Annotated in this window: 54 protein-coding genes; 48 read left to right on the forward strand and 6 right to left on the reverse strand. The window is 37.0% G+C overall.

From position 1 onward, the window contains the following. Nucleotides 1–98: 98 nt before the first annotated feature. Nucleotides 99–1,511 (reverse strand): C69 family dipeptidase, encoded by a 1,413-nt coding sequence (locus tag JEM49_RS09730; protein ID WP_201874844.1) that lies wholly within the window; start codon nucleotides 1,509–1,511, stop codon nucleotides 99–101. 101 nt (nucleotides 1,512–1,612) lie between these two features. Between JEM49_RS09730 and JEM49_RS09735 the strand changes: the two genes are divergently transcribed. From JEM49_RS09735 to JEM49_RS09760, 6 genes are all read left to right on the forward strand, one after another. After that, nucleotides 1,613–1,855 (forward strand): hypothetical protein, encoded by a 243-nt coding sequence (locus JEM49_RS09735; RefSeq protein ID WP_087176204.1) that lies wholly within the window; start codon nucleotides 1,613–1,615, stop codon nucleotides 1,853–1,855. A gap of 124 nt (nucleotides 1,856–1,979) precedes the next feature. After that, entirely contained in the window at nucleotides 1,980–2,603 is a 624-nt protein-coding gene (locus JEM49_RS09740; RefSeq protein ID WP_098043958.1) for a TetR/AcrR family transcriptional regulator, read from the forward strand. 145 nt (nucleotides 2,604–2,748) lie between these two features. Beyond that, nucleotides 2,749–3,288 (forward strand): NADPH-dependent FMN reductase, encoded by a 540-nt coding sequence (locus JEM49_RS09745; RefSeq protein ID WP_191335685.1) that lies wholly within the window; start codon nucleotides 2,749–2,751, stop codon nucleotides 3,286–3,288. 13 nt (nucleotides 3,289–3,301) lie between these two features. Continuing rightward, complete coding sequence (locus JEM49_RS09750) at nucleotides 3,302–3,850, forward strand: NADPH-dependent FMN reductase (RefSeq protein ID WP_025005914.1); 549 nt, start codon at nucleotides 3,302–3,304, stop codon at nucleotides 3,848–3,850. 86 nt (nucleotides 3,851–3,936) lie between these two features. After that, complete coding sequence (locus JEM49_RS09755; protein ID WP_087176207.1) at nucleotides 3,937–4,728, forward strand: tyrosine-protein phosphatase; 792 nt, start codon at nucleotides 3,937–3,939, stop codon at nucleotides 4,726–4,728. An 8-nt stretch (nucleotides 4,729–4,736) separates the two neighbouring features. Then, nucleotides 4,737–5,666, forward strand: a complete 930-nt coding sequence (locus JEM49_RS09760; protein ID WP_098036408.1) for an FAD:protein FMN transferase — start codon at nucleotides 4,737–4,739, stop codon at nucleotides 5,664–5,666. 41 nt (nucleotides 5,667–5,707) lie between these two features. Here JEM49_RS09760 and JEM49_RS09765 read toward each other — a convergent pair whose 3' ends face one another. Beyond that, the gene (locus JEM49_RS09765; protein ID WP_025005912.1) at nucleotides 5,708–6,244 is read right to left on the reverse strand and encodes a CvpA family protein; all 537 of its coding nucleotides are present in this window, start codon (nucleotides 6,242–6,244) and stop codon (nucleotides 5,708–5,710) included. A 161-nt stretch (nucleotides 6,245–6,405) separates the two neighbouring features. Here JEM49_RS09765 and rsmG point away from each other — a divergent pair, with 161 nt between their 5' ends. The 34 genes from rsmG (at nucleotide 6,406) to JEM49_RS09935 (ending at nucleotide 38,646) form a co-directional block, all read left to right on the forward strand. Continuing rightward, on the forward strand, nucleotides 6,406–7,128 hold the full coding sequence (rsmG, locus tag JEM49_RS09770; RefSeq protein ID WP_025005911.1) for a 16S rRNA (guanine(527)-N(7))-methyltransferase RsmG: 723 nt from the start codon (nucleotides 6,406–6,408) through the stop codon (nucleotides 7,126–7,128). Nucleotides 7,129–7,142: 14 nt separating this feature from the next. Then, nucleotides 7,143–7,982, forward strand: a complete 840-nt coding sequence (noc, locus tag JEM49_RS09775; RefSeq protein ID WP_098036411.1) for a nucleoid occlusion protein — start codon at nucleotides 7,143–7,145, stop codon at nucleotides 7,980–7,982. 14 nt (nucleotides 7,983–7,996) lie between these two features. Beyond that, the gene (locus JEM49_RS09780) at nucleotides 7,997–8,776 is read left to right on the forward strand and encodes a ParA family protein (RefSeq protein ID WP_098036426.1); all 780 of its coding nucleotides are present in this window, start codon (nucleotides 7,997–7,999) and stop codon (nucleotides 8,774–8,776) included. Further along, nucleotides 8,754–9,638 (forward strand): ParB/RepB/Spo0J family partition protein, encoded by an 885-nt coding sequence (locus tag JEM49_RS09785; protein WP_087176210.1) that lies wholly within the window; start codon nucleotides 8,754–8,756, stop codon nucleotides 9,636–9,638. The genes JEM49_RS09780 and JEM49_RS09785 overlap by 23 nt, the downstream gene beginning before the upstream one ends. Beyond that, nucleotides 9,631–9,894 (forward strand): DUF951 domain-containing protein, encoded by a 264-nt coding sequence (locus JEM49_RS09790; protein WP_025005907.1) that lies wholly within the window; start codon nucleotides 9,631–9,633, stop codon nucleotides 9,892–9,894. Before JEM49_RS09785 ends, JEM49_RS09790 begins: the two co-directional genes overlap by 8 nt. Before the next feature lie 55 nt (nucleotides 9,895–9,949). Continuing rightward, complete coding sequence (gene ychF / locus JEM49_RS09795) at nucleotides 9,950–11,050, forward strand: redox-regulated ATPase YchF (protein WP_201874845.1); 1,101 nt, start codon at nucleotides 9,950–9,952, stop codon at nucleotides 11,048–11,050. 8 nt (nucleotides 11,051–11,058) lie between these two features. Then, nucleotides 11,059–11,838 carry a DUF1129 domain-containing protein gene (locus JEM49_RS09800; protein WP_201874846.1) on the forward strand — a complete coding sequence of 260 codons (780 nt, stop codon included), beginning with the start codon at nucleotides 11,059–11,061 and terminating at the stop codon, nucleotides 11,836–11,838. Nucleotides 11,839–11,951: 113 nt separating this feature from the next. Next, complete coding sequence (locus JEM49_RS09805) at nucleotides 11,952–13,676, forward strand: ABC transporter ATP-binding protein (RefSeq protein WP_201874848.1); 1,725 nt, start codon at nucleotides 11,952–11,954, stop codon at nucleotides 13,674–13,676. A gap of 9 nt (nucleotides 13,677–13,685) precedes the next feature. Beyond that, complete coding sequence (locus JEM49_RS09810) at nucleotides 13,686–15,545, forward strand: ABC transporter ATP-binding protein (protein ID WP_201874850.1); 1,860 nt, start codon at nucleotides 13,686–13,688, stop codon at nucleotides 15,543–15,545. A gap of 170 nt (nucleotides 15,546–15,715) precedes the next feature. Beyond that, nucleotides 15,716–16,402, forward strand: a complete 687-nt coding sequence (locus tag JEM49_RS09815; RefSeq protein WP_201874852.1) for a response regulator transcription factor — start codon at nucleotides 15,716–15,718, stop codon at nucleotides 16,400–16,402. A gap of 3 nt (nucleotides 16,403–16,405) precedes the next feature. Beyond that, on the forward strand, nucleotides 16,406–17,554 hold the full coding sequence (locus JEM49_RS09820; RefSeq protein WP_201874854.1) for a sensor histidine kinase: 1,149 nt from the start codon (nucleotides 16,406–16,408) through the stop codon (nucleotides 17,552–17,554). A 48-nt stretch (nucleotides 17,555–17,602) separates the two neighbouring features. Continuing rightward, nucleotides 17,603–19,174 carry a UDP-N-acetylmuramoyl-L-alanyl-D-glutamate--2,6-diaminopimelate ligase gene (locus JEM49_RS09825; RefSeq protein ID WP_087176214.1) on the forward strand — a complete coding sequence of 524 codons (1,572 nt, stop codon included), beginning with the start codon at nucleotides 17,603–17,605 and terminating at the stop codon, nucleotides 19,172–19,174. Nucleotides 19,175–19,182: 8 nt separating this feature from the next. Then, nucleotides 19,183–19,932, forward strand: a complete 750-nt coding sequence (locus JEM49_RS09830; protein ID WP_201874855.1) for an aspartate/glutamate racemase family protein — start codon at nucleotides 19,183–19,185, stop codon at nucleotides 19,930–19,932. Nucleotides 19,933–20,237: 305 nt separating this feature from the next. Next, nucleotides 20,238–20,561, forward strand: a complete 324-nt coding sequence (locus JEM49_RS09835) for a bacteriocin immunity protein (RefSeq protein ID WP_025005897.1) — start codon at nucleotides 20,238–20,240, stop codon at nucleotides 20,559–20,561. Nucleotides 20,562–20,717: 156 nt separating this feature from the next. Further along, nucleotides 20,718–21,236, forward strand: coding sequence for a DUF2975 domain-containing protein (locus JEM49_RS09840; RefSeq protein WP_098036413.1), 519 nt, complete (start codon nucleotides 20,718–20,720; stop codon nucleotides 21,234–21,236). 15 nt (nucleotides 21,237–21,251) lie between these two features. Beyond that, the gene (locus JEM49_RS09845) at nucleotides 21,252–21,779 is read left to right on the forward strand and encodes a DUF2975 domain-containing protein (protein WP_087176217.1); all 528 of its coding nucleotides are present in this window, start codon (nucleotides 21,252–21,254) and stop codon (nucleotides 21,777–21,779) included. A gap of 15 nt (nucleotides 21,780–21,794) precedes the next feature. Then, on the forward strand, nucleotides 21,795–22,028 hold the full coding sequence (locus JEM49_RS09850; RefSeq protein ID WP_025005894.1) for a helix-turn-helix domain-containing protein: 234 nt from the start codon (nucleotides 21,795–21,797) through the stop codon (nucleotides 22,026–22,028). Further along, nucleotides 22,018–22,239 (forward strand): hypothetical protein, encoded by a 222-nt coding sequence (locus JEM49_RS09855; protein ID WP_087176218.1) that lies wholly within the window; start codon nucleotides 22,018–22,020, stop codon nucleotides 22,237–22,239. The genes JEM49_RS09850 and JEM49_RS09855 overlap by 11 nt, the downstream gene beginning before the upstream one ends. 96 nt (nucleotides 22,240–22,335) lie before the next feature. Continuing rightward, nucleotides 22,336–22,524 (forward strand): hypothetical protein, encoded by a 189-nt coding sequence (locus JEM49_RS09860; protein ID WP_025005892.1) that lies wholly within the window; start codon nucleotides 22,336–22,338, stop codon nucleotides 22,522–22,524. Between the two features lie 14 nt (nucleotides 22,525–22,538). Next, nucleotides 22,539–22,730, forward strand: coding sequence for a hypothetical protein (locus JEM49_RS09865; protein WP_025005891.1), 192 nt, complete (start codon nucleotides 22,539–22,541; stop codon nucleotides 22,728–22,730). Nucleotides 22,731–22,854: 124 nt separating this feature from the next. Continuing rightward, entirely contained in the window at nucleotides 22,855–25,158 is a 2,304-nt protein-coding gene (locus tag JEM49_RS09870) for a glycoside hydrolase family 31 protein (protein ID WP_201874856.1), read from the forward strand. 412 nt (nucleotides 25,159–25,570) lie between these two features. Continuing rightward, entirely contained in the window at nucleotides 25,571–26,110 is a 540-nt protein-coding gene (locus JEM49_RS09875) for a hypothetical protein (protein ID WP_025005886.1), read from the forward strand. Nucleotides 26,111–26,126: 16 nt separating this feature from the next. Further along, nucleotides 26,127–26,531: a hypothetical protein gene (locus tag JEM49_RS09880; RefSeq protein ID WP_201874857.1), complete on the forward strand. Its 405-nt coding sequence runs from the start codon at nucleotides 26,127–26,129 to the stop codon at nucleotides 26,529–26,531. Nucleotides 26,532–26,803: 272 nt separating this feature from the next. Beyond that, the gene (locus JEM49_RS09885; protein ID WP_201874858.1) at nucleotides 26,804–27,700 is read left to right on the forward strand and encodes an ABC transporter ATP-binding protein; all 897 of its coding nucleotides are present in this window, start codon (nucleotides 26,804–26,806) and stop codon (nucleotides 27,698–27,700) included. Then, nucleotides 27,693–28,898, forward strand: a complete 1,206-nt coding sequence (locus JEM49_RS09890) for an ABC transporter permease (RefSeq protein ID WP_201874859.1) — start codon at nucleotides 27,693–27,695, stop codon at nucleotides 28,896–28,898. The genes JEM49_RS09885 and JEM49_RS09890 overlap by 8 nt, the downstream gene beginning before the upstream one ends. A 267-nt stretch (nucleotides 28,899–29,165) precedes the next feature. Continuing rightward, entirely contained in the window at nucleotides 29,166–29,921 is a 756-nt protein-coding gene (locus JEM49_RS09895; RefSeq protein ID WP_201874860.1) for a DeoR/GlpR family DNA-binding transcription regulator, read from the forward strand. Continuing rightward, nucleotides 29,921–30,835: a 1-phosphofructokinase gene (gene pfkB / locus JEM49_RS09900; protein ID WP_025005881.1), complete on the forward strand. Its 915-nt coding sequence runs from the start codon at nucleotides 29,921–29,923 to the stop codon at nucleotides 30,833–30,835. Before JEM49_RS09895 ends, pfkB begins: the two co-directional genes overlap by 1 nt. Nucleotides 30,836–30,853: 18 nt before the next feature. Then, nucleotides 30,854–32,848: a PTS fructose transporter subunit IIABC gene (locus JEM49_RS09905; protein WP_201874862.1), complete on the forward strand. Its 1,995-nt coding sequence runs from the start codon at nucleotides 30,854–30,856 to the stop codon at nucleotides 32,846–32,848. 204 nt (nucleotides 32,849–33,052) lie between these two features. After that, complete coding sequence (locus tag JEM49_RS09910) at nucleotides 33,053–33,325, forward strand: ArsR/SmtB family transcription factor (protein ID WP_003630183.1); 273 nt, start codon at nucleotides 33,053–33,055, stop codon at nucleotides 33,323–33,325. A 253-nt stretch (nucleotides 33,326–33,578) separates the two neighbouring features. After that, on the forward strand, nucleotides 33,579–34,496 hold the full coding sequence (locus JEM49_RS09915; RefSeq protein ID WP_201874864.1) for a metal ABC transporter solute-binding protein, Zn/Mn family: 918 nt from the start codon (nucleotides 33,579–33,581) through the stop codon (nucleotides 34,494–34,496). A gap of 31 nt (nucleotides 34,497–34,527) precedes the next feature. Next, a complete protein-coding gene (locus tag JEM49_RS09920; RefSeq protein ID WP_025005879.1) occupies nucleotides 34,528–35,175 on the forward strand; it encodes a metal ABC transporter ATP-binding protein in 648 nt (215 codons plus the stop codon). After that, complete coding sequence (locus JEM49_RS09925) at nucleotides 35,175–35,969, forward strand: metal ABC transporter permease (protein WP_025005878.1); 795 nt, start codon at nucleotides 35,175–35,177, stop codon at nucleotides 35,967–35,969. The genes JEM49_RS09920 and JEM49_RS09925 overlap by 1 nt, the downstream gene beginning before the upstream one ends. A 259-nt stretch (nucleotides 35,970–36,228) precedes the next feature. Further along, entirely contained in the window at nucleotides 36,229–37,743 is a 1,515-nt protein-coding gene (locus JEM49_RS09930; protein ID WP_201874866.1) for an L-lactate permease, read from the forward strand. A gap of 102 nt (nucleotides 37,744–37,845) precedes the next feature. Continuing rightward, on the forward strand, nucleotides 37,846–38,646 hold the full coding sequence (locus JEM49_RS09935) for a CPBP family glutamic-type intramembrane protease (RefSeq protein ID WP_201874868.1): 801 nt from the start codon (nucleotides 37,846–37,848) through the stop codon (nucleotides 38,644–38,646). Between the two features lie 55 nt (nucleotides 38,647–38,701). On the opposite strand, the gene JEM49_RS10705 is transcribed toward JEM49_RS09935, so the two are convergent. Continuing rightward, nucleotides 38,702–38,827 (reverse strand): hypothetical protein, encoded by a 126-nt coding sequence (locus JEM49_RS10705; RefSeq protein WP_274609076.1) that lies wholly within the window; start codon nucleotides 38,825–38,827, stop codon nucleotides 38,702–38,704. A 195-nt stretch (nucleotides 38,828–39,022) separates the two neighbouring features. Here JEM49_RS10705 and JEM49_RS09940 point away from each other — a divergent pair, with 195 nt between their 5' ends. Beyond that, entirely contained in the window at nucleotides 39,023–40,219 is a 1,197-nt protein-coding gene (locus tag JEM49_RS09940) for an ATP-binding protein (protein WP_087236349.1), read from the forward strand. A 53-nt stretch (nucleotides 40,220–40,272) separates the two neighbouring features. Here the strand turns inward: JEM49_RS09940 and pepF are convergent, their stop codons facing one another. Further along, nucleotides 40,273–42,069, reverse strand: coding sequence for an oligoendopeptidase F (pepF, locus tag JEM49_RS09945; RefSeq protein ID WP_201874870.1), 1,797 nt, complete (start codon nucleotides 42,067–42,069; stop codon nucleotides 40,273–40,275). 161 nt (nucleotides 42,070–42,230) lie between these two features. Between pepF and JEM49_RS09950 the strand changes: the two genes are divergently transcribed. Both JEM49_RS09950 and JEM49_RS09955 read left to right on the forward strand, forming a co-directional pair. Further along, the gene (locus JEM49_RS09950; RefSeq protein ID WP_201874871.1) at nucleotides 42,231–43,475 is read left to right on the forward strand and encodes an LCP family glycopolymer transferase; all 1,245 of its coding nucleotides are present in this window, start codon (nucleotides 42,231–42,233) and stop codon (nucleotides 43,473–43,475) included. Nucleotides 43,476–43,543: 68 nt separating this feature from the next. Next, on the forward strand, nucleotides 43,544–44,233 hold the full coding sequence (locus JEM49_RS09955; protein WP_087236355.1) for a DUF554 domain-containing protein: 690 nt from the start codon (nucleotides 43,544–43,546) through the stop codon (nucleotides 44,231–44,233). Here JEM49_RS09955 and JEM49_RS09960 read toward each other — a convergent pair. Next, a complete protein-coding gene (locus tag JEM49_RS09960; RefSeq protein ID WP_201874873.1) occupies nucleotides 44,230–44,787 on the reverse strand; it encodes a GNAT family N-acetyltransferase in 558 nt (185 codons plus the stop codon). The genes JEM49_RS09955 and JEM49_RS09960 overlap by 4 nt on opposite strands. 133 nt (nucleotides 44,788–44,920) lie before the next feature. On the opposite strand from JEM49_RS09960, the gene JEM49_RS09965 reads away from it, so the two are divergent. From JEM49_RS09965 to JEM49_RS09980, 4 genes are read left to right on the forward strand one after another with little or no spacing between them, the layout of a single operon-like run. Next, nucleotides 44,921–45,298, forward strand: coding sequence for a hypothetical protein (locus JEM49_RS09965; RefSeq protein ID WP_014919445.1), 378 nt, complete (start codon nucleotides 44,921–44,923; stop codon nucleotides 45,296–45,298). Between the two features lie 8 nt (nucleotides 45,299–45,306). Continuing rightward, a complete protein-coding gene (locus tag JEM49_RS09970; RefSeq protein ID WP_201874875.1) occupies nucleotides 45,307–46,848 on the forward strand; it encodes an ABC-F family ATP-binding cassette domain-containing protein in 1,542 nt (513 codons plus the stop codon). A 10-nt stretch (nucleotides 46,849–46,858) separates the two neighbouring features. After that, nucleotides 46,859–47,629, forward strand: coding sequence for a threonine/serine exporter family protein (locus tag JEM49_RS09975; RefSeq protein WP_025005870.1), 771 nt, complete (start codon nucleotides 46,859–46,861; stop codon nucleotides 47,627–47,629). A 2-nt stretch (nucleotides 47,630–47,631) separates the two neighbouring features. Further along, nucleotides 47,632–48,117 (forward strand): threonine/serine exporter family protein, encoded by a 486-nt coding sequence (locus JEM49_RS09980; protein ID WP_087301078.1) that lies wholly within the window; start codon nucleotides 47,632–47,634, stop codon nucleotides 48,115–48,117. Nucleotides 48,118–48,322: 205 nt separating this feature from the next. On the opposite strand, the gene JEM49_RS09985 is transcribed toward JEM49_RS09980, so the two are convergent. Beyond that, a complete protein-coding gene (locus tag JEM49_RS09985) occupies nucleotides 48,323–49,036 on the reverse strand; it encodes a C39 family peptidase (protein ID WP_162606886.1) in 714 nt (237 codons plus the stop codon). A 104-nt stretch (nucleotides 49,037–49,140) separates the two neighbouring features. Here JEM49_RS09985 and JEM49_RS09990 point away from each other — a divergent pair, with 104 nt between their 5' ends. Beyond that, entirely contained in the window at nucleotides 49,141–49,677 is a 537-nt protein-coding gene (locus JEM49_RS09990) for a hypothetical protein (RefSeq protein ID WP_025006492.1), read from the forward strand. Nucleotides 49,678–49,964 lie beyond the last annotated feature (287 nt).

The raw sequence follows: 49,964 nt of genomic DNA on the forward strand, positions 1-49,964 counted from the left end.
AAGTATAGAAAAAGAACGATGATTTTCGCGAAGAATTTCATCGTTCTTTTTTCATGGCCTAGGATTTAGTTTTTTCCCAGACACATTTTTGTTATGAACTATAAGTTAGGATCCATCTTGAAGCGAAGAGGTGAATCGCCAGTTTGCTTGGTGATTAATTTAGCAGACAATTCTTTGAAAATATCCGTAGCAGTTTTAGCCATCTTTTCGTTAGCTTCATTAACAAGGCCAATTCTCTTAGCTGGATCACTTTCTTTAGCTAATTTTTGATCATATTCGTAACGCAGACGGGTAGTCTTTTCTCTAGCTTCGTCTTGGGCATTGCTTAAGTCTGTTCCATATTTATTCCAATCGCGGTCAGCTAAGGTGCTTGCCAGTTTAAATACCCAGTAAGCAGAGTTAGTGCTGTAAGTTTCCTTGCCATATTTATACATAGTAGGGACCTTAGTTCCTTGTGGGTAAAATGGAACATAAACGCTTTGTGCAGCTATACCCATTGCTAACCAATGAATCATGTTTTCACCGTTTAATTCTAATAAGTGAGACTCTTGGGTAGTAGCAACAGAAATAGGTCTAAATGTCGCATTATTCTTGTTCTTAGGATTAGTTAAATCATAAGGCGTATTTTGGTAATGATTGCTCAATACGGCTTGTGCGTCTTGAATAGAAATTGGCTTGTCCGGTTTTCTAATAAATGGCAAGTCAAAATCTTGTGGTTCTTGCTCGACAGATGGAGTTAATAATTTTTGCCCAATCCAGACACGAGGTGTGTTGTAATGCAAGTCGCTATCGTCATGTGTGCCAAAGATTTCACGCCAGTTAAAGACGGCATCTTTAGGCCATAATTGATTTTGGTAAACAAAGTCTTTTAGATCTTTTGAATACATAAAATCATTACCATCGAAGACGACAGCTTGGATTGCCAATTGGTTAGCAACTACTGCGTAAGAGTCGTCAGGAATTCTTTGAGCAACCCAGTGATGGCCTGAACCGATTTCCATATACCATGCTTCATCTGGGTCACTGAATAAAATACCGTCTGCTTCAGCAGCACCATGCTTTTCGACGATTTCACCTAAACGTTGTACGCCTTCGCGGGCTGTTTTAACGTATGGCAAAACAACGGTTACCATGGCTTCTTCTAAAATACCTTTTTCTGTATCAAAAGGATCAACTGCTAATACTCGTTCATTGGCATATGCACTTTCAGTAGCACTCATTGCTACATGATGTTCATTGATACCATCTTCTTCAAAGAAGCCATACTTGTCTGTCCATTCTGGTGTTGAAGAATATGAAAAAATAGTTTCAGGTAAATCCATTTCAAATTTGTTATCTTTTGATTTGAAATGGTTATTTTTTACATTATCTTGATGCGGATTAAATGCAAGATGTTTGGGCCAAGCGGTTTTAGCATCTTCATTACGACCAATAATTACGCTTCCTGTGAGAGAAGCCTTCTTACCAATAAGAATAGAAGTACACGATGAACGTCCGATTACATTATTCATAAAAAATCACGCTTTCTAAATCGCATTTGTAACATAATTATAATGTAATTGTATTAATTTTTATATTATATTAAAAATATGTAAAAAAAGGAGATCTTAACATGAGCGAAGGACCAGAAGATAAATCAATCGAGCTAACGACAGATTATGCAGATCATACTATTAATATGAAATTTTCAGATAATCTGACTGACGATCGTGAGCGGGGCTATATTCTTTCTGCAGCTTTCTTTTCATTTTGTGCTGCACAAGGATTAGATAAGCAAGCAGTTATTGAAATGGTGTCATCACATTATGATCAATTTACTGGAGACAACGGATCATCGCTATTCAAGCGATTATAAAAATGACAAAAATGTATTGCTTAGGCTTGCATTTGTTATTTATTGGATATATGATGTATATGAAGATAAAAATAACAAGCGTATTGAAAAGCACATGCTTAACAAATGATTGAGGTGTATTAAAATGGCAAGAAAAAAAGAAATAAGCAAAGATAAGATTTTAGATACTGCTTATAAGATGGCTATTAAAGGTGGAATTGAAGGATTAACTGCTCGTAGTATTGCTAAGGCAGGACATTTTTCAACCCAACCTTTATATCTAGAATTCGATAATATGGGAGATCTTCGTAATCAAGTATTGAAGAAAATTTCTTCAGATTTAAGAACTCACACTTTACAACAAAAGTTTACTGGTGAGCCTTTAATCGACTTGGATTTATCATACATTGATTTTGCACAAAAGCATGTCAACTTGTTCCGTGCAATGTTTGTTGATGGTAAATTCGGTAGCAAGATTATTGCTGATACTTTGATGGATCTTGGAATTGAAAAGTTTAATGAACAATATCCTGATACTGGATATGATAAAGACAAGATTAATGACATTGTAATTGCTAACTGGATTTCAACTACCGGTATGGCTGCATTAGTTGTTAACGAAATTGCAAGTTTCAACCAAAATCAAATTATTAATGTTTTGAATGCTCAAATCCATGATGCAATGCTTAACGATCGTCTTAGCGAAACTGAGGAAAATCCTATGTTTGCTGCAGATGACGAAGCATCTCTGAAGGATAACTTAGCATAATATTTCATCAATCATCTGTGCTTTTTAATGAAAAAAGACGCTTCACAATTGTGGAGTGTCTTTTTTTACTGTTAAAATTCAGATATTTTTGTGGCCATTAAGTTATAATTATATATAGTAAAGGAATTTTCGAAAGGTGGTTTTTATGAAGGTACTCGCTTTATCTGGTTCAAATGCAGATAACTCATTTAACGAAAAATTACTCAAAGTTATTATCAAAAATTTAGATTATAAATACGACTTCGTCTTTGCAACTGTTAAGGGCTTACCAATGTTTAAAGAAGGTGTTGAAGCTCCTAAAGAAATTTTAGATTTAGGCGAAAAAGTAGGAGAAGCTGACATGATCTTAATCGGTTCTCCTGAGCAACAACACTCAGTTACAAGTGCTTTAAAGAGTGCACTTGAATGGCTTTCTAGTTCAGTTCATCCTTTCCATGACAAGCCAGTTGTGATTGTTTCAACTTCACCAATGCCTCAAGGTGGTGCTCGTTCTCAAACTCGTTTAAAGAGTATTTTGGCTGCTCCTGGTTTTAGTGCTCACGTATTTAACGGCGATGAATTTATGATGGGAATTGCACCACAACAATTTGACGAAGAGGGCAATTTAACCGAACCAGGTACGCTTAAGTTTTTGAATCACTTCTTTGATGAAGTAGATGATTGGTATGCACAACTTACTAAGTAGGGGGCTTATTTAAATGAAATTATTAGTAGTCGTTGGTACAAATGCTCCATTTTCATATAATCGTTTTTTAGCAAAATTTATTGCTAAGCGTTATGCAGATAAGGCTGATTTTGAAGTTAAAGAAATTGATCAAATTAAGCCTTTCTCTAGAACGGATGAACCTGATGAAGCTACCAAGAATTGGATTGAAGATATTAAGAATGCAGATGGCGTAATCTTGACAACACCTGAATATGATCATGCTATTCCTGCAGCTCTTAAGAGTGCACTTGAATGGCTTGGCTCACATGCTGGCCCTGACGTAATGAAGATGAAGCCAGCAGCAGTTGTTGGTACATCATACGGCATTCAAGGTTCAAGTCGTGCTCAAGAAGATGCACGAGAAATTTTGCTTTCACCTGATATGAGTGCCAACGTATTACCAGGCAATGAAATCTTAATTGGTGGCGCTGCAAGAAACTTCGATAAAACTACTGGTGATCTTTCAAATGAAGATTACATCAAGCAATTAGATGTAATGATGGACAATTTCATTAAGTTTGTAGAACAAGCAAATAAATAATTTTGCCAGTTATCTAACTCAATAGTAAAATTACCGGATAGAAAACTATCCGGTTTTTTCTCAAAAAATGTAATGGGGTGAATTAAATGGTGAATCCAGTTGTTTTGTCACTAGAGCAAGTTCGTAATCCGCGTGATTTGGGCGGCTATATTGGTGATCATGGACGTAGAGTAAAAATGCATCGTTTACTGAGAACGGGGAAGATCAGTAATATAACGCTGCATGATCAGCAATTCTTGCTTGATTATGGTTTGACCAAAATCATTGATTTACGTTCGCCATTAGAGTGTCATAAGATGCCTGATAGTAAAATTCCGGGCGTAGAACACATTGATTTATCTATTTCGACTGATGATAATACGCAAGGAGGCAAAAAAGACCTTGCTAAGACATTTGAAATTTATCGTCATGACCAATATGCTGGCTTTAAAATGATGTGTGATCGCTATCGTTCACATGTATTAAAAGAACACGCTCAAAATAGTATTCATAAAATTTTAGAAGTTTTAGCCAATACTGAAGATGGTGCAGTGTTGTATCATTGCTCTGAAGGTAAAGATAGAACAGGTATTGTTACCGTAGTTGTTCTTTACCTATTGGGTGTTGATATGGAAACTATTAGGCAGGATTATTTATATTCAAATTATATGCTAAATGACTATCGTGCTTTACGGGATAAAAAGATGCAAGAAGAAGGAGAAAATTTATGCTTCCGTGCTAATATACGTATTTTAGGTTCCGTATCCGATGCATTTTTAGATACTGCATTAATTGCAATTGAAAAAGACTTCGGTAGTATCGATAATTATCTTAAAGAAAAAATTGGCGTAACGTCGGAATTGCGTGATAGATTACGTGAATTGTATTTAGAAAACTAGGAATTAAAATGATTAAAGATTTAGCATTAGAACAAGTAGTAGGCCATCACCATGCTTTAGGTACATCGATTACTTTGCAAATATTTGGGACACAGGATCGAAGCCTGTTGAAAAAATCTTTTGATTTAATTGATCATTATGAAGATATTTTTACTGTTAATCGTGATCAATCTGAAGTAATGGATATTAACCATGCCTCAGGTGAGCATCCTGTTCAAGTTTCAAGTGCAGTCTACAGCCTAGTGAAGTTAGCCGTAGAAAAAAGCAGAGAGAATTTTGGCTTTAATGCCTTAATTGGACCAGTAGTAAAATTGTGGCACATTGGTTTTAAAGGTGCCCATGTTCCAAAAGATGAAGAAATCAAAGATAAGATGTTACTGACGAATCCTTTTAAGGTGGAATTAAATGATCAAGATCAAACTGTTTTTCTTCAAATGAAGGGGATGGAACTGGATCTTGGTGGTATTGCCAAGGGCTGGATCGCCGACCGCATTCGTGATTTATGGCTAGCATATGGTGTTGAAGCAGGGATTATTAATTTAGGTGGTAATATCCTTCTGGTAGGCGATTCACCTAAGCGAGACAATGGTAAATGGGTGATTGGGATTCAAGATCCTAAAGAGCCTCGCGGCGACAATATTACCTCTGTAATGGTAGGAGAATGTTCAGCTGTGACTAGTGGTACGTATGAGCGTTACTTAGTAGTTAATGGACATAAGTATCATCATTTAATCGATCCTAGAACTGGTTATCCTGTAAAAACGGATTTGTCAGGCGTAACTACTTTTACCAAAACATCCGTGGAAGCAGAAATTGAATGCAAGAGATTATTCTTTGCAGGTCATCCGCTAAAAGGCTGGCATGATGATCCTGACCGTGTTGGGGCAATTTTTGTTTATAATGATGAACATGTTGAATATGATAATTTTAATCAATAAAAAATAGGACTAAGCAAATTGTTTGTTTAGTCCTATTTTGTTTAACCAACGGTCTTACCGATGTTGAAGATACTGTTGAAGACGCCGTTAGAAAGTCCAGGTGTACTGTAGATAATGAAGCGTAAGAAGCTAGAATCTATTGTTTGTTGCATGAACCATGGATTTTGCAATGCATTGAACATGGACAAGACAACGTAGACTACGAAGTAACTGGCTACTAGGGATGCCAAAGCTCCTAAGACATTGTCTAAAAGGCTGCCAAGATTAGTGGCATGTGGATTTTTAGCAGGAATCCAGCCCTTAAATATTTTCATGATCATCTTACCAACGAAGAAGATAATGAAGAATGCAGCAAAACGTGCAATCATTAATTCAACATTAGTTGTTGAATTGCTTCGAATCATTTCTCCTGTAACTTGGGTGTAAAGCCAATTGCCAAACGGATTTTGCATAAAAATTGCGACCATAAAGACAATAGCGGAACAAATTAAACCAATAATATATCTGGTAAAACCGGTTTTATAGCCTGTATAGGCTTTATAAGCTAAGTAAGCCAAAACAATTAAAGTAACAACCATTTTTATTTCTCCTTTGCGGAATATTATACCCTATTTTGCATGCGACAAAACTTTGACGATTGCAATGAAATAGTTGATAATTGTAAGGACGATTTCTCTTTACTAATAAGTATAATTAGCGTTAAATTTAGAAGTGTGAAACAAGGTTTCACGGGTGAAAAATGAATCCTGAAAAATTTATTTTAGAATTATCAAAACATAATTTTGTATTAACTGATAAACAAAAAGAGCAATTTAAACTTTATTTTAAATTCTTAATTGAAGTCAATGAGCATGTTAACTTGACTCGAATTACGGAAGAAAATGAAGTTTATCTCAAACATTTTTATGATAGTGTTACGCCACTCTTTGTTTTTGGCGATGTTTTTAAAGATGGTGCTACTCTTTGTGATGTCGGAGCTGGGGCCGGATTTCCTTCGATCCCATTAAAGATTTTAAAGCCATCTCTTAAAGTAACAATTGTTGATTCGCTGGCTAAAAGGCTGACTTTTTTGAAAGATTTGATTGCTAAATTAGATTTGGATAATGTGGAGTTAGTTCATGGCCGTGCTGAAGATGTTGGTCAAAATAAGCTTTATCGCGAAAAGTTTGATATTGTTACTGCACGGGCTGTAGCCAAGATGAGTGTTTTAAGCGAATATTGTCTACCATTGGTTAAAAAAGATGGTTATTTTGTAGCTCTTAAAGGACCAAAAGCTGAAGATGAACTGGATGAAGGACAAAAGGCACTTGCAGTTCTCGGAGGTAAATTAATTAAAGATGAAGAGTTAACTTTGCCAGGAACTACAGAAGAAAGAACTTTGGTTTTGGTTAAAAAAGTTAAAGAAACGCCAAAGAAATACCCTCGTCAAGCGGGGACGCCGCGGCGTAAACCAATATGTTAATAGGAGGATGAAAAATGTCATTATTTTCTTTTATGCATCATGATGAAGAAATCCCCAAGAATAAGCAAATTCAAGATCTTGAGTTAGATAAGATTGTTCCTAATCAATATCAACCACGACGTCAATTTTCTGATGATTCAATTAAGGAATTGGCGGATACTCTTGATCAAGATGGATTGCTTCAACCGATTGTAGTACGTGAAGATGGTGATGATCACTATGAGATTATTGCAGGTGAACGTCGCTACCGTGCTGCTAAGAGTTTAGGCTGGGAGACTATTCCTGCCATTGTCAAAAACATGAATGATGATCAAGCAGCTTCTCTTGCTTTAATTGAAAATTTGCAACGTGAAGACTTGAATCCTATTGATGAAGCTAAAGCCTATACTAATTTGATGAAATTAAATGATTTAACTCAAACTGCTTTGGCTAAAGATATGGGTAAGTCTCAATCATATGTCGCAAACAAGTTGCGTTTACTTAAGTTAGATGATGACGTGCAAACTGCTTTGGTTGAAGGAAAAATTACTGCTCGTCATGGCCGTGCTCTTTTAAATCTTGATGATGCTGATCAAAAGCGAGTTTTAGCTGAGATTGAAGCTAAAGGCTTAAATGTAAAGCAAACTGAAGAAATTGCTAAAGATGTGGATGCTTACTTTAATCCTCAACCTAAGAAAAAGGAAAAAGCAGAACAAAAGCGTGTTGTTAACCGCATTCCAAAGGACCTTAAAGTTCAAATTAATACCATTAAGAAGGCTGTTAAGTTGGCTAAAGATTCAGGAATTAAAGTTAAAATTAAAGAAGATAAAAATCCAGATGATTACAAAATCACCATTGAATTAAAGAGAAAGTAGAAAGGATGGAAAATATGGTAAATGTAATTTCGGTTGCTAACCAAAAAGGTGGCGTGGGTAAGACCACTACTACTATCAATTTAGCAGCCTCAATTGCCGACCGTGGTTACCGTGTTTTAATTGTGGATATTGACCCACAAGGAAATGCCACCTCTGGTTTAGGAATTGAAAAATCAGAGATTGACCAGGACATTTACAATGTTTTGATTGACGAAATTCCAATCCAAGATACAATTCATCATACATCAATAGCTAAGTTAGACATGGTTCCAGCAACAATCAATTTATCAGGTGCTGAAACTGAATTAATTAGCATGATGGCACGTGAAACAAGATTGAAGTCAGCTTTAGATGCAATTAGTGATCAATATGATTTTATTTTTATTGATTGTCCTCCTTCATTAGGTCAACTTTCAATTAATGCTTTTACTGCGTCTGACTCAATTTTGATTCCAGTTCAAAGTGAATATTATGCTATGGAAGGTTTAAGTCAGCTTTTGAATACTATTCGTTTAGTACAAAAGCACTTTAACAAGGACTTAGGTGTTGAAGGCGTCCTTTTAACTATGTTAGATGCTAGAACCAATTTAGGTGCAGAAGTAGTTAAGGAAGTTCAATCATACTTTAGTAAAAAAGTTTATAAAACAATTATTCCAAGAATCACTAAATTGGCAGAAGCACCAAGTTATGGTCAGCCGATTACCGAATATGCTCCAAGATCTCGTGGTGCTAAGGTATATGATGATTTAGCAAAAGAGGTGTTAAAAGCTCATGGTAAGAGACTCCAGAAGTAAAGAAAATAGAAAAAAAGGCGGATTAGGTCGTGGTATCGAAGCTTTATTTGATGATGAACCACAAATTGAGGAAACTGAAGAAGTTCAAGAACTCAATTTAAGTGAGATTCGCTCTAATCCATATCAGCCTAGAAAGCGATTTGATGATAAGAGCCTGAAAGAATTATCTGATTCTATTAAGGAAAATGGCGTTTTTCAGCCTATTATCGTCCGCAAGTCTGTTAATGGTTATGAGATTATTGCAGGTGAACGGCGCTATCGTGCATCAAAATTAGCTAAGAAAAAGACCATTCCTGCAATCGTTCGCAAGTTTGACGAAAGTCAAATGATGGAAGTAGCCGTCTTAGAAAACTTGCAACGTGAAGATTTGACCCCACTTGAAGAAGCACAAGCTTATGAAATGCTACAAAAGAATCTGGGTTTAACTCAGGAAGAAGTTTCTAAGAGAATGGGCAAGTCTCGTCCATACATTGCCAATTATTTACGTTTATTGACTTTGCCAAGCAAAACTAAGCGTTTATTGCAACATGGCGAATTATCAATGGGTCAAGCTAGAACTCTTTTAGCTTTAAAAGACAAAGATAAAATTGATAGTTTAGCCAAAAAGGTGGCCCAAGAAGGGATACCTGTTCGTAAGGTTGAAGCCTTGGTCAATGAAATGAATGCCAAAAAGCCCCAAAAGAAGGCTATTAAAAAGTCAGCCTTTATTAGAGCAAGCGAAAACCAATTGTCTAATAAATTTGGCGCAAGCGTTAATATTTCAGAGACTAAAAAGGGTAAAGGTCACCTATCAATTGATTTCACTTCTGCCGAAGAGTTGAATAGAATTCTTGATTTGTTAGGTGTTGATTTAGATGACTAAAGAAATCACTTATAATTTAGCTGATACAGTTCAAATGAAAAAGTCTCACGCATGCCAAGTCAACGACTGGGAAATTTTGCGTATGGGTGCTGATATTAAGCTGAAGTGTATGGGATGCGGCCATATGGTTATGATGCCGCGTAGCGAATTTAATCGGAAGATGAAAAAGGTTTTAACTAAAGCTAATGATCCGGTTAATGCAAAAAAAGAGCAATATGTGCCAAAAGATCGTATCGCTCGCCCTAATTTTAGATAAAATAGACAAGTAAGATAAAATATTAAAATAGTTTTTTAGAAAAAGAGGACAACAAATGTCATTAACTGCTGGTATCGTTGGTTTACCAAACGTTGGTAAGTCAACTTTGTTTAATGCGATTACTAAGGCTGGTGCAGAAATGGCTAACTACCCATTTGCCACCATTGAACCAAATGTCGGGATGGTTGAAGTTCCTGACAAGCGTTTAGCAAGAATCCAAGAATTAATTCCTGCTAAGAAGATTGTGCACACTACTTTTGAATTTACCGATATTGCTGGTTTGGTAAAGGGTGCTTCAAAGGGTGAAGGTCTTGGTAACAAATTCCTCGAAAACATTCGCCAAACTGATGCTATTGTTCACGTAGTTCGTGCTTTTGATGATGACAACATTACCTCAGTTACAGGTAAGGTTGATCCAGAAGAAGACATTAATACTATTAATTTGGAACTTGCAATTGCTGACCTTGATGCTGTTAACCGTCGCATTAACAAGGTAAAGAAGGTTGCTCAACAAGGTGACAAGGAAGCTAAGGCAGAAATGGCTGTACTTAACAAATTGCAACCAGTTCTTGAAGAAGGTAATGCTGCTCGTTCAATCGACTTTAATGAAGATGAACAAAAGATTGTTAAGGGCTTATTCCTTTTGACTTCTAAGCCAGTTATTTATGTTGCTAACATTGCTGAAGATTCAATGGCTGATCCAGAAAGCGATAAGTACTACCAAATCGTTAAGAAGCACGCTGAAAACGAAGGTGCTGAATGCTTGGGTATTTCTGCTGCAACTGAAGAAGAAATCGCTGGCATGGCTGACGATGAAAAGAAGGAATTCCTTGAAATGGAAGGCGTTGAAGAATCTGGTTTGGACCGTTTGATTCGTGCCGCTTACCACATCTTAGGTCTTAGAACCTTCTTTACTGCTGGTGGTCCTGAAACTCGTGCATGGACTTTCCACAAGGGTATGAAGGCTCCACAAGTTGCTGGTGTTATTCACTCAGACTTTGAACGTGGCTTCATTCGTGCAGAAGTTGTTTCCTTCGATGATTTAGACAAGCTTGAAACTATGCAAAAGGTTAAGGAAGCTGGTAAGTTGCGTCTTGAAGGTAAGGACTACGAAGTTCAAGATGGTGACATTATCGAATTTAGATTTAATGTCTAGGAGGAAGAATGGCTGAAGAGACAAAAAAAGAACAAACAGCTTCAAATATTGATAGCGAAAAACAAGCAAAGTTAAAGCGTCAAACTGAAGCTGACAATCAAGATGAAAGAATTAAACAAATGGATCCAAAGGAATTACGTAATAAGTTAAGTAATAAAAATCAAGATTACGTTTTTCGTTTGGAAAAAGAATTGCAATTGCAAGGTTCAATTTCTCGTGCCGAAGCAGTAGAGATGACTGATAAACTATTAGGTGAAATTGTAGTAGCACAACGTCATGGACAACCAGCTAATGGTTTATACTTAGCTTCGCCAAAGATTAAGGCAGAGCAAATGCTTCATCCGGATAAGAAGCCCGTTGCAACTCCATTTTGGCAATTAGCTATTGATGGTGCATTAATGTATCTTGCAATTTTTGTTGGTTTGTTTGGAGTCGTTGCTTTATTTGAAACTAAACAACCTAAGAATTCACAAATGGGTATTTTAACCTTAGCCAGTGTTGGTATCGTAATGGGCATCGGTATGGTGAAATATAATGACTGGATAATGCCTAAAAATGGTAAGCGCCAATCATGGGCTAAAATCATTTTAGGGATGATAGGCGTTGTTGTCGTATTATTCGTCTGGATTTGGTTACTATCTCTTCCAGGCTTAAGACCTATTAACCCGGTATTGCCAGGTGAAGTAGATATTATTATTGCGGCAGTTGCATTTGGTGCTCGTTACTTATTCAGAAGATATTACAAGATCACTGGTTCACCGTTTGCACCAAATATGCAACGCAAATAATTTGCTTCTTTTTTAAAAAAAGTACATACTTAATTTAATAACGTCAAAAAAGATAAATAGGTAATAGCCTATTTATCTTTTTATTTATGAAGTGCATGGAAAGGTGGGTCTATATGGTCAAAACACTAAGCAAATCGATTAGACAATACAAAAAATTGTCATTGCTCTCACCATTATTCGTTATTGGTGAAGTAATTATCGAAATGCTGATTCCATATTTGGTCGGAATTTTGATTGATAATGGAATTATGAAGGGGAATATGCCCTATATCAGTAAAATGGGGTTGTTATTACTGATAATAACTATAGTTTCACTGATATTAGGTGCGAGTGCGAGTTATGTTTCCGCACATGCTGCAGCGGGTTTTGCATCTAATTTACGTAAAGATATGTTCTACCATATGCAGGACTATTCTTTTGAAAATATTGATCGTTTCTCAAGTGCCAGTTTGGTTACGCGTTTGACTACTGATGTTAATAACGTACAAATGGCATATCAGATGATTATCAGAATTGCGGTTAGAGCACCAATGATGTTCATCGTTTCAATTGTGATGTCTATCATAATTAGTCCAAGATTATCTTTGATTTTCTTAGTTATAGGCCCAATTTTTGCGATTCTATTAGGATTAATTATTAAAGCAGCATATCCATATTTCCCTAAAATTTTTAGAGGATATGACCGTATGAACCAAGTCGTTCGTGAAAATGTTCGGGGTATTCGCGAAGTAAAGACTTACGTTCAAGAAAAAGATCAGATTAAACAATTTGAGAAGTCATCAGGCTTTATCTATAAGTTATTCGCTACCGCACAAAAGATTATGTCTTTAAATGCGTTAGTTGTAGCGGCTGTTTTGAACATTTCAACTTTGGCTATCTGCTGGTTTGGTGCTAAAGAAGTTGTTGGTGGCAGTTTGCAAACTGGTCAACTTATCTCAATGTTTACTTATTCAAACTCTGTTTTGTTCAGTTTGAATATTTTAGCTATGATTACTACGCAATTAGTTGTTTCAGGTGCCAGTGGTCGTCGTATTGCTGCCGTCATTACTGAAAAGCCAACTATTGAAAATCCTAAAAAGCCACTTAAGCGTTTAACTAATGGTGAAATTATTTTTGATCATGTAAGTTTTAAATATGAACTAGCTGACAAGACTGATGCGTTAAATGATATCAATTTGCATATCAAATCGGGTGAAACTCTAGGAATTATCGGTGAAACTGGTTCTTCTAAGTCAACTTTGGTTTCAATGATTCCGCGTTTATATGATGTAACGGCAGGTGCCGTTCGTGTAGCGGGTCATAACGTTAAGTCATATGATTTAAAGACGTTGCGTGATAACGTTGCGATGGTTTTGCAAAACAACGTTTTGTTCACTGGTACAGTAAAAGATAATCTCAAATGGGGTAACGAAAATGCAACCGATGAACAAGTTGTAGCTGCAGCTAAGATTGCGCATGCTGATGGCTTTATTCGTGAAATGCCGGATGGTTACGATACCATGATCGAACAAGGTGGTAATAACGTCTCTGGTGGTCAAAAGCAGAGAATTACTATTGCGAGAGCCTTGCTTAAGAATCCTAAGATTTTAATTTTGGATGATTCAACTTCAGCTGTTGATACCAGTACTGAACGTGAAATTAGAACTTCTTTGGCTAAAGACATGCCAGATACAACGAAGATCATCATTTCACAAAGAATTGTTTCAATTAAGGATGCTGACCGCATCATCGTGATGGATCACGGTAAAATTCAAGATATTGGAACGCATGAAGAATTGATGAAGACTAATGAGCTTTATAGTTCAATTGCTAAGTTCCAAGAAGAACAAGGAAAGTAGGTGAGCGTTATGGATCAAGCAGTAGATAATAAAAATCAAACTAAGGACAATCGAATTAAGATTTTGATGCGTTTGCTTAAATTAGTAAACAGTACAAGTCCATGGATGCTCATCATTTCCATGATTACCATCGTTTTAGCAGCGGCAAGTAATGTTATCGGTTCATTATTTATTGAACGATTAATCAATGATTACATTATTCCGCTAACTAAGGAAAAGGTGCCAAATTATGGTCCACTTGCAACTGCTATTGAGGTAATGTTTGGTATTTATGCCATTGGATTTTTGTCTAACTATTTGTTCAACATGTTAATGGGTGTGTTAGCTCAAAAGGTACAATTCCGTGTTCGTAACGAAATGTTCACCCACATGGAAAGCTTGCCAATTTCATACTTTGATCAAAATGAATTTGGCGATATCATGAGTCGTTATACTAACGATATCGATACCTTGATGCAGATGATTTCACAGTCCATTCCACAATTTACTAACTCAGCTTTAAGTTTGATCTTCGTTGTGGTAGCGATGTTCTCACTTAGCTGGCAACTTACTGTATTTTCATTCATTATCTTTGCCATGTCATTTGGTATCGTGCGTTTCTTGACTTTAAGATCAAGTCACTACTTCCAAGTTCAACAGAAGAAGTTGGGACAAATCAATGGTTATAACGAAGAAATGCTTAATGGGTTAAAGGTTATTAAGGTCTTCAGTCATGAACCAGAATCTAAAACAGGTTTTGATAAGTATAACGAAGAATTGCGTCAAGCTTCAGGTAAGGCCAACACCTATGCCACTATCCTTTTCCCAATCATGGGTAACATGGGCAACTTGCTCTATGTTTTAATTGCCTTTGTTGGTGGTGCTGTGGCTATTAACGGCTGGGCTCCATTATCTCTTGGTGCTATTGGTTCATTCTTGCAATTATCAAAGCAGTTTAGTATGCCAATTGCCCAGATTTCACAACAGTTGAACTCAATTGTGATAGCTTTAGCCGGTGCCGAAAGAATCTTTAATTTGGAAGATCAAGCTTCTGAAACTGACAATGGTGATGTTACAATTTCACGAGGTGCTGAAGTCGGCAGTATGTGGAATTGGAATGTTCCTGAAAAAGATGGTTCTGTTAAGAAAGTACCGGTTCGCGGACACATCATTTTTGATCATGTTAATTTTAGCTATGTTCCAGAACACCAAATTTTGCATGATATTTCAATCAATGCCAAGCCGGGGATGAAAGTTGCCTTGGTTGGTGAAACTGGTGCTGGGAAGACTACCATTTCAAATATGTTGAACCGATTCTATGATATTGATTCAGGTAAAATTACGTATGATGGTATCCCGATTAAACAGATCAAGAAGGATGATTTGCGTAGATCACTTTCAATTGTTTTGCAGGAAACACACTTGTTTACTGGCACTATCATGGATAACATCCGCTTTGGTAATCCTGAAGCTAGTGATGATGATGTTTACCAAGCAGCTAAATTGTCACATGCCGATGAATTTATTCACGATCTTGATCATGGCTATGATACTGTGATTGATGGAGACGGTGGAGATTTATCACAAGGGCAAATGCAGCTGCTCAGTATTGCGAGAGCGATGATTGCTGACGAACCTGTAATGATCTTGGATGAAGCAACCTCAAGTATTGATACTAAGACCGAAAAGATGGTTCAAGCAGGTATGGACAACTTGCTTGCTGGACGAACTAGTTTTGTTATCGCCCACCGTTTGTCAACTATCGTAAACTCTGATTTGATCTTGGTACTTGATCATGGTCATATCATTGAATCTGGTAACCACGAAGAGCTATTGAAGCAAAAGGGTTACTACTATGAGCTTTACACTGGTAAAAAAGAAATTGAATAGAAGTAAAATAGAGCACAAGTTGCTCTATTTTTTGTATTTTTCTAAAAAATAGCTTTACCTTTCAGCCTTTTATTGAAAAATAGTAAAATATAGACCATAGGGTCTGCTACACTAGTAGATAAAGATACAGACTATAATCAATTAGCAAAATAAAGAGAGGGGTTTTCTTTATGAAAATCTTAGTTGTTGATGATGACAAGGAAATCGTAGAATTATTAAGCATCTATCTGAAAAATGAAGGTTATGAACCAATTGCGGCATATAGCGGCAAAGAAGCAATTACTAAATTAACCACGACTCCAGATATCGCTTTGATGATACTGGATATAATGATGCCAAATATGTCAGGAATTGAAGTAATTAAGGAAGTCAGAAAAGATTCAGATATTCCAATTATTATTGTTTCAGCTAAGACTGGCGACATGGACAAGATTCAAGGGTTAATCACCGGTGCCGACGATTATGTATCTAAGCCATTCAATCCACTTGAAGTAATGGCTAGGGTTCGTTCACTTCTTCGTCGTAGTCAAAAACAAGTTAAAGATGATGAACCAGATGTTTTGGAGGTAGGTCCATTAGTTATTAACCGTGATTCACACGAAGTTAAAACTATTGATGGCAAAGCAATTCAATTAACTGCTCTTGAATTTGGTATTTTATATCTTTTAGCTAGTCATCCTAACCGGGTATTTTCAGCAGATGAAATCTTTGAACGCGTATGGCAACAAGAATCTATTGTTTCAGCTAAAACTGTTATGGTTCACGTTTCACACTTGCGTGATAAGATTCAAAAAGTTACCGGCGGTGAAGATGTCATTCAAACTGTTTGGGGCGTAGGATATAAAGTCGAGGCGTAGTTAATGAAAAAAGAACGCGTCAAGCTTACTGGCGCTGAAAAAAGTGAGTTGTTTGCAGAAGGAGTGGTAACCATCGTCCTTCTGCTTTTGTTAAATTTATCAATTATTATTCTGATTCACCTGGCTATTTTGCAAGATGAGAGCTTAGTTAATGGCATTTATTTTTTGAAAAAAACAATGACATTTGCTGGTGGGTATCATCTTTGGTCTTGGCAGAATACGTTTATTATTTTGATGGGGATAGGCGATATTGTCGTTTTATATTGGCGACTGATTAGACGCTATCATCAAATGCAGCTACGTCACGTAATTTCAGAATTGCATTATATTGCAAGTGGACACTTTGATCATCGAATCAACTTTCGAGTTCGTCCAGATTTGCAACATGTGGTTGATTCTATTAATTCTTTAGTTGATAGTACGGTTAATTCAATTAATGAGGAACGTGCAATTGAACAGTCAAAAGATGAATTGATTACCAACGTTTCGCATGATATCAGAACGCCGTTAACTTCAATTATTGGTTATTTGGGATTGTTGAAAAGTGGGGTTGCCTCACCAGAAGATCAGCAAAAATACGTTAACATTGCGTATACTAAGGCTGAGCAGATGAAGTCTCTTGCCAATGATTTATTTGAATATACTACCCTTAAATCTACTAAGTTGAATTTGAGCAATTTACATATTTATTCAATGTTAGAGCAAGTTGCTGCGGGATTTGAACTAGAAGCTGAGAAAAAGGGCATAGAAATTAAAATTGAAGCTCGGCCCAAAAATTTAATCATTAAGGCTGATGCAGAAAAATTAGTGCGAGTTTATAATAATTTGATTTCTAATGCCTTTAAATACGGTATTGGCGCTACGCAGATTAAATTAGTGGCTAATCTAGTAAATAAACGTGAAGTTGAATTACGTGTAGAAAATAATGGTGAACCTATTCCGAAGAAATCATTGAAAAAGATATTTGATCGTTTTTACCGCGTGGAGACATCGCGCAATACAAAAACTGGTGGTACAGGATTGGGACTTTCTATCACCAAGGGTGTGGTTGATTTGCATCACGGAACTATTAGATGCGAATCGGATAAGAATTGGACAAGTTTTATTATTCGTTTACCACTTAATCCTAAGAAGGCAAACAGCAAGGGCTAGCTGTGTTATAATTTTGACTGAAATGTTTTAATACAACGAGGAGAAAAAATGAGTATTTCTTTAAATACCTGTATTTTAATTTTAAAAGAGCATCATTTACTTAAGTCAAGTGCAGTACAAGATACTGTAGCAACCAAGATGGAATACGTGTCATATGATTCACGTGATATCCAAACTAACACTTTATTCTTCTGTAAAGGTGCAGGCTTTAGACCAACATATTTATCAATGGCTAAAGATAATGGAGCAATCTGCTACGTAGCTGAACAACCTTATCCAGAAGGTAAAGGGATGCATGCATTGATCGTACGTGACGTATCAAAGGCAATGGCATTACTTTCAGCAGCATTCTTCCGTTTTCCACAAGATGATTTGTATGTAGTAGCATTTACTGGAACTAAGGGTAAGACTACTTCTGCATACTTTTTAAAGGGAATGCTCGACCAAGCTAATGGCGGCAAGACTGCTTTGATTTCATCAGTTAATGACGTTGTTGGACCAAAGCCAGAAGATAGTTTTAAGTCTAGTTTGACTACCCCAGAAAGTTTGGACTTGTTCCGTGACATGCGTACTGCTGTTGATAACGGAATGACTCACTTGGTAATGGAAGTTTCAAGTCAAGCATACAAGAAGAATCGTGTCTTTGGTTTAACTTATGATTTAGGTTTCTTCTTGAATATTAGTCCAGACCATATTGGACCAAATGAACACCCTAATTTTGCAGATTACTTACACTGCAAGTTGCAATTATTGGTAAATTCACGCAAGTGTATTATCAATGCAGAAACTGCTCACTTCAATGAGGTTTACGCTGCAGCAACCACTACTACTAATCCTGATAGCATTTACTTATTTGCTAGAGAAGATTTTGAAAATCCGGATTTAAAGGTACCAATTGACTTCAGATTTGCTTCTCAAGAATTAGATATGAAGGAAACTCGCTTCAAGTTATTCTGCTCTAGTGATAAGGCACGTAAATTACCAATCAACGGTGACTATACTTTGAAGATGCTTGGTGACTTTAATGAATCAAACGGTACTGCTGCGATTATCGGTGCTGGTCTTGCAGGCCTTAACCATGATCAATGTGCTAAGGGTATTCGTGATGTAACTATTCCAGGTCGTATGCAAACTGAAAGAACTAAGAGCCACGGAATGGTTGTAGTTGACTATGCACACAATAAAGCTTCGATGATGGCTTTAATGAACTTCATGCAAAGTGAATTTAATAATCCTAAGATTATTGTGGTCGTTGGTGCACCTGGTGATAAAGGGGTATCTCGTCGTCCAGGCTTTAGTGAAAGTTTAAGTGCATATGCAGATAAAGCATTTTTGACTACTGATGATCCAGGATTCGAAGACCCTAAGAGTATTGCCGAAGAAATAGATTCAGGTATCGATCACTCTAAATGCGACGTTACAATTGAATTAGACCGTAAGAAAGCTATTCATGACGCGATTGCTATGGCTGGTCCAGATGATGTAGTCTTAATCTGCGGCAAGGGTGCAGATGCATTCCAAAAGATTCGCGGCGTAAATACTCCATATCCATCAGATATCGTAGTTGCTCAAGAAGTGATCAATGAATTAGAAGGTCAAAAAGAGCATTTTAGAAAGTAGAAGATAAGATGAAACATTTCTTTAGTATTATTGGTGGGATGGGAACCATTGCCACTGAAAGTTATGTTCGTTTAATTAACCATCGAGTAAAAATTGCGCGAGACCAAGATTATTTAAACTATATTTTGGTTAATGATGCTCAAGTTCCTGATAGAACTGCTTATATTAAGGATCATTCTAAGCCTAACTTCTTTTATGATTTAAAAGATGATGTAGAAGGCCAGGATAAGCTGGGAACAGACTTTTTGGTAATGCCATGCAACACTGCGCATTATTTCTATGATGATTTGGCAGCACTTACTGATAAGCCATTCTTGCATATGATGCGGATTGCAGTGCACAATTTTGTTGATAATTATCCTGATGAAAAGAAAATTGGCTTAATTGCTACAGAAGGGTCAATTTATGATCATTTATATGCCGATGAAATTCAAAAAGTTGGCAGGACGGTAGAATTAGGTGGTCCTGAGATTCAGCCGATGGTCAATGAATTGATTTATTCTGATATTAAAGAAAAAGGCATTGTTGATCATGACTTGTATCACAAGATTTTGAAAACAATGCATGATAAGTATGGCTGCAACGTTATTTTGCTTGGTTGTACTGAATTATCTTTAGCTCAAGAAAAGGCACCAGATCATCCTTATAACGTGATTGATCCGCAATCAATTATTGCTGACGTGTCAATTGAGGTTGCGCTTAAGATTCGTCACGGGATGGATCCTGAAGAAGCATGTAAGAAATATATGTATAAGTAAAAAATACCGAATCAGTGCGAAGCTGGTTCGGTATTTTGTTGGACTATAATTTACAATATTATAATATAGTAAATCGTAATATTGTAAATAGGTTATATGAGAGAATGAATGATTTAATAGATGTTTAGAACACAATAGTAAAAGAAGATTATCATGTCCCCTGGGGAATGGCTGCGCTTTATGAAGGCATAATTGCGACGATTTTTTGCCAGGCTTTTCGTTGATTAGAGAATTAATTTTGAAGGTTCATTTTGATTTTTTAGGACTATAATAAGAGCAAATGAAAAATCAAAGAAGGTCTCAAAATGTATCAAGAAGATGAAAACGACTTGAAGATTTGGCTTTTGAATAATATTACTGATTTGTTAGTAAACGAAAATACTAAACCAGAAGAACGCAAAGTTTTGCTTAATGCTAAGCATCAACTCGAAACTGGCGAATCAGCTAACTATGTTTGCAACTTAATTCGTGTTGGTCTTGATCCTTTAAGCTGGCAAAGCAAGTTATCTAAGGGTGTGACTGAATTTCACTATGAGATTGCTAATGGTGTTCGCCCTGTCTCTCATCAAGCAGGAGCACTTGGTGGTGCAGCCTTAGGCTTGGCCTTTTCGGGCATTGGTAGAAGATAAAACAGAAATTAAATATAAGAAAATAGCTATTAACCTAAAATGGTTTGATAGCTATTTTTTTGCACCTCAATATAAAATTATATATTTACAGCCAGTAATTATCGTAATACAATAAAATTAATGAGAGGTAGATAACTCTATAGGGAGGAATGAATTATGAAAAAGTTTATCCTGAATCTAATAACGGTAATTAGCTGGATTATTGAAATATTTATGTGGTTTTCAATTGCTGTATGTACACTCATGGCAGGATCTTTTGTATTCTTATTAGTTAAAATGCCAGATGTAATCAGAGAAATTGCTAAAGAACCTGGTTTACGCCAGTATAGTAGTCAATTTTGGCATATACTACCATTTTTTATGATTATTGGTTTGATAGCTGTTATTTTCTTTAATCTTGGCATTCATAATGTGCGGCACTTGATCAAGAATATCAAGCAAGAAGTTTACTTTGATCAGGCTAACCTGCATGAATTGAAGCAATTGTTAATTAGATCAATTGTTTATACAGTGTTGTCAATTATTTCCTGGGCAATTATCTTGCCAATGGACAGCACACCATTTTATCCTAATGCATATATTGCTGATCTGGTATTTATTGCGATTGTCTATGTTGTCTACTTGATTTTTAAGCATGGCTTAGCCTTACGTGATGACACTAACAAGATTATTTAGGAAGGGAGAATATAAATGAAAAATAAAGTTTTTAAATTACTTAACATCGTAGCCTGGATTGGCGAAATATACTTTGTTTTGATGGCGATCTTCTATTTGATCTTTTTAGTTGCTGCAGTCATAACGCCCGGAACGCAAGGCTGGATTCGCCAGATGATGATTACTCCATTTTTTAAAGTAAGCAATGGTCCTTCAGCATGGATGGTGATTGCTGTGGCATTAATTGCCGATATTGTGATGATTGTAATTGTTCATTATTTACAAAAAATGATTGTAAATTTAAATCAAGAGAAGTATTTTGAACAAGATAACCTGCAATTATTGCAGCGGTTGCTGGCGACTGTAGGTATTTATACTATACTAAATTGGGTCAATGTCTTGTTGATTTGCGTGACTGGTGAATTTGCTAAAGCAGACCAGCTTTCTAGTGAATGGGTAGCAAGTAGCTGGAATGCCTTAATCTTTTTAGCAATTATCTATATTATTTATCTAGTATTTAAATCTGGTTTAAAGCTGCAACAAGAATCAGATACTTTTATTTAATAGGGATGAAAACAGATGATTGAAGTAACTGTTGACTTTATGCTGTTAAAAAGAAAGATGAAGTCAAAAGATTTAGCTAAAGAAATTGGGATTACACCGGCGAACTTGTCTATTTTGAAAACAGGTAAGGCACATGGTGTTCGTTTTGATACACTTAGCAAAATTTGTAAGGCATTAGATTGCCAACCTGGTGATTTGCTTAAGTATGTGCCAGATGATGAAGATAAAGGTGAAGATGATGAAAAATAAAAATGAATTTTCAGCTTTAAAATTATTTATTTCAATGCTAATTGCTTGGGCAATAGTATTTGTCGGAGCCTGGGCTGGTAAGGGTTTTAGTGCAGACTTTTTTGCAATGCCACGTTTTGTCGTAGTACTAGTTACTTCTGTTGCCGGTGCAATTGTAATTGGACCAGCGATTTATGGCTTTTTGTATATTGGCGGGAAGCATGATAAATAAAATCCATTAGTGAAATTTTGAATTAGATATTGACAAATTAAGCAATAGATATTAGTGTATTAGTTAAGTGATACAGATGCGGAAGGACGTGTGGACATGGTCATTATGATAGTTGCAAACATAGTTTTAGTTTATTTAGCTATTTGTTTTTTAGTCAGTATGGCTAGAACAATTGGAGCAAAGCGTGAAGAATGGCATGTCTACAATGGACAAGGCATGAGCTTTGGAGAGGCTTTTGTAAGATATTTCATTGAAGATATCACGCTGGGCCAGATAACGATTTAGGAGGTGTACGTATAATGATGTACTTACTATATATTTTGATTGGTTTATTGATTGTTCTAGGTGTTAATTTAGCAATTACCGCATTTTGGGCAGTGCATGATATGTACGTACACCGAGATCGAGAAGACCAAGATTTCACTACTTTTAAAAAATATTTTGTTAAAAATAATAATATTCCAACTAAAATGTCAGATATTTTCAATTAACGAAGCCGCCGCAAGGCGGTTTTTTTGTTGGAAAAAGTTTCGGATTCCCAGTTTTAAGTTAATCGAGCGCACTATTATGCTAAAATTGAAAGCGAATACAAAAAAGCTTGAATAGGGGAATTTTATGACTAATAAATTGATTAACTTTACTAAAGATGGACAAAAAATTATTTTAAATTATCAAGATAAACCTTTAGAGTTAACAGTCTTAACTCCAGAGATTATTCGTGTGTTTCAAGATCGCGGCAACGCCAGCAATTCTTACGCCATTGAAGGCGATAAGGAAATTAAGACTGACTTTGATGTTGAAGATAAAGGCGATCATGCTGAAATAACAACTGAAAAGTTAACTGTTAAGGCATACGATGACGAAAAGATTGATGTTTATGATGAAAAAGGCGATCCGTTAATTATTGATTATCGCGGCAGTAGAACGCCAATCGATCGTCAGATGGACAAAGAGCACTTGAAGCTAGCTGAATCAGAAGGCCATGATGTTAAGAAATTGCTGGGCATGCATGATGAAAACTATTATGAAATTATCAAGACTTTAGCCAGCGATGAACAATTTTATGGCCTGGGTGATAAAACAGGTTTCTTAAACAAGCGTCATTATGCTTATGACAACTGGAATACTGATAATCCTGATCCGCAAGTAGAAAGTTTCACTCGACTTTATAAGTCAATTCCAATTTTACTTGGTATTAAAAATGGTCATCCTTACGGTATCTTTTTTGACAATACTTACCGCAACCACATTGATCTAGGTAAAGAAAGCAACAATTATTATTACTACTCAGCAGTTGATGGCAATATTGATTACTACATTATTGGCGGTGATTCACTTAAGGAAGTTATCACTAACTATACTTATCTGACCGGCCGTGTACCAATGCCTCAAAAGTGGACATTAGGTTATCAACAATCACGTTGGGGCTATAGTGTCAGCCAAAAACAAGTAGAAAAGATCGCTGAAAATTTGCGCAAATATGATTTGCCATGCGATGTTTTACACCTTGATATCGACTACATGGATGGATATCGTGTCTTCACTTGGAGAAAAGATACCTATGAAGCTCCAGAAGATTTTGTTAAAAAGATGCGTAAGCTCGGCTTCAGAATTATTACGATCATCGACCCGGGTGTAAAGAAGGATGACGACTACAAGATCTACCAAGAGGGTCTTGAAAAGGGCTACTTCGTTAAGGCTCCAGATGGCACTGTTTATGTGAATGAAGTTTGGCCAGGGGATGCAGTCTTCCCAGACTTTGGTCGCAAGCAAGTACGTGAATGGTGGGCTAAGAACTGCAAGTACTTAGTTGACTTAGGTGTCTCAGGTATTTGGGACGATATGAACGAACCAGCTTCATTTAGAGGTGAAGTTCCAGAAGATGTAGTCTTCCATAATGAAGATGAGGAAACCACTCATAAAAAGATGCACAATGTCTATGGTCATAACATGGCTAAGGCAACTTATGAGGGACTTAAGAAGTATTCAGGCAAGCGTCCATTTGTAATTACTCGTGCTGCATATGCTGGAACACAAAAGTTTTCCACAGTTTGGACTGGTGATAACCAAAGTTTATGGACACACGTGCAAATGATGATCCCGCAATTATGTAACTTGGGGATGAGTGGTTTTACTTTTGCCGGTACTGATATTGGTGGTTTTGGTGCCGATACTACCCCTGAACTTTTGACTCGCTGGATTGAAGGTGCTTTGTTTAGCCCACTTTACAGAAACCACGCGGCTCTAGGCACTCGCTCACAAGAGCCATGGGTATTTGGCGAACCAACATTATCAATTTATCGTAAGTACTTGAAGTTACGTTACCGTTTTGTACCATACTTGTACGATGAATTTTATCGTGAAAGTAAAACTGGGTTGCCAATCATGCGTCCACTTGTTTTGAATTATGAAAATGATCCACATGTGTATAACATGAATGATGAATACATGGTGGGCGAAGACATTTTGACAGCTCCAGTTGTTCAAGAAGGTCAAACTAGCCGTGCAGTCTACTTGCCAGAAGGTGAATGGATTGATTTCTGGAATGGCGTTGAATATAGCGGCAAGAATACGATCCTGGTTGACGCTCCAATTGATAAATTGCCATTGTTTATTAAGAAGAATACGATTTTGCCATGGGGCAATGAAGTTAGCCACATTTCTGATGAGCCAGATAAGACCATGACCTTCAGAGTCTTTGGCGACAAAGGTAAGTACACTCATTACCAAGATAACGGTCTGGACTTCAATTACCAAAATGGCGAATACAACTGGTACGATGTGGAAGTTGCTGACGGTCATGTGGAAATTAAGTTGGCACATCATGGTTATGCACATGAATATCAACAGATTATAGTTAAGTTAGCTGATCGCGAAGTTGTCTTTGATTATTGCGACGGTGAATACGTAGAAAAATAAAAATAAGTTTGTAGCCATCGATTAAATTCGGTGGCTATTTTTTGTGGGTGAAAAAATATTAAAGTTGAATATTATAAGACTTCAACTAGTGTATTTCATGAACTAGTTGGAGCTTTTTTGATACCAAATCGGTCTACGTTTTCTTCAAAATCGGTCCTTCTTTACATGTGAAGCTGTCGATTTAATATGATTTTATAAAAGGGGATGAACCAAACGCCGTTAACGCGCATACCTGGTAAAAGACGGAATTTCATGGAAGATAATGTAGTGAGGATTGTTGGGGAGTGTCTTAATTGAAGATAGATAAATATACTTGATAAAATATTATTTTGCCTCTTTTCAATTATTAATTATCGATATACAATAATATATGAGAAGCGTATTAAAAGCTAACTCATAGAGGAGTAAGAAAATGAAAAAGTTTATTTTAAATCTATTAACGATATTAACTTGGATATATCAAGTGATTTGTGTTCTCGGCGTAATTTTCGGCATTGGCACAGTAGGTGTGGGTTTATTTGGCTTATCCAACGCAGATTTTCGCGACGGATTCCGTGTAGGCTTGGGCGTACATAATATTTCAGATGTACAACTCATCTGGCTCATTGTAGGATTAGGAATGTTATTCATGGTAATGGCTATCGCTGAATTCTTGATTTGTCGTTACGCACGTTTAATTGTCAAAAACATTAAGCAAGAAATTTACTTTGCGGCAAAGAACTTGCAACTGCTCAAAAAATTATTAATTTCAGTTGCTTGTTATACGGTGGGTTCAATTATTGATTACGTTATAATTGCCTGCAATCATGAGCTGGTTAATGCACAAACTCAGAATTATGTCTATCCGAATGGCATTACTAATGGATTATTGTTTTTAGCAGTTTTGTATGTGGTGTACTTGGTATTCAAGTATGGAATGAAAGTGCAAAAAGATTCAGATTCAATTATTTAGAAAGCAGTGAATAATCATGGAACAGACTCAATTTGAACGTGATAATCGTAAGATTTTGGTTGGCATGTTAGTAGGGATGCTTGTTTTACCAATCGTTATGTGGATTGGCTATGACTTAAAGAACGCACCATTAGTTAATCAATTAGCTGAAATCGCTATCGGAGCCGTTTTTGGCTCAATGGCTGGGGCCTTTATTACATTAAGTTTGATCGAGCATGGCGTTATTGCTGCAACCTTTTCTAAGATTAAAGTAACTACTATGATTAGAAACATGATCTTAACCGGTCTATTTTTCATAGTAGTAGGTGTATTGTTTGACTGGTTAATGAACCTTAATAGTTTTAATTTGATGAAGGAAATATTTTCCTGGGAAATAATTGGCGAATTTATCAGCGGAATGTTGTTTGCTTTACTATTTTAGAATGAATATGGATAATAATACGAAATCGATTATTTTAGTGATTGTACTTGTGCTAGTCGTGAGCTTAATTGCTGCAGTAATTAGAACGATTGCAGGACGGCGTGGCGGCCAATATACTTATCGCACTATTGTGTTAGGCAAAAAAACGCTGAGAAGCAGTCATTCACTGGGAAAAGTTCTACTAATTAATTTCTGTGATAACTTTTTCATTTTTTTGTGGCTTTTGCCATGAAAAGAGACAAGAACGATAAAAGTTGACGAAAGGATAAACTATGTTAACGATCGACCACCTCAATAAGAGCTTCGGTGCTAATCAAGTCTTATTCGATGTGAGTTTTTCCGTGCAGAATGGCCGCATCCTAGGCTTGGTCGGTAAAAACGGTGCCGGAAAATCAACGATTTTTCACAGCATTCTGAACTTCGTGGATTATACCGGTACGATTAGTATTGATGGCAAAAAATTCAATGCCAAAGACTATGATCAAGTAGGATATTTGCCTGAAGAACGCAGTTTGATGCCTAAATTAACCGTGGCTGATCAAGTTAGTTTTTTAGCCAGCTTGAAAGGGATGTCAGCTAAGAAGGCTAAGGCAGAACTGCCTGATTGGTTATCACGCTTAGGCGTAAAAGGCTTACCTACCGATAAAATCAAATCATTGTCTAAAGGTAATCAACAGAAGGTCCAGATGATCGCTACTTTGATTCATCAGCCTAAATTAATTATTTTGGATGAACCTTTTAGCGGATTAGATCCCGTCAACGTTGATTTGATGAAACAGCTGATTCTTGAAGAAAAAAGAAATGGTGCAACGATTATTTTTTCTGATCATGACATGCGTAACGTTGAAGAACTCTGTGATGATGTCGTGATGATTAATGATGGGCGTGTCGTTTTAAACGGTCCGGTCAATGAGATCAAGAATAGCTTTGGCCTGACTCGGATCTTTGTTAGAACAGACAAGAGCTTGAGTGATCTTCGTGAATTGCCTGGTGTAACGGATGCCATCGCACAGAATAACGGCTCTAAGCTGCTCATTCTTGAAGATGAAAAATATGGCAAAGCAATCTTTGATGAGTTATCTGCTGGCCAATATATTCAGACTTTTGATCAAGAACCACCAACACTGGATGAAATATTTAAGATGAAGGCAGGTGCCCGTCATGCATAAGATTTGGTTAGTAGCGAAAGAAACCTACCGCAGAGAAGTTAAGACATGGTCATATTTATTCATGATTTTAGCACCATTCATTATGGTCTTCGTGATATTTGGAATTGGATTCATGACGGGTAGTGGTGACGATAGTTATGTTGGCGTGGTAACTGACAATGCGGCGTTACGCCAATCAGTCAAGAAGTCGGATGATTTTGACAACTACGCCAGCGTCGCCAAGGCTAAGAAGGCTTACCACAATGACGACATTGATGGTTACGTAGTAGTTCAAGAAAAGGATAATCGCTTAATTGCTACTTATCACAGCGATGAGAAGATGGACGATGATCTTAAGTCAGAATTCTTGATTAGTCTAAAAAATGTCCAGCAAGACTTGAACTTAAAAGCAGCCAAATTATCTGCTAAGCAACTACAGGCATTGTCGGATCAAGTTGATTTCAAACAGACTATCAAACAATCTGACGGCAGTGCCGATAATCCAGTACAAGAAATAACCTTCTTCATTCTGATTTTCTTATTATATTTCTTGGTTTTAACTTACGTTCAAGTAACGGCACAAGATATTGCGACCGAGAAGGGCACCAAGATGATGGAAGTAATCTTCTCCAGTATGCCAGGTGGGGATTACTTTACTGGTAAAATTTTGGGCATTTTTGGTGAAATTATTACCCAGGTGTTAATTTATGCGTTAGGGTTAGCAGGTTGTTATTATGCTGCACCGTATATTGGTGGGGTTAGCGACAGTTTCAACAAGTTCAAACCGATGATCGACCAAGTCGTAGGCAACCTTTTGTCCTGGGGCCTACTGTTCACGGTACTAGCTTTAGTATTATTCATCATCTTCGCCGCATTTTGTGGTGCTTTGACTGCTAAGAGCGAGAATGCAAATAAGGCAGTTTCACCTTTGACGACTATCGGTATTGTTGGCTTCTTGATCGCAATCAACTTGCAATCAGCAGGTGATCCGATCTGGGCTAAGATTTTGTCATATGTTCCATTCTTATCATCATTCATTATGCCAATGAGAGTGCTGAAAGGAAATGCGACTGGCTTTGAAGCAGGAATTTCAGCTGTGGCTGCTTTGTTAGCAATAGTAATTTCCTTTATGTGGATCAGACGTATCTATCCGAAGTTGATTTTACAAACTGATGATTTAGGTCCATGGCAAAACTTTAAGCGTGGATTGCTTAATTAGAATATTTATTTAGCCAGCAAGAAATAATCTTGCTGGTTTTTTTCGTCATTTTTGTTTATTCTTCGTCAAATAGGGTAAAATGACTAAGAATAATTATCAGTGACTACGAAAACAGATCATGTAAATACACATGATCTGTTTTTTGCGTAAAAAATGCATAAAAATGAATTTTAATGAAGAATAATTAATTAAAATGATTATTTTTGAAGAAATGTGATTGATTTTGGAGAAAAAAGCGGATACAATAATGATCGAGGTGAAAAAGAAATGCTGACACAGGAACGCCAAAGCTTAATTGAAAACTACGTTAATCAGCACGAAGTATGCCGCGTTAGCGAGTTATGCGACTTAACTGATACATCCGAATCAACTATCCGTCGCGATCTTATTCAGATGGAGAAGAACGGAATGCTTAAGCGTGTGCATGGCGGTGCTCAATCAGTAAAAAATTTTTCTCGTGATGTTTCCCAAAACGTCCGCTTTAGTTTGAATCATGAAGTGAAGATTTCTATTGCTAAATACGCAGCAGAACACTTCGTTCACCAAGGTGATAACGTCTTTATCGATGCGGGAACGACCACATATGAGTTAGTCCCATTTTTGGTCGATGTTCCCAAGGTGAAGATCATTACCAATGGTGTTGAAACGGCGTTATGTAGCTTGAATCACGGCATTAAGACCATCTTAATTGGTGGCGAGGTCAAAGATGACACTCATGCCGTGATTGGTCAAACTGCACTCGCTCAAATTAGAGGGATGAACTTTTCAGTTAGTTTTGTTGGAGCTAACGGAATCGAAAAAAATGGCAATCTTACAACGCCAGATCCCGAAGAAGCTGCAATTAAGGCTGCCGAAATTAAACAAGCTAGACATGCCTATGTTTTAGCTGATTCATCCAAGATTGGTGAACGCAACTTTGCGGTTTTCGCCAACACCAAGGACGTTTACGTGGTAACAGATCAACTTAAATCCAGTCAAAAAGCGGCATTACCTGCCGATATCAACCTAGAGGAGGCAAAATAATGATCTATACAGTAACTGTTAACCCAGCGCTTGACTATGTTCTTCAATTAGAAAAAGTTAACCGCGGGGAAGTTAACAGAACTAATAATGATGCATTTTTAGCAGGTGGGAAAGGAATTAACGTTTCTCAAATTCTTAACCAATTAAGTGTTGATAACACTGCTTGGGGCTTTGTTGGTGGTTTCACTGGCAAGGAATTGGTTCGCCAATTAAACCAAAAGAGAATTGAAAGTGACTTCGTTACTATTTCAGATAACACTCGTGTGAATGTTAAGATCCACGCTGAAAAGGAAACTGAAATTAACGCGGCTGGTCCTAACATTACCGACCAAGAAATCACTGCTTTTAAGGATCGTTTAAACGATTTAAAGAAGGGCGACATTGTAGTAATGAGCGGTTCTCTTACTCCAAGCCTTCCAACTGATTTCTATCAATCATTGCTTCCTACTATTAAAGAAGCAGGTGCAGAATTTGTTGTTGATACTACTGGTCAAGCTCTTCTTGATACTTTGGAATACAAGCCATTAGTAATCAAGCCTAACCACCACGAATTGGCTGACCTCTTTGGCGTAACCTTTGATTCTAGCGACGTGATGCTTGAATACGCACAAAAGTTGCTTGATATGGGTGCACAAAATGTCATGGTTTCAATGGCTGGCGAAGGTGGTTTCCTTTTGACTAAGGATCACGTATACCACGCTAAGGGTGCCGTTGGTACTGCTGTCAACTCAGTTGGTGCCGGTGACTCAATGATCGCTGGTTTTGTTGGTACTTACTACAAGACTCAAGATCCTAAGGAAGGCTTTAGAATTGGTATGGCTTGTGGTGCTGCTACTGCATTTACCAAGGATATCGCTGTGAAGAGTCAAATCGACGCAGTATTGCCACAGATTAAGGTTGGACAAATTTCTTAATTTAAAGGGGAAAGATATATGAGAATTAAGGACATATTAAGTCCTGAGTCCATGATTATGGAACTCAAGGCTAAAAACAAAGAAGATGCCATTAAAGAAATGGCTGACCTTGAAGTTGCAACCGATATCGTTAACGACGAAGATGCATTTATCAAGTCCATCTGGGACCGTGAAAATGAATCTACTACCGGTATTGGTGGCGGAATTGCGATGCCTCACGCACGTAACAAGTCAATTAACAAGGCTCGTGTGTTGTTCGCTAAGAGTAAAGAAGGTATTGACTACAACTCACTTGATGGTCAACCAGTTCACTTATTCTTCATGATTACTGCACCAGCTGGTGCTGACAATACTCACCTTCAAGCTTTAGCTAAGCTTTCTGGTTTATTAATTGATCCAGAATTGGTTGAAAAACTTAAGGCTGCTAAGACTCCAGAAGAAGTTATCGATCTTTTCGAAAAGGCTGAAACTAAGAAGGACGAAGAAGACAAGAAGGCTGCCGAAGCTAAAAAGGCTAAGGAAGCTGCTAAAGCTCAAGGTAGTTCAGATGATAACAAGCCTTTGATCGTTGGTGTTACTGCATGTATCAACGGTATTGCCCATACTTACATGGCTCAAGAAGCCTTGATCAAGGAAGGTAAGAAGCGCGGTATCGAAGTTAGAATCGAAACTAACGGTTCAGAAGGTGTTAAGGATAAGTTAACCCCTGATGAAATTAAGCGTGCTAAAGGTGTTATTATCGCTTCTGATAAGAAAGTTGATATGCCACGTTTTGACGGTAAGCACTTAGTTAACCGTCCAGTTGTTGATGGTATCAACAAGCCAGGTGAATTGATTGATGACATTATGGATGACAAGGCAGGTGTTTACCACGCAAGTGCATCTGACAAGTCAGAAGAATCATCAAGCACTGAAAAGCCAGGCTTATGGGCAGGTATTTACAAGAACTTAATGAACGGTATCAGCCACATGCTTCCATTCGTTATTGGTGGTGGTATCTTGATGGCTATCTCCTTCATCGTAGAAAACTACGGTGGTGGTGCTAAGTCTCCTGCATTTATCTTCTTGAACAACGCTGGTAACTTGGCCTTTGCCTTCATGGTTCCAGTTCTTGCTGCTTACATTGCTGAATCAATCGGTGACTTGCCAGCTCTTATGCCAGGTTTCGTTGGTGGTTACATGGCTGCGATCGTTAACGGTCAATTCCAAGTTAACGTTCAATCACACGCAACTTCACCAGCTGGATTCTTAGGTGGTATTGCTGCCGGTTTCATCGCTGGTTACTTAATGGTTGGTTTGAAGAAGCTATTTGCTAAATTACCTCACTCAGTTGAAGGTATGAAGCCAATGCTGTTCTACCCAATCTTAGGTTTGCTGTTAATCGCAGCTATTATGTTCTACATCATCAACCCAATCTTCAGTGGTATTAACTTTGCTATTACCCACTTCTTGAATGGTATGGGTACTGGTAACTTGGTACTTCTTACTACTATCTTGGCTGGTATGATGTCAATCGATATGGGTGGTCCTTTCAACAAGGCTGCTTACGTATTTGCTTCAGGTGCTTTTGCTAACGACCCACACTCAACTACTGCTGCTATCTTAATGGCTGCTGTTATGGTTGGTGGTATGGTTCCACCATTTGCTACTGCTATCGGTACTACTTTCTTCAAGAATAGATATACTTTGGAAGAACGTCGTGCAGGTGTTTCAAACTGGGTATTAGGATTCTCATTCATTACTGAAGGTGCTATTCCATTTGCAGCTGCTGATCCAGGTCGTGTAATTCCTTCATGTATTATCGGTTCAGCTGTTGGTGGTGCGTTAGTTGGTTTATGGCACGTTGGTGTTCCAGCTCCTCACGGTGGTCTTTGGGTATCACCACTTGCTGGTAACATTGGCGGACCAAGTCACATTTTGTTCTACTTCTTGGCAACTATTATCGGTTCTATCGTAGCCGGTTTGATCATGAGTTTCTGGAAGAAGAACGTTAAGGACGATCCTGACGAATAAAAATATGTACTGGAGTAAAATAATTTAAGTTATTGATCAAAAAATACTCCATTATGTAAAAAAACGTATTATAATATAAGTATCTTGATGATCTCTACTTGAATCAAGATACTCTGTTATGTTTTGCGCTACCTTCGGGTAGCGTTTTTTTGTGAGAAAAATTAAGGGATATATTAAGCTAAAACTAGTAAGTAGGTGAAAAAGTTGAACGATCAAATTATCCGGATCACCAGGGCTCTCAATCATCCAATTCGTATTCAGATTCTTTATTATTTAAATGATCATCAAAAAAGTAGTGTAAATAATTTGGTTAAGCAATTCGATGTGAGTCAACCAGCTATTTCACGTCATCTTAGAATTTTAGAAGAAGCTAAGTTGGTTAAAAGTGAACGGGTTAAGCAGGAAAAGTACTATAGTTTAGCTGATAATCATATTATTAAAATCTTGGATGTTTTACGTCAGCACGTCAAAGAATAGTTTGACAAGCATATAAAAATATGTTTATATAATGATGTAATTCTAGAACAAAAGCATTTAAATAAAATTCAGCAAATTTTATATTTTAAACATTTCTTATAATTTATAAGTTTTTATTGATAGCATCAGGTCTAAGAGGCACTGGTGCTATTTGTATACGCTTAAAAATATTGACACGATTATCAAACTAGCTTATTCTAACTTTAAGTCAGAAAAGAATTGCTGAACTTTCTGATTTAAATGCTTTTTTTGTATGGAGGAAATTATATTGAGAAAAATAAAATCTAGAATTACTAAGTCACTTTTTATCATGGGATTAATGGGCATGATTATGCTCTTAGCTTCCGCATGCTCAAATAAAAAGGGTGCAAAAACTAACTCTGACAAGGTTTCAATTGTGACTACAACTAATGTTTATGCAGATATTGCTAAGAATGTTGTAGGTAAGTACGGCAGTGTTCAAGCCATTATTAAAAACAGTGCAACTGACCCACACGATTTTGAACCAACAACTGCAGATGCCAAGGAATTGACTAAGGCTGACATTATCGTAGCTAATGGCTTGGGTTATGACACTTGGATGAACAAGTTAGCTAGTTCAGTAAGCAAGAAACCAGTCTTGGTGGGCGAAGACTTAATGGGACTCAAGAAGGGCGACAACCCTCATATCTGGTATGATTTAGATATGCCAACCAAGTATGTTAACTACTTAGTTAAGCGTTTGTCTAAGTTAGACAAAAAACATGCAGCTTACTTTAAGGAAAATGGTGACAAGTACTTAGCTAAAGTTGCTAAGATCAAGCAAATTGCCAAGTCAACTGATAAGAAGAACAATAAGCCTGTTTTAGTTAGTGAACCTGTTTTTGATTACGGTTTAGAAGAAGCTGGCTACAAGATTGGCGACAAGGAATTTGAAGAAGCAATTGAAAATGGTACTGATCCAAGTCCTAAGACCATCAACAAGATGACTAATGAAATTAAGGATAAGAAGATCGCATTCTTTGTTAATAACACTCAAGCAAGTAGTTCAACTGTTAAGACTTTTGTTAAGCTTGCTAAGGAAAACGGTGTGCCAGTACTTAACGTTCGCGAAACAATTCCAAATCATATGACTTACTTGGATTGGATGAGAGAAAATTACCAAAATTTAGCTAATATTAGCAAAAAATAGATAGAATTTAGCAAGTAAAGGGGACGCTAAATTGATTTTAGATGTGAATGATCTTTCAATGAGATTTGATACAAAGACCGTTTTTCAGGATATTAACTTTCATCTTGAAAAAGGATCAATGACTGCTCTCTTGGGACCAAACGGAACGGGAAAGACAACATTAATTAAGATTTTGATGGGGATGCTTACGCCAACTGATGGTAGCTATAATTTCTCATCAGATGTTAAATTAGGCTATGTGCCACAATTTAGAAATATTGATTCAGAATATCCACTTTCAATTCGTGCATTTATAGGTTTAAATGCACCACTTTTTAAAACAAAAAAGGTGAAGGATCAAATTGATCATCAATTGATTGAAACTCACTTAGATTCGATTAAGGATACTCGAATGGGTGAAGCTTCAGGAGGTCAAAAACAGCGTGCATATTTAGCTCAGGCGCTGCTGGATAGTCCTAATATGATTATCTTGGATGAAGCAACAGCGAGTCTTGATCCGGCTGCTAAGGAAGAATTAATGGGGCTAATCAAGCACCTTAATCAAGAACACAAAATTACGGTTTTGTTCGTTACTCATGATATTCCGTTAGCTAAAAAATATATGACTGATTACTTGTACCTTAACAAGGGTTCAATCAGACAAGGAAAGATGAGTGAGTTTAAGGAGGATTTCGAATAATGTTTCAATATGAATTTATGCGTTATGCCTTCTTAGCAAGTACATTTATTGCGATTACCTGTGGGGTCGTCGGAGTTTATGTTGTAGCACGCAGCTATGCCTTTTTAGCTCATACTTTGTCAGAAATTGGCTTTGCGGGGGCAGCCTTTGCCGTGTTTATCGGTATTGCGCCGTTATGGGGGATGCTGCTCTTCACGTTATTAGGTTCGATTGGCGTTGGTGAATTGTCTTTGCATAGTGATCAAAAGGAATCTTCAATTAGTGCGATTTCTGCACTGTTTATTGGATTGGGTGTCTTGTTCCTAGCTATTTCAGGGTCTAACAGCCGTTATGCGACGAATATTTTGTTCGGTAGTATTATCGGTGTAGACAAACAAGGCGTAATCCAATTGGTTGTTTTATCAGTTATCGTTTTGCTGATGATTTTGCTGGTTCAAAGGAACTTGAACTTTGATTCATTTGACCATATAGGTGCGATTGCGCACGGTGTGCATACTGGCTTAGTAGGAATTGTTTTCTTAATTTCTTTGGCTATGTCAGTTGCTATCGGTGCACAAATTGTTGGTTCATTGTTAGTATTTATTTTGCTAACATTGCCATCTTCAACGGCCCGTTATATTGGTCGAACAATTCCAGCGATGATTGCATGGTCGGTTTTCTTTGCCTTAATTGGTGTTTGGGCAGGTCTATACTTAGGTTTTATCACTAATTGGCCTGTCACATTCTTTATTGCTACAATCGAAGTAGTAATTTATCTGGTTGCTTATGGCCTCCATGTAGTTAAACATCGTTAATAGAAATAAAGCAGGTTGAGAAATTCAACCTGTTTTTTATTTGAAAAAGAAAAAGAACTACTCCATTCCGAGGAGTAGTTCTCAAATGATGTGAGAAATTTTACTTTCCATTAATTGTTATATAGTTTGTTGAGCAAAGTTGCAAGCAAAAATTTTAGAATTTGTAATAATTAATAAAATTTGAGTATTTGGTTTTAACTTTTGACTTATTTAATGATTAAATATACTATAAGATGTTTTACGATAAAGGATGGGTTAGATGTGGATTAAGTTTGCGATTGCGTTGTTGCCAATCATTTGGTTGATTATTTCACTTGGTGTGATGCGCATGCCAGCTGCACGAGCTTGTGTAATTGGATTGGTATTAACAATTGTGCTTGCAATTTTTAGCTTTAAATTACCTGTTTTAGATACCATGACGGGAGCCTTAGAAGGGATCATCATGGGTATTTGGCCAATCATGTTCGTGATCGTGATGGCGTTATTCGCATACAATGTGACTACTGAGTCGGGCGGAATGAAAACCATTCAGAATATGCTGGCCACGATTTCAACTGATAAGCGTATTATCGTGCTAATTATCGCTTGGGGCTTTGGCGGCTTTCTTGAATCAATTGCCGGTTTTGGTACAGCAGTAGCAATCGCGGCAGGTATTTTGATTGCTTTTGGGTTAGATCCAATTAGAGCATCAGTAATTAGTTTGATTGCCAACACAACAGCAACAGCTTTTGGTGCAATTGGCTTGCCGATTTTAACATTAGCTGAAGTAACTAACTTGAAGCAAGAAAATTTATCTTTCATTGTAACTTTGCAATTATTTGTATTGGTAGTGTTAGTACCATTTATCCTGGTAATTTTGACAGAAGGCAGTATTAAAGCTGTAAAAGGCGTTGGCTTAATTACCTTGATGTCAGGACTAGGAATGGCTATTCCCCAGGTAATAGCTGCTAAATTTGTCGGTGCAGAATTACCTGCAATTGTAGGTTCTCTTTGCTCAATCGCTATTACGGTTTTGTTTACTAGATGGCATGAAGATGAGGAAGAATCTGATGTGGAGCGTCCAAGTACAAATGAAATGCTTAAGGCATGTTCACCATTTATCTTAGTCTTCATCTTCGTCATTTTTGCATCATCATTAGTAGCACCAGTTAACAATTTGCTTAGCAAGGTGACAACTAACTTGGTAATTTACACGGGTAAAAATCCAAATACCTTGGCCATTAATTGGTTAAATTCTCCAGGAACTTTACTTTTAATTTCTACATTAATCGGGGGAACCATCCAAGGCGTTAGTTTTAAGAAGATGATGCAGATTTTAGCACAATGCATTAAGAGCGTGTGGAAGACCACAATTACAGTTTGTGCCATTGTTGGTCTGGCTAAGGTAATGGTCTATGCTGGCATGACTGATGCGTTAGCTATTGCATTGGTAAGTTTGCTTGGCCCTGTTTACCCATTGTTTGCGCCGCTTATTGGGGCTCTTGGAACATTCTTAACAGGATCTGCTACTTCAGCTAACGTGCTCTTTGGTAACTTGCAACTGTCAGCAGCAGCGGACTTAGGCGTAAGCAAGTACTGGGTTGTTGCTTCAAATATGACTGGTGCGACAGCAGGAATGCTTTCACCACAGAACATTGCGGTAGCGACCGGTGCAATTCACCGCGAAGGTGATGAAGGTGAAATCTTGAAGGAAACTGTCAAATGGGGCAGTTTGTACTTGGTAGTCTGCTGTGTGTTCTTGTACATTACGGGATTACTGACAGGTATGATTTAAAGTTAGAAAAATAAAAAATGAAGGATCTGCTATGATGCAAATTCTTTTTTGATACAATGATTTGGATTTAATTGGAGAAAGAAAAACAAAAAGAGAGAAGATATGAAAAACGACAACTATTTAGCCTTGGCCGATCAAATTGATTTTAATGATCAAAAGCAGACTAAAACTGCTTTAGTTAAAATGATCTGGCTCGAAATTATTTTGCAAATCTGCTATCAAGCTTATCCATTTGTGACCAAATATCTTATTGGAAATAGGGTACTGAAGGATGTATTTGTAGCTATTTACTTAATTGTTTTTACAATGGCTGCATTGCATTTTGGACTCACAACTAAGGTATTTGATAAACGAGTAAAAACACATAGGGCTGTTAAAGTTCTGACGGCTGTTTACTTTGTGCTTCTGGGATTGATGGTAGTAATGAATATCTTCACCCATAGCATGGTTTTTAAATTACCAGGACATAAAATTGTATCTATTGCATTGATTGCCTTATCTGCTGCAATTTGTGAAGAATTCTTGTTTAGAGGCATTTTGTTCAACATTTTTGCAGTGGCTTTGCGTAAGAATAAATACAACATTTTTTGGACATCAGTAATTTGTTCAGTGCTATTTGGATTGTGTCATTTGATTAATTTATTCCATCAGCCACTCGTTTCCACAATTGGACAAATAATTTTGGCAATGGCACTTGGCTTTATACTCAGCTATTTGCGTATTCTTTCAAATGGAATAATATTCGGTATAATTGTGCACTTCTTGCAGGATTGTTCTCCTCAGGTGGCAAGCTCAAATACGGGAAATTCAAACATTGCTTTTGTTTCAGCAGTGTATATTCCAGTAAGTATTTTTATGATGATTTGTATTTATCTGTTTAATCGTCAATTGAATAAAAAATAAATAAAAGGCTCTTTGTTAATGCTGTAGGCATTTTCAAAGAGTCTTTTTAGTAATCTTATTTTAACCATTTCTCTATTTTTTGAGGTGTATCTAATTTTTCTACGGGTATATTTGATATTAATTTTTGTAACTTTACTTCATCTTTTGCACGTTGAATAGATTCTTTTGAAAAATCAGACATTAGGATCACTCCTTTTTTGTATTTTATAGAAGATATTATTACTAATTTTACCATTTTGCCTTTTGTAAAAGATATTTTAGTGATTTTTGTAATGAAATCTTTTATAAAAGATTTCATTGTCATTTTTATGATAATATCTTTTATAGAAGATATTAGACGAAATTTACGAAAATATTTTTTATGGAAGATATTACTATGATAATAAAACGTGATAAATATATGAAGTTCCTGAATGAATTCAAGGATAATGATGCAATTAAGGTCATTACGGGAATTCGTCGATCGGGAAAAACATTTTTAATGAATATGTTCATTGATCAGCTTAAAGATGAAGGCATACATGATGATCAAATAATTCATATTAATTTTGAAGATTTGGCCTTCAACGATATAAGAAATGAGATGGATCTATATAAGTATGTGCATGATCATGAAAATAAAGAAAAAAAGAATTACCTCTTCTTTGATGAAATTCAAAATGTACAGAACTGGGAAAAGGCAATCAATAGTTTTCGAGTAGACATGGATGCTGACATTTATATTACTGGATCCAATTCTTACTTGTTATCTGGTGAAATGGCAACATTACTGTCTGGTAGATATGTTGAACTAAAGGTTTATCCATTATCATTTAAAGAATATTACGATTATAAAAAGGGCACACCGCAAACCGCATATAAATTGTTTACTGATTATATTGTTGATGGAGGATTCCCAGCAGTTGATATTGCTCCGAATGAGGACCTAAAGACGGCACTTAAACGAGGAATTTTTGACTCTGTTGTTTTACGTGATATAGCTCTTCGCTCGAATACTCGAGATGACAAGGCAATTGTTGCAATTATTGAATATTTAATGGGTGAGATCGGTAGTCCGATTTCCGCAACTAATATTTCTAACACCTTAAGAAGCAATGGATTTAAAACAACGACTTCAACTGTTATTTCTTATTTGAATTTGTTGCAACAATCATATCTTTTCTATGAGGCTAAAAAGTATAGCATTCGTGGTAAAAAATTACTGTCTACTTTAGGCAAATATTATGTTGCAGATACAGGTTTGAGAAACACTAGGCTTAATAAAAATTATCGTGATAATTTAGGTCATCAGATTGAGAACATTGTCTTTATTGAACTTCTTCGCAGAGGCTACAATGTTGACGTAGGCGATTATTCTGGTAAGGAGATCGATTTTGTTGCCCGCAAAGGTAATGAAATTAAGTATTATCAGGTAACAGGACATTTACCAGAAGGGAGTACGCGTGAAACTGATAATTTACGCTATATTCCTGATGGATATCAAAAGACAGTATTATCATTGTCACAGTTTGATGAAGGAACGGTTGATGGTATAGCTGTAAAATATTTGATCGATTGGTTATTAGAAGAATAAATAAAAAGATGATAGTTTCACGTGAAACATATCATCTTTTTTACTATTAATATTTACTTTTCAATCAAGCTTTCAAATTCGTTTAAACGCTTTTCAAAAGTCTTGAAAGCATCTTCCAAATAATCAGGCTTGGTCATGTCAACGCCGGCACGCTTCATAATCTCAGTAGGATAGTCGCTAGAACCTGACTTAAGGTAGCCCAGGTATGCATCCCTGTCAGCCTGACTGCCATGCACTACCTTATTAGCCAAAGCTGTCGCAGCCGCAAAACCAGTCGCATATTGGTAAACGTAGAAGTTGTAGTAGAAGTGTGGAATTCGTGACCACTCAAGCGCAATATCGCCACCAGGTTCAACACTATCGCCGTAGTAATGCTGGTTAATTTGACCATAAACATCATCTAAAATATCAGCAGTCAATGGTTCACCCTTAGCATCTGCTTCATGGATAAATTGTTCAAATACCGCAAATTGAGTTTGACGGAACAAAGTACCCTTGAATGAATCAAGGTAGTAATTCAAGATGAATGCGCGTGTCTTAGGATCAGTAATATGGTCCAGGAAATACTCGGTCAAAATATTTTCGTTAGTAGTTGAAGCAATTTCAGCTACGAAGATTGGGTAATCACCATAGATGTAAGGTTGACTATGGCGGGTGTACCAAGAGTGAACTGAGTGCCCAGTTTCGTGAACTAAGGTATAAAGTGAATCGATATTGTCTTCCCAGTTCAAAAGCTCATATGGATCGGTGTCATAAGCACCACCAGAGTAAGCACCAGTAACTTTACCCTTAGATTCAACAGGGTCGATCACACGGTTATTAAAAATATAATCAACGTGCTTCAAGTAGTCTTCACCAAGTGGCTTCAAGGCTTCTTTAGCAACCTTTTTTGCCTCTTCAAAGTTATAAGACAAAGCAGGCTTACCAGTTAGCGGCACGTACATGTCCCACATTTGTAAGTCTTTAAGACCTAAAATCTTTTTACGTAATGCGACATAACGGTGGAGCAAATCAAGGTGTGAATCAACCTCTTTGATTAATGTGTCGTAGACTTCAACGGGTACGCCGTTTTCAGCTAATGCGGCTTCTCGAGCTGAGTCATACTTGTGCATACGAGCGTTGTAGTTATGCTTTTTTACAACACCAGATAGAGTAGATGCAAGTGAGTTCTGGAATTGACCATAGCTTGCATAAAGCGTATCGAAGGCGCCTTTGCGCACGTCACGGTTTTGGGACTGAATCAATAATGAATAAAGACCATCGGATAATTGTTCCATGTTGCCGTCTTCGTCTTGCACGTAGCCATATTCCATGTCAGAGTTGGTTAAAACGTTAAAGGTGTTCTCGGACACGCTCATGGCATCCCCAGCATCGGCGATAATTTTTTCTTCTTCTGCTGGCAACGTGTGAGGACGCTTATTAGTAATCATTTCCAAATAGTGGGCATAATCAGCTAATCGTGGTTCATCCTTCTTAAATTGTTCAAACTTTGCGGCAGGGATGCTCAAAATTTCAGGATTAATAAAGCTGGTTGCTGCTTCAAATTGATTGGACAAGCTTTGCACGCGACTAACATAGCCTAAATAATGTGAGTTAGAAGTATCAACGTCGCTAGACATAGTGGCATAAACGTAAATATTTTCCACATCACGCTTAACTGCTAAAATCTTGGTTAAGCCTTCATATAAGTCTTTGCCTGATTTAGCCAAACTGCCCTTTAATTCACTTAGCTTAGCTACTTGGTCTTTTGCCTTGTCGTAGGAATTTTCCCAGTCTTGGTCTGTTTTAAAGATTCGGGTTAAATCCCACTTCATATTTTCTGGGACTTCGCTTCTTGTTGGAATCGCCATAAATTTTCCTCCATTAATTACATTTTGTATACATCATAATTCGATGTACAATGAAACACAAAAAATAAGTTATTATTAATTATAAGTAATTTTATTTTATCTAGCGATTAAAAGTGATACAAATTAACATGTATTAATTTTGAAGGGAAAAGATACAAAGAATGGACCAAAATCCAAAACGAAGAGAAGAATACCGAGTAAGACATTCCTCACTTAATCTCCACCGCAATCGTGCTTTTGCTGCAGACAGTTCTGCATTAAAAAGTGGTAATATGTTTGCACGCTTTATTGGCGTAGTCGCATTAGTGGTTGTTTGCTTTGGAGTAGCATGGGCTGCGCACATGTATTTCGCCATTCATAGTGCAGTTGATGGTAAGGGGGATAGCAATGTACCGGCTTCAGCTAAGATTGCTAATAGACAACCTATTTCTATCCTAGTGTTAGGTGTGGATCAAGGTATTGAAGGACGACATGATCGTGGTAATTCAGATACCATGATTTTAGCTACAGCTAATCCGCAAAAAAATACTGCAACGATGACCTCAATTCCGCGTGATACCTTAGCTGATATTAAGGGAGATCCGGGAGACGAATATTTCATGTTCAGGGTAAACTCTGCCTATGAAACTGGTGGTAGTCAATCCAGCATGAAGACTGTTTCAAGCATGTTAAATGTACCAATTGATTATTATCTAGAAGTGAATATGAAGGCATTGCGCAGCTTAGTTAATGCAGTAGGTGGCGTAGACGTTAATGTGCCGTTTGACTTTTCATATGATTGGTGTGATTTCCATAAAGGGAAGCAACACTTGAATGGTCGTCACGCTGTGGCTTATGTCCGTATGAGAAAAGAAGACCCACGTGGGGACTATGGTCGTCAACTTCGTCAACGCCAAGTAATTGAGGCGATTATGCATAAGGCCATGTCTGTTAATACGCTGAGCAATTATCGTAAGTTAATTGATATTTTTAACAAGTACGTGAAAACTAATTTGACCTTTAACGATATGCTTAGTCTTACTTTGAATTATCGTGGTTGTGCTAAGAATTTGAAGAGTGGCTACATTCAAGGTCATGATGCCTGGATTGATGGTTCTTCAATTCAAGTTGCTTCAACTGAAGAATTGCAGAAGGTTTCTAATAGAATTCGGAAGAATTTAGGTTTAGAAACTGAAACGTTAGATAATGAAGAGACACGACAAAACGAATTGAATGACCAAAATAGTCATATCAAGTGGGACGATCCGCAAGCATTTACTAATTATCGAATCTATGATCAAAATTCAGATAAGCCTGCTGGTGGTTCTAATTCTGGTTATGGTAAGAATCCAAATGCTTCATCATCGTCAAATAGCAGCAGTTCTAGTTCATCATCAAGTAGTGGTGGCTGGAAGTTTCGATGGTAAAAATTAACAGCATCCCGATCTGGGATGCTGTTTTTTGCTGATGTAAAATAAACTGAGAGGTGAGAAAGATGATTGGGACAATCGTGAACACATTAGCGTTATTAGTAGGAACGTCCATTGGCTGTTTAGTAAAAAAGGGGATTAACAAGCGTTACGAAGACGTTTTATTTATCGCAATGGGCTTAGCTGCTCTAGGCATTGGCTGGGAAAACGTGACCAACAACATGCCGAAGAGCCAGTATCCCGTTTTATTTATTGTCAGCCTAGCTTTAGGCGGCGTATGTGGAACCGCTCTTGATATTTCTGGACATTTTGATCGCTTAGTTGCTAAAACTGGCAAATCCAATTTAGGCAAGGGTCTCGCAACTGAAATTTTGCTTTGCTGTATTGGGGCACTTTCCATTGTTGGTCCCGTTATTGCAGCTGTAAAGGGCGATAACACCATGCTGTTCACTAATGCTACGTTGGACTTTGTAACGTCGATGGTCTTTGGCGCAAGCTTCGGCTGGGGGATGCTGGTTGTTGCTCCAGTTCTATTTTGCTGGCAAGGCAGTATTTATCTCGTCGCCAAGTTTTTATCAGCCAGCTTTTTTACCGGTCCACTTGTAACAGAAATTTCCATTGTTGGTGGCTTCTTAATTGCCTGTTCAGGTCTAGCTTTATTAAAAATTCGTGATGTAAAGACATTGAATTTTTTGCCTGCACTGCTAGTACCAGTTATCTTTTTTATTATTAAAGATGTAACGGGCCTATTTTAATTTGAATTAATTTTTCTGAAAATTTTGCCAGCCATACTATGGTTATGAATCAAGTTGTCTTTAATTCCCATTAGTTTAAAATCTGCATTTTGTGCAACGCGGGCGCTTTTACCATTTTCAACTGCAACAATTAAGTCAACGTATTTAAGATTTAACTCACTGAAGGCATATTTGCACACTTCACGTACGCTTTTAGTCATAATGCCTCGGCCTTGATATTTGCTAGACAGCCAATAGCCGATTTCGCCTTTTTGGTTGGTAATTAAATTATGCAAATCAATCATGCCGCAAGGTTCGCCGTTAACGAGAATAGTCAATACAATCATGCGCTCTTGAACCATGTTAGCTTGAATGGTTTTGATAAATTTAGCTTCATCAGCTGAAGATTTCATATTGTAGGCCCAGGGCAGCCACTTACCTAGGCTTTCTCGATCATGGGCGATTGCATGATAAAGATCAATTGCTTGCCAAGTTTGCGGCAATACTAAGTGAATATCTAAATCATCGATTTGGAAGTGGATTAATGAAAAATAGTAATGGATATTTTTATTCATTTTATCGTTTCTTTCTAAATACAAATTGAGTTATTGCAAGTATACTTAATTCATAATTAAAAGTCATTGCAAAGTTAGCTAAATTTTGCTAAGTTCGTAAAAGTTACTGCTTTTGTGTTGAAGGGAGAAAATTATGCAAAAAAAAGAATCAATATTTCCAGTCATTTATGGCATAATTTCCGCAATAATTGCTTTTATTGCCGTATTTTTTATTTGCCTGCACACTTTTAGATTAAATCTGCAATTAGCGATTATACTGGCAGGTATTTTTGCAATTTTCTTTTTTGGCTTGTCTTATTTTAGAGGGCATGCTTCAGTTGAAATTAAGCGCATCGTTTATAAATATAAGTTAACAGATCAAGAAGTGGCTAATATTACGGGGATGAAACCGAGCGATTTTCCAATTTATCACGATCGCTTACAGTTGATTTTGCCTAAACGCTACTGGCCACGTGTACTTGATGCGCTGCAAAAGTATGAAAAAGAACAAGAATCTACAAATAATAGTTAGAGGGAAAAATGAGTTTATTAACTGTTAAAGACTTAAGTCAAAGCTTTATTGATAAGACTTTGTACGAAGATGCCAACTTTGTATTAAATAAGGAAGATCACATGGGGGTTACCGGTCAAAATGGGGTAGGTAAATCTACGCTAATTAAGATTTTGACAGGTGAGATTATTCCAGATGACGGTCAAGTTAAATGGCAAAATAAGATCGATGTAGGATATTTGGACCAGTACGCTAAGCTTGCACCAGGGGTAACCATTCGCGGCTTTTTGCGGACTGCTTTTGATGAGCTGTTTAAAAAAGAACAAGAATTAAATGAGTTATATACCAAGTATGCTGAAAATAGTGATAATCAATTGCTAGAAAAAGCAGGTAAGATTCAGACCTACCTAGAAGAGAACAATTTTTATGATATTGATACCGAAATTGAACAAGTTGCAGCTGGGTTGGGTTTAGCGGACCTCGGCTATGACCACGATGTTTCCAAATTATCAGGTGGTCAACGTTCCAAAATTATTTTGGCTAAGCTTCTTTTGCAAAGCCCTAATGTTTTGGTGCTAGACGAACCAACCAACTACCTGGACGTATCACATATTGATTGGCTAGTTGATTATCTGAACAACTTCTCTGGCGCCTTTATCGTAGTTAGTCACGACTATGATTTTTTAGGTAGAATTACCAATTGTATTATTGATATTGATTTTGGTACGATTACGCGTTATACCGGTACGTTGAAGCAAGCGCTGCGGCAAAAAGCGGCTAACCGTGAAACTTACCTTAAGGCATATGCTAACCAGCAACGCAAGATTGCTAAGACCGAAGCATATATCCGTAAGAACAAGGCTGGTACTCGTGCCAAGAGTGCTAAATCTCGTGAAAAGCAACTGGCAAGAATGGATATTTTAACCCCACCTAAAAACAACCGTCGGGCTAAATTCGAATTTCCATACGTAGCTACGGCTTCTAACTTGCTTTTACAAACGCAAGATTTAGTAATTGGTTATGATCATGCGTTAGTTAAGTCTGCCTTTAATTTCTCCGTTGGTGGCAACGAAAAGGTCGCAATCACTGGTTTTAACGGAATTGGTAAGACTACCTTGCTTAAGACGTTATTAGGACAACTCAAGCCAATTTATGGCTCGTATGAATTATCAGTAACGGCAAAATTAGCTTACTTCAAGCAGGATTTAGCTTGGCCAAATAATAATATGACGCCGCTACAATATTTGCAGGAAGAATTTGAACGCAAGAAGCCTAAGGAATTAAGACAGGCACTTGCTCGTATGGGTTTGACTGCGCAACAAGCTATGAGTCCATTGAAAGAATTGTCTGGTGGGGAACAGGAAAAAGTAAAATTAGCTAAGATGCAATTTGAACCAGCTAACTTGCTTTTCCTTGATGAACCAACTAACCACTTGGACAACGATACGAAAGATGCCTTGAGAAAAGCCATCGTCAATTTCCCAGGTGGAGTAATTATTGTTAGTCACGAACGAGATTTCTTCCATGGCGATTGGGTAGATAAGACTATAGATATTGAAACAATGAATTGAGGATAAAACTATGTCCGATAAGCACGATACTAAATTTTATCAGGAAATATTGGATATTTGTTTAACCGCTGGACGCTTAATGATTGAAGGCGGTAGTGAAATGTATCGGGTTGAAGACACGATGCTTAGAATTGCTCGGAACGCGGGTGCAGAAGATCCGCGTGTTTTTGCTACTCCTACTTGTGTATTTATGAGCTTAAATGGGGGTAACTTATCTCAAATGAAGCAAGTGCGAGATCGTAATATTAATCTGGAGTTAGTGGATCGTGTTAATGCATTATCGCGACAATTTGCAGCTAAGCAAATCGATTTACAACAATTGAAGGAAAAGATAGTCCAAGTAGCTAATGCTCCTTCTTTCCCTATGTGGTTGCAAGTAGTTGGTGCAGCAATTCTGAGTGCGACTTTGATGGTTCTGTTTATGGATAATTATGATTGGGTCGACTTTCCAGGAGCCGCTTTAGTGGGTGGTGTCGGTTTTTGGGCATATTGTGAATTTAAAAAGTACACTAAAGTTCGCTTTTTATCAGAATTAATTGCGGCGATGGTGATGGGACTTTTAGCAGTAGGCTTGAATTGGTTAGATTCACAGATGATCGTGGATAATATTTTGATTGGAGCGCTAATGACTTTGGTTCCAGGACTTGCCTTAACCAATGCATTGCGAGATCTATTTATGGGTGATTTGCTATCTGGAATTGTAAGAATGTGTGAAGCCGTCTTAACCGCACTTGCTTTAGGTGGTGGAGTCGGAATGATCTTGAAGTTCATGGGGGTATAACGATGCCTTTTTGGTTAGAGATAGTAATTAATGTTGCTTTTTCTTATATTGCTTCTGTAGGATTTGCGTTAACTATTAATGTCCCACATCGTGCGCTTAATTCATCTGGAATTAGTGGAGCAGTAGGCTGGATGGCTTATTGGTTTTGCTTTCGCTTAGGTATGGGCAGAATGGTTTCTAATCTGATTAGTGCATTTTTAATCGGAATTTTGGGATTATTTTTTGCTAGGAGAAAAAAATGTCCTGCAACGATCTTTAATATTCCTGCATTGGTACCGCTGGTGCCGGGGATGCCAGCTTATCAGGCCGTTCGTGCACTTGTAGCAGGCAATTATACACAAGGACAAGAGCTGATTTTGCGAGTGGCAATTGTTACTGCCGCAATTGGGTTAGGTTTCTTGTTATCTACGATGTGCATTGAAGCATTCTATAGAATAAAATATCGCCATTTTAAGAAGATAATGCTGTACATGAAACATAAAAGATAGTACAATGCGTAGTTGACGAGTCGATTAATGAACGCGAGATGCGTATATTTATGAGATAGAGGACATCCGCCTTAAGTGGCAAGCACGGGAAGTGCTGATGGTGGACATACTGATGTGAACAGTTTAAATGTCCACATGTGCTTTTGCATGTGCCTTGAGTTGAAAAAGGACAAGCTTTCCATAAAGCTTGTCCTTTTTGTTTTGTTTAACTAATGTAAAGCGCTTGTCGACCTTGTTGGTCGTAACTCTGTTCTAATTTATGCCAGTTTACAGCTTGATTTTTAAATCCATAAGGATTGTTAAGGTAGACAACCTTCTTTTTCTTGTTGTAACCTGTAATTACACAAGCATGTGATGATGGTGTAACGTTCACCTTACCTGAGTTAGTTTCCCACGTTTGCATATTGTTGACGCGGCTAAAGGTTGTAGTAGTAATAATTAAAACGGGATGACCATCGGAAACTAGTTTTAATATTTTCAGGAAATTACTGCCGGAAGCATTAACGATGTGGTTGGTGTATTTACGTGCAACGTTATAAAGCGGACCATTATAAACGCACCAGCCGGCATTTGCTACAGTCATATGACCGACAAAGCCCTGATTAGGATTACCGCGATAACGGCCATTGTCGGTAAAAGAATCGACGTGTTGAATGTTCTGTGCTAGTTCATTTTTAGTAACTTTGATGCCATAATAGTTCATAAGCATGGATAAACTAGTTACCTCGCAGCCGTTAGGCAGGTCGGGGAGCTGATTTTCTAGAGGAACATTGAGCTTTTGTTTCTCTTTCATCATCATCCAATTAATTTCGTCATCAATTTGATTTTTGTTTGCAAGGTAAGTTAGACTAAGCACTAATATTAATCCAATTGGAATAATTAAAAATAAGTACTTTAAATTAATTTTTTTATTTTTCATGAGTACTATTCTAGCAAAATCTTATTATGAATTCTAAAAAGTGATGACAAAAAAATTTTTTGTAGTATGTTAGTGAGTAGAATTAACAAAAAGGAAAGTTTATTTTGAAGATTAATTTAGAAGATTTAAATAATAAAATTGAAAATCAAGATTACATTCAAGATCTTGAAACAGTAAAATATGGCGATATTAGCAAATCTAAGAGCAAGATCAAGCCTTATGCAGAGAAGATGATTAAGGAAGTCGCTGCTGCGTTCAAGCATGATTCATTAGTGCAAACTCAGCTGGCAGTGACAGGTCAGCGTCCGGTTACGTTTGCTTTAGAGACTAATATCATCAACTTGCCTTACAGCAATTATAAGAAGATTGTCAATTTTTTTGAGGAAGGGCAAGAATATCCGCTTAATGTTTATTTTGAAACGCGGTCTGATTATGTTAATGTTTCGCATTTTAGAATTGATCAATTGGCAACTGAAGAAGAAGTTGAAAAAGATGCTGATAAGGTGGTAGATCAACTAGTAGAAGCAATCATTGAAAAGCTGACAGTTGTGCGTGAATATGAAGCGCCAGAAAAGAAGACTGCTAAGAAGGAAACAAAGAAGAGCAAAACTGCTAAAAAAGAAATTAAAAAGAAAAAGTAGTTTTATAAGGTTTTTAGACTCGAATCTAAGTGATTCGGGTCTTTTTTGTAATGATAACAAAAATTTTTGTTTTTTATTTTTGCTCTTTTTCCAGTCAGAACTTGGAACAAATGTTATTATAGCAAGCCTTCGCGCTATCTATTTTATTTTTAAAAAAGTTTTATTTTGTCCTTGCATTATATAACGTATGTTATATAATAAAGATGTAAGGAATGAGGGAACGAAAAGTTCCAACAAGTTAAAGTGATTTAGAAAATAGAGGTATTCATTATGTTAGACTCAAAGAA

The sequence above is a fragment of the Lactobacillus sp. A27 genome, from assembly GCF_016742815.1.
In the GTDB taxonomy this organism is placed as follows: Bacteria; Bacillota; Bacilli; order Lactobacillales; family Lactobacillaceae; genus Lactobacillus; species Lactobacillus gallinarum.

Bases quoted from the DNA above. Each gene is read 5' to 3' on its own strand.
- JEM49_RS09730 (WP_201874844.1), bottom strand. From the start codon at position 1,511: ATGAATAATGTAATCGGACGTTCATCGTGTACTTCTATTCTTATTGGT.
- JEM49_RS09735 (WP_087176204.1), top strand. From the start codon at position 1,613: ATGAGCGAAGGACCAGAAGATAAATCAATCGAGCTAACGACAGATTAT.
- JEM49_RS09740 (WP_098043958.1), top strand. From the start codon at position 1,980: ATGGCAAGAAAAAAAGAAATAAGCAAAGATAAGATTTTAGATACTGCT.
- JEM49_RS09745 (WP_191335685.1), top strand. From the start codon at position 2,749: ATGAAGGTACTCGCTTTATCTGGTTCAAATGCAGATAACTCATTTAAC.
- JEM49_RS09750 (WP_025005914.1), top strand. From the start codon at position 3,302: ATGAAATTATTAGTAGTCGTTGGTACAAATGCTCCATTTTCATATAAT.
- JEM49_RS09755 (WP_087176207.1), top strand. From the start codon at position 3,937: ATGGTGAATCCAGTTGTTTTGTCACTAGAGCAAGTTCGTAATCCGCGT.
- JEM49_RS09760 (WP_098036408.1), top strand. From the start codon at position 4,737: ATGATTAAAGATTTAGCATTAGAACAAGTAGTAGGCCATCACCATGCT.
- JEM49_RS09765 (WP_025005912.1), bottom strand. From the start codon at position 6,244: ATGGTTGTTACTTTAATTGTTTTGGCTTACTTAGCTTATAAAGCCTAT.
- rsmG (WP_025005911.1), top strand. From the start codon at position 6,406: ATGAATCCTGAAAAATTTATTTTAGAATTATCAAAACATAATTTTGTA.
- noc (WP_098036411.1), top strand. From the start codon at position 7,143: ATGTCATTATTTTCTTTTATGCATCATGATGAAGAAATCCCCAAGAAT.
- JEM49_RS09780 (WP_098036426.1), top strand. From the start codon at position 7,997: ATGGTAAATGTAATTTCGGTTGCTAACCAAAAAGGTGGCGTGGGTAAG.
- JEM49_RS09785 (WP_087176210.1), top strand. From the start codon at position 8,754: ATGGTAAGAGACTCCAGAAGTAAAGAAAATAGAAAAAAAGGCGGATTA.
- JEM49_RS09790 (WP_025005907.1), top strand. From the start codon at position 9,631: ATGACTAAAGAAATCACTTATAATTTAGCTGATACAGTTCAAATGAAA.
- ychF (WP_201874845.1), top strand. From the start codon at position 9,950: ATGTCATTAACTGCTGGTATCGTTGGTTTACCAAACGTTGGTAAGTCA.
- JEM49_RS09800 (WP_201874846.1), top strand. From the start codon at position 11,059: ATGGCTGAAGAGACAAAAAAAGAACAAACAGCTTCAAATATTGATAGC.
- JEM49_RS09805 (WP_201874848.1), top strand. From the start codon at position 11,952: ATGGTCAAAACACTAAGCAAATCGATTAGACAATACAAAAAATTGTCA.
- JEM49_RS09810 (WP_201874850.1), top strand. From the start codon at position 13,686: ATGGATCAAGCAGTAGATAATAAAAATCAAACTAAGGACAATCGAATT.
- JEM49_RS09815 (WP_201874852.1), top strand. From the start codon at position 15,716: ATGAAAATCTTAGTTGTTGATGATGACAAGGAAATCGTAGAATTATTA.
- JEM49_RS09820 (WP_201874854.1), top strand. From the start codon at position 16,406: ATGAAAAAAGAACGCGTCAAGCTTACTGGCGCTGAAAAAAGTGAGTTG.
- JEM49_RS09825 (WP_087176214.1), top strand. From the start codon at position 17,603: ATGAGTATTTCTTTAAATACCTGTATTTTAATTTTAAAAGAGCATCAT.
- JEM49_RS09830 (WP_201874855.1), top strand. From the start codon at position 19,183: ATGAAACATTTCTTTAGTATTATTGGTGGGATGGGAACCATTGCCACT.
- JEM49_RS09835 (WP_025005897.1), top strand. From the start codon at position 20,238: ATGTATCAAGAAGATGAAAACGACTTGAAGATTTGGCTTTTGAATAAT.
- JEM49_RS09840 (WP_098036413.1), top strand. From the start codon at position 20,718: ATGAAAAAGTTTATCCTGAATCTAATAACGGTAATTAGCTGGATTATT.
- JEM49_RS09845 (WP_087176217.1), top strand. From the start codon at position 21,252: ATGAAAAATAAAGTTTTTAAATTACTTAACATCGTAGCCTGGATTGGC.
- JEM49_RS09850 (WP_025005894.1), top strand. From the start codon at position 21,795: ATGATTGAAGTAACTGTTGACTTTATGCTGTTAAAAAGAAAGATGAAG.
- JEM49_RS09855 (WP_087176218.1), top strand. From the start codon at position 22,018: ATGAAAAATAAAAATGAATTTTCAGCTTTAAAATTATTTATTTCAATG.
- JEM49_RS09860 (WP_025005892.1), top strand. From the start codon at position 22,336: ATGGTCATTATGATAGTTGCAAACATAGTTTTAGTTTATTTAGCTATT.
- JEM49_RS09865 (WP_025005891.1), top strand. From the start codon at position 22,539: ATGATGTACTTACTATATATTTTGATTGGTTTATTGATTGTTCTAGGT.
- JEM49_RS09870 (WP_201874856.1), top strand. From the start codon at position 22,855: ATGACTAATAAATTGATTAACTTTACTAAAGATGGACAAAAAATTATT.
- JEM49_RS09875 (WP_025005886.1), top strand. From the start codon at position 25,571: ATGAAAAAGTTTATTTTAAATCTATTAACGATATTAACTTGGATATAT.
- JEM49_RS09880 (WP_201874857.1), top strand. From the start codon at position 26,127: ATGGAACAGACTCAATTTGAACGTGATAATCGTAAGATTTTGGTTGGC.
- JEM49_RS09885 (WP_201874858.1), top strand. From the start codon at position 26,804: ATGTTAACGATCGACCACCTCAATAAGAGCTTCGGTGCTAATCAAGTC.
- JEM49_RS09890 (WP_201874859.1), top strand. From the start codon at position 27,693: ATGCATAAGATTTGGTTAGTAGCGAAAGAAACCTACCGCAGAGAAGTT.
- JEM49_RS09895 (WP_201874860.1), top strand. From the start codon at position 29,166: ATGCTGACACAGGAACGCCAAAGCTTAATTGAAAACTACGTTAATCAG.
- pfkB (WP_025005881.1), top strand. From the start codon at position 29,921: ATGATCTATACAGTAACTGTTAACCCAGCGCTTGACTATGTTCTTCAA.
- JEM49_RS09905 (WP_201874862.1), top strand. From the start codon at position 30,854: ATGAGAATTAAGGACATATTAAGTCCTGAGTCCATGATTATGGAACTC.
- JEM49_RS09915 (WP_201874864.1), top strand. From the start codon at position 33,579: ATGGAGGAAATTATATTGAGAAAAATAAAATCTAGAATTACTAAGTCA.
- JEM49_RS09925 (WP_025005878.1), top strand. From the start codon at position 35,175: ATGTTTCAATATGAATTTATGCGTTATGCCTTCTTAGCAAGTACATTT.
- JEM49_RS09930 (WP_201874866.1), top strand. From the start codon at position 36,229: ATGTGGATTAAGTTTGCGATTGCGTTGTTGCCAATCATTTGGTTGATT.
- JEM49_RS09935 (WP_201874868.1), top strand. From the start codon at position 37,846: ATGAAAAACGACAACTATTTAGCCTTGGCCGATCAAATTGATTTTAAT.
- JEM49_RS10705 (WP_274609076.1), bottom strand. From the start codon at position 38,827: ATGTCTGATTTTTCAAAAGAATCTATTCAACGTGCAAAAGATGAAGTA.
- JEM49_RS09940 (WP_087236349.1), top strand. From the start codon at position 39,023: ATGATAATAAAACGTGATAAATATATGAAGTTCCTGAATGAATTCAAG.
- pepF (WP_201874870.1), bottom strand. From the start codon at position 42,069: ATGGCGATTCCAACAAGAAGCGAAGTCCCAGAAAATATGAAGTGGGAT.
- JEM49_RS09950 (WP_201874871.1), top strand. From the start codon at position 42,231: ATGGACCAAAATCCAAAACGAAGAGAAGAATACCGAGTAAGACATTCC.
- JEM49_RS09955 (WP_087236355.1), top strand. From the start codon at position 43,544: ATGATTGGGACAATCGTGAACACATTAGCGTTATTAGTAGGAACGTCC.
- JEM49_RS09960 (WP_201874873.1), bottom strand. From the start codon at position 44,787: ATGAATAAAAATATCCATTACTATTTTTCATTAATCCACTTCCAAATC.
- JEM49_RS09965 (WP_014919445.1), top strand. From the start codon at position 44,921: ATGCAAAAAAAAGAATCAATATTTCCAGTCATTTATGGCATAATTTCC.
- JEM49_RS09970 (WP_201874875.1), top strand. From the start codon at position 45,307: ATGAGTTTATTAACTGTTAAAGACTTAAGTCAAAGCTTTATTGATAAG.
- JEM49_RS09975 (WP_025005870.1), top strand. From the start codon at position 46,859: ATGTCCGATAAGCACGATACTAAATTTTATCAGGAAATATTGGATATT.
- JEM49_RS09980 (WP_087301078.1), top strand. From the start codon at position 47,632: ATGCCTTTTTGGTTAGAGATAGTAATTAATGTTGCTTTTTCTTATATT.
- JEM49_RS09985 (WP_162606886.1), bottom strand. From the start codon at position 49,036: ATGAAAAATAAAAAAATTAATTTAAAGTACTTATTTTTAATTATTCCA.